At 51.0% G+C, this 57671-nt stretch carries 53 protein-coding genes (2 of these 53 cut by a window edge); 23 read left to right on the forward strand and 30 right to left on the reverse strand.

Features of this window, described 5'->3' with window-relative positions; genetic code table 11:
- The 8 genes from E6C74_RS08600 to E6C74_RS08635 all read right to left on the reverse strand — a co-directional run.
- Window positions 1–775: the beginning of a M3 family metallopeptidase gene (locus E6C74_RS08600; protein ID WP_136484290.1), read on the reverse strand. It extends 1073 nt beyond the left edge of the window; the window shows 775 of its 1848 coding nt (coding positions 1–775); it begins with the start codon at window positions 773–775; the stop codon falls past the left edge of the window.
- Between the two features lie 205 nt (window positions 776–980).
- Window positions 981–2096, reverse strand: a complete 1116-nt coding sequence (gene rnd / locus E6C74_RS08605) for a ribonuclease D (RefSeq protein WP_136484291.1) — start codon at window positions 2094–2096, stop codon at window positions 981–983.
- A 105-nt stretch (window positions 2097–2201) separates the two neighbouring features.
- Window positions 2202–3899, reverse strand: coding sequence for a long-chain-fatty-acid--CoA ligase FadD (gene fadD / locus E6C74_RS08610; RefSeq protein ID WP_136484292.1), 1698 nt, complete (start codon window positions 3897–3899; stop codon window positions 2202–2204).
- Between the two features lie 107 nt (window positions 3900–4006).
- Window positions 4007–4864, reverse strand: coding sequence for an alpha/beta hydrolase (locus E6C74_RS08615; protein ID WP_136484293.1), 858 nt, complete (start codon window positions 4862–4864; stop codon window positions 4007–4009).
- Between the two features lie 43 nt (window positions 4865–4907).
- Window positions 4908–5468, reverse strand: a complete 561-nt coding sequence (locus E6C74_RS08620) for a Slp family lipoprotein (RefSeq protein WP_136484294.1) — start codon at window positions 5466–5468, stop codon at window positions 4908–4910.
- A gap of 38 nt (window positions 5469–5506) precedes the next feature.
- Window positions 5507–5806: a chromosome partitioning protein ParA gene (locus tag E6C74_RS08625; RefSeq protein WP_136484295.1), complete on the reverse strand. Its 300-nt coding sequence runs from the start codon at window positions 5804–5806 to the stop codon at window positions 5507–5509.
- Between the two features lie 70 nt (window positions 5807–5876).
- On the reverse strand, window positions 5877–6578 hold the full coding sequence (tsaB, locus tag E6C74_RS08630; RefSeq protein ID WP_136484296.1) for a tRNA (adenosine(37)-N6)-threonylcarbamoyltransferase complex dimerization subunit type 1 TsaB: 702 nt from the start codon (window positions 6576–6578) through the stop codon (window positions 5877–5879).
- Window positions 6579–6655: 77 nt separating this feature from the next.
- Window positions 6656–8578, reverse strand: a complete 1923-nt coding sequence (locus E6C74_RS08635; RefSeq protein ID WP_136484297.1) for an ATP-dependent DNA helicase — start codon at window positions 8576–8578, stop codon at window positions 6656–6658.
- Window positions 8579–8912: 334 nt separating this feature from the next.
- Between E6C74_RS08635 and purU the strand changes: the two genes are divergently transcribed.
- Window positions 8913–9746 carry a formyltetrahydrofolate deformylase gene (purU, locus tag E6C74_RS08640; protein ID WP_136484298.1) on the forward strand — a complete coding sequence of 278 codons (834 nt, stop codon included), beginning with the start codon at window positions 8913–8915 and terminating at the stop codon, window positions 9744–9746.
- Between the two features lie 75 nt (window positions 9747–9821).
- Here purU and E6C74_RS08645 read toward each other — a convergent pair whose 3' ends face one another.
- Complete coding sequence (locus E6C74_RS08645; protein WP_136484401.1) at window positions 9822–11825, reverse strand: NADPH-dependent 2,4-dienoyl-CoA reductase; 2004 nt, start codon at window positions 11823–11825, stop codon at window positions 9822–9824.
- A 383-nt stretch (window positions 11826–12208) separates the two neighbouring features.
- On the opposite strand from E6C74_RS08645, the gene sppA reads away from it, so the two are divergent.
- Window positions 12209–14059: a signal peptide peptidase SppA gene (gene sppA / locus E6C74_RS08650; RefSeq protein ID WP_136484299.1), complete on the forward strand. Its 1851-nt coding sequence runs from the start codon at window positions 12209–12211 to the stop codon at window positions 14057–14059.
- A gap of 152 nt (window positions 14060–14211) precedes the next feature.
- Entirely contained in the window at window positions 14212–15225 is a 1014-nt protein-coding gene (ansA, locus tag E6C74_RS08655) for an asparaginase (protein WP_136484300.1), read from the forward strand.
- A gap of 52 nt (window positions 15226–15277) precedes the next feature.
- Here the strand turns inward: ansA and E6C74_RS08660 are convergent, their stop codons facing one another.
- Window positions 15278–15562: a DUF1315 family protein gene (locus tag E6C74_RS08660; protein ID WP_136484301.1), complete on the reverse strand. Its 285-nt coding sequence runs from the start codon at window positions 15560–15562 to the stop codon at window positions 15278–15280.
- A 117-nt stretch (window positions 15563–15679) separates the two neighbouring features.
- Between E6C74_RS08660 and E6C74_RS08665 the strand changes: the two genes are divergently transcribed.
- Window positions 15680–16501, forward strand: a complete 822-nt coding sequence (locus E6C74_RS08665) for a DUF2989 domain-containing protein (RefSeq protein ID WP_168796989.1) — start codon at window positions 15680–15682, stop codon at window positions 16499–16501.
- A 60-nt stretch (window positions 16502–16561) separates the two neighbouring features.
- On the opposite strand, the gene msrB is transcribed toward E6C74_RS08665, so the two are convergent.
- A complete protein-coding gene (msrB, locus tag E6C74_RS08670; protein ID WP_136484303.1) occupies window positions 16562–16969 on the reverse strand; it encodes a peptide-methionine (R)-S-oxide reductase MsrB in 408 nt (135 codons plus the stop codon).
- Window positions 16970–17306: 337 nt separating this feature from the next.
- On the opposite strand from msrB, the gene gap reads away from it, so the two are divergent.
- The 5 genes from gap (at window position 17307) to E6C74_RS08695 (ending at window position 22114) form a co-directional block, all read left to right on the forward strand.
- A complete protein-coding gene (gene gap / locus E6C74_RS08675; protein ID WP_136484304.1) occupies window positions 17307–18302 on the forward strand; it encodes a type I glyceraldehyde-3-phosphate dehydrogenase in 996 nt (331 codons plus the stop codon).
- A gap of 295 nt (window positions 18303–18597) precedes the next feature.
- Window positions 18598–19482: a D-hexose-6-phosphate mutarotase gene (locus E6C74_RS08680; RefSeq protein ID WP_136484305.1), complete on the forward strand. Its 885-nt coding sequence runs from the start codon at window positions 18598–18600 to the stop codon at window positions 19480–19482.
- Between the two features lie 178 nt (window positions 19483–19660).
- The gene (gene rlmA, locus E6C74_RS08685) at window positions 19661–20485 is read left to right on the forward strand and encodes a 23S rRNA (guanine(745)-N(1))-methyltransferase (protein ID WP_136484306.1); all 825 of its coding nucleotides are present in this window, start codon (window positions 19661–19663) and stop codon (window positions 20483–20485) included.
- 174 nt (window positions 20486–20659) lie between these two features.
- The gene (locus E6C74_RS08690; RefSeq protein ID WP_136484307.1) at window positions 20660–21580 is read left to right on the forward strand and encodes a ChaN family lipoprotein; all 921 of its coding nucleotides are present in this window, start codon (window positions 20660–20662) and stop codon (window positions 21578–21580) included.
- 168 nt (window positions 21581–21748) lie between these two features.
- Window positions 21749–22114, forward strand: a complete 366-nt coding sequence (locus E6C74_RS08695; RefSeq protein WP_136484308.1) for a hypothetical protein — start codon at window positions 21749–21751, stop codon at window positions 22112–22114.
- A 68-nt stretch (window positions 22115–22182) separates the two neighbouring features.
- Here the strand turns inward: E6C74_RS08695 and E6C74_RS08700 are convergent, their stop codons facing one another.
- Window positions 22183–22746, reverse strand: coding sequence for an SOS response-associated peptidase family protein (locus E6C74_RS08700; RefSeq protein ID WP_136484309.1), 564 nt, complete (start codon window positions 22744–22746; stop codon window positions 22183–22185).
- A gap of 549 nt (window positions 22747–23295) precedes the next feature.
- Between E6C74_RS08700 and E6C74_RS08705 the strand changes: the two genes are divergently transcribed.
- The 5 genes from E6C74_RS08705 (at window position 23296) to E6C74_RS08725 (ending at window position 28339) form a co-directional block, all read left to right on the forward strand.
- Window positions 23296–23472 (forward strand): DUF4223 family protein, encoded by a 177-nt coding sequence (locus tag E6C74_RS08705; protein WP_136484310.1) that lies wholly within the window; start codon window positions 23296–23298, stop codon window positions 23470–23472.
- Between the two features lie 250 nt (window positions 23473–23722).
- Window positions 23723–24400 carry a cupin domain-containing protein gene (locus E6C74_RS08710; RefSeq protein WP_136484311.1) on the forward strand — a complete coding sequence of 226 codons (678 nt, stop codon included), beginning with the start codon at window positions 23723–23725 and terminating at the stop codon, window positions 24398–24400.
- Window positions 24401–24890: 490 nt separating this feature from the next.
- Window positions 24891–25418, forward strand: coding sequence for a sugar dehydrogenase complex small subunit (locus E6C74_RS08715; RefSeq protein WP_168796990.1), 528 nt, complete (start codon window positions 24891–24893; stop codon window positions 25416–25418).
- On the forward strand, window positions 25418–26998 hold the full coding sequence (locus E6C74_RS08720; RefSeq protein ID WP_136484313.1) for a GMC family oxidoreductase: 1581 nt from the start codon (window positions 25418–25420) through the stop codon (window positions 26996–26998). The genes E6C74_RS08715 and E6C74_RS08720 overlap by 1 nt, the downstream gene beginning before the upstream one ends.
- 3 nt (window positions 26999–27001) lie before the next feature.
- Entirely contained in the window at window positions 27002–28339 is a 1338-nt protein-coding gene (locus tag E6C74_RS08725; protein WP_136484314.1) for a cytochrome c, read from the forward strand.
- Window positions 28340–28454: 115 nt separating this feature from the next.
- On the opposite strand, the gene E6C74_RS08730 is transcribed toward E6C74_RS08725, so the two are convergent.
- Window positions 28455–29807: a sigma-54 dependent transcriptional regulator gene (locus E6C74_RS08730; RefSeq protein ID WP_136484315.1), complete on the reverse strand. Its 1353-nt coding sequence runs from the start codon at window positions 29805–29807 to the stop codon at window positions 28455–28457.
- Window positions 29804–31258: a HAMP domain-containing sensor histidine kinase gene (locus tag E6C74_RS08735; protein ID WP_136484316.1), complete on the reverse strand. Its 1455-nt coding sequence runs from the start codon at window positions 31256–31258 to the stop codon at window positions 29804–29806. The genes E6C74_RS08730 and E6C74_RS08735 overlap by 4 nt, the downstream gene beginning before the upstream one ends.
- Window positions 31259–31621: 363 nt before the next feature.
- Between E6C74_RS08735 and E6C74_RS08740 the strand changes: the two genes are divergently transcribed.
- Window positions 31622–32017, forward strand: a complete 396-nt coding sequence (locus E6C74_RS08740; protein ID WP_136484317.1) for a DUF4168 domain-containing protein — start codon at window positions 31622–31624, stop codon at window positions 32015–32017.
- Window positions 32018–32092: 75 nt separating this feature from the next.
- On the opposite strand, the gene E6C74_RS08745 is transcribed toward E6C74_RS08740, so the two are convergent.
- From E6C74_RS08745 to E6C74_RS08760, 4 genes are all read right to left on the reverse strand, one after another.
- Entirely contained in the window at window positions 32093–32404 is a 312-nt protein-coding gene (locus E6C74_RS08745) for a hypothetical protein (RefSeq protein ID WP_136484318.1), read from the reverse strand.
- 2 nt (window positions 32405–32406) lie between these two features.
- A complete protein-coding gene (locus tag E6C74_RS08750; protein ID WP_136484319.1) occupies window positions 32407–33078 on the reverse strand; it encodes a hypothetical protein in 672 nt (223 codons plus the stop codon).
- A complete protein-coding gene (locus E6C74_RS08755; RefSeq protein ID WP_136484320.1) occupies window positions 33071–35407 on the reverse strand; it encodes a starch-binding protein in 2337 nt (778 codons plus the stop codon). Before E6C74_RS08755 ends, E6C74_RS08750 begins: the two co-directional genes overlap by 8 nt.
- A gap of 481 nt (window positions 35408–35888) precedes the next feature.
- Window positions 35889–36329 (reverse strand): YcgN family cysteine cluster protein, encoded by a 441-nt coding sequence (locus E6C74_RS08760; protein WP_136484321.1) that lies wholly within the window; start codon window positions 36327–36329, stop codon window positions 35889–35891.
- 156 nt (window positions 36330–36485) lie between these two features.
- Between E6C74_RS08760 and E6C74_RS08765 the strand changes: the two genes are divergently transcribed.
- The gene (locus E6C74_RS08765; RefSeq protein ID WP_136484402.1) at window positions 36486–36734 is read left to right on the forward strand and encodes a YkgJ family cysteine cluster protein; all 249 of its coding nucleotides are present in this window, start codon (window positions 36486–36488) and stop codon (window positions 36732–36734) included.
- A 66-nt stretch (window positions 36735–36800) separates the two neighbouring features.
- On the opposite strand, the gene recR is transcribed toward E6C74_RS08765, so the two are convergent.
- The 7 genes from recR to E6C74_RS08800 all read right to left on the reverse strand — a co-directional run bounded on the left by recR (window position 36801) and on the right by E6C74_RS08800 (window position 42838).
- Window positions 36801–37400 carry a recombination mediator RecR gene (gene recR / locus E6C74_RS08770; RefSeq protein WP_136484322.1) on the reverse strand — a complete coding sequence of 200 codons (600 nt, stop codon included), beginning with the start codon at window positions 37398–37400 and terminating at the stop codon, window positions 36801–36803.
- Between the two features lie 15 nt (window positions 37401–37415).
- Window positions 37416–37745: a YbaB/EbfC family nucleoid-associated protein gene (locus E6C74_RS08775; protein WP_136484323.1), complete on the reverse strand. Its 330-nt coding sequence runs from the start codon at window positions 37743–37745 to the stop codon at window positions 37416–37418.
- 77 nt (window positions 37746–37822) lie between these two features.
- Window positions 37823–39937, reverse strand: coding sequence for a DNA polymerase III subunit gamma/tau (gene dnaX, locus E6C74_RS08780; protein WP_136484324.1), 2115 nt, complete (start codon window positions 39935–39937; stop codon window positions 37823–37825).
- A gap of 13 nt (window positions 39938–39950) precedes the next feature.
- Entirely contained in the window at window positions 39951–40496 is a 546-nt protein-coding gene (apt, locus tag E6C74_RS08785) for an adenine phosphoribosyltransferase (protein WP_136484325.1), read from the reverse strand.
- A gap of 135 nt (window positions 40497–40631) precedes the next feature.
- Window positions 40632–41036 carry a YbaN family protein gene (locus E6C74_RS08790; protein WP_136484326.1) on the reverse strand — a complete coding sequence of 135 codons (405 nt, stop codon included), beginning with the start codon at window positions 41034–41036 and terminating at the stop codon, window positions 40632–40634.
- Between the two features lie 90 nt (window positions 41037–41126).
- Entirely contained in the window at window positions 41127–41258 is a 132-nt protein-coding gene (locus tag E6C74_RS21205; protein ID WP_136484327.1) for a hypothetical protein, read from the reverse strand.
- 476 nt (window positions 41259–41734) lie between these two features.
- Window positions 41735–42838 carry a response regulator gene (locus tag E6C74_RS08800; protein WP_136484328.1) on the reverse strand — a complete coding sequence of 368 codons (1104 nt, stop codon included), beginning with the start codon at window positions 42836–42838 and terminating at the stop codon, window positions 41735–41737.
- A 251-nt stretch (window positions 42839–43089) separates the two neighbouring features.
- On the opposite strand from E6C74_RS08800, the gene E6C74_RS08805 reads away from it, so the two are divergent.
- Complete coding sequence (locus E6C74_RS08805; RefSeq protein ID WP_136484329.1) at window positions 43090–43965, forward strand: LysR family transcriptional regulator; 876 nt, start codon at window positions 43090–43092, stop codon at window positions 43963–43965.
- A 98-nt stretch (window positions 43966–44063) separates the two neighbouring features.
- On the opposite strand, the gene E6C74_RS08810 is transcribed toward E6C74_RS08805, so the two are convergent.
- From E6C74_RS08810 to fadI, 3 genes are all read right to left on the reverse strand, one after another.
- Window positions 44064–44612 carry an NAD(P)H nitroreductase gene (locus E6C74_RS08810; protein ID WP_136484330.1) on the reverse strand — a complete coding sequence of 183 codons (549 nt, stop codon included), beginning with the start codon at window positions 44610–44612 and terminating at the stop codon, window positions 44064–44066.
- Window positions 44613–44806: 194 nt separating this feature from the next.
- A complete protein-coding gene (gene fadJ, locus E6C74_RS08815) occupies window positions 44807–46945 on the reverse strand; it encodes a fatty acid oxidation complex subunit alpha FadJ (RefSeq protein WP_136484331.1) in 2139 nt (712 codons plus the stop codon).
- Complete coding sequence (gene fadI / locus E6C74_RS08820; RefSeq protein ID WP_136484332.1) at window positions 46945–48252, reverse strand: acetyl-CoA C-acyltransferase FadI; 1308 nt, start codon at window positions 48250–48252, stop codon at window positions 46945–46947. The genes fadJ and fadI overlap by 1 nt, the downstream gene beginning before the upstream one ends.
- Before the next feature lie 646 nt (window positions 48253–48898).
- On the opposite strand from fadI, the gene E6C74_RS08825 reads away from it, so the two are divergent.
- From E6C74_RS08825 to E6C74_RS08840, 4 genes are all read left to right on the forward strand, one after another.
- The gene (locus E6C74_RS08825) at window positions 48899–49405 is read left to right on the forward strand and encodes a sigma-70 family RNA polymerase sigma factor (protein WP_240798158.1); all 507 of its coding nucleotides are present in this window, start codon (window positions 48899–48901) and stop codon (window positions 49403–49405) included.
- The gene (locus E6C74_RS08830) at window positions 49398–50123 is read left to right on the forward strand and encodes a DUF3379 domain-containing protein (RefSeq protein ID WP_136484334.1); all 726 of its coding nucleotides are present in this window, start codon (window positions 49398–49400) and stop codon (window positions 50121–50123) included. The genes E6C74_RS08825 and E6C74_RS08830 overlap by 8 nt, the downstream gene beginning before the upstream one ends.
- 232 nt (window positions 50124–50355) lie before the next feature.
- A complete protein-coding gene (locus E6C74_RS08835) occupies window positions 50356–51642 on the forward strand; it encodes an outer membrane protein transport protein (RefSeq protein WP_136484335.1) in 1287 nt (428 codons plus the stop codon).
- Between the two features lie 300 nt (window positions 51643–51942).
- Window positions 51943–53214 (forward strand): outer membrane protein transport protein, encoded by a 1272-nt coding sequence (locus E6C74_RS08840; RefSeq protein ID WP_136484336.1) that lies wholly within the window; start codon window positions 51943–51945, stop codon window positions 53212–53214.
- 114 nt (window positions 53215–53328) lie between these two features.
- Here the strand turns inward: E6C74_RS08840 and E6C74_RS08845 are convergent, their stop codons facing one another.
- The gene (locus E6C74_RS08845) at window positions 53329–53811 is read right to left on the reverse strand and encodes a low molecular weight protein-tyrosine-phosphatase (protein ID WP_276605442.1); all 483 of its coding nucleotides are present in this window, start codon (window positions 53809–53811) and stop codon (window positions 53329–53331) included.
- 226 nt (window positions 53812–54037) lie between these two features.
- Here E6C74_RS08845 and E6C74_RS21210 point away from each other — a divergent pair, with 226 nt between their 5' ends.
- Entirely contained in the window at window positions 54038–55336 is a 1299-nt protein-coding gene (locus E6C74_RS21210) for a PAS domain-containing methyl-accepting chemotaxis protein (RefSeq protein WP_136484337.1), read from the forward strand.
- 256 nt (window positions 55337–55592) lie between these two features.
- On the forward strand, window positions 55593–56198 hold the full coding sequence (gene cobO, locus E6C74_RS08855) for a cob(I)yrinic acid a,c-diamide adenosyltransferase (RefSeq protein ID WP_136484338.1): 606 nt from the start codon (window positions 55593–55595) through the stop codon (window positions 56196–56198).
- A gap of 193 nt (window positions 56199–56391) precedes the next feature.
- On the opposite strand, the gene E6C74_RS08860 is transcribed toward cobO, so the two are convergent.
- Window positions 56392–57671: the 3' portion of an AsmA family protein gene (locus E6C74_RS08860; protein WP_136484339.1), read on the reverse strand. It continues 847 nt past the right edge of the window; the window shows 1280 of its 2127 coding nt (coding positions 848–2127); the start codon falls outside the window, past its right edge — the gene reads right to left on this strand; its stop codon occupies window positions 56392–56394.

The following is a 57671-nucleotide window of genomic DNA, read 5'->3' on the forward strand; positions in this document are numbered from 1 at the left end:
GCACGTAAGGGTCCAGTTCACGCATCACATCGCCAGCAAAAGAGAAGATGAAGTTATGCCCGCTCAGCGACTGCTCACCTTTCTCATCGGCCAGGTTATTCAGGCTGCGCAAATGGCTGTCACGGGTACGCAGCTCAAAGTCATCCAGGATGGTAAACAGCTGCTCAGTGGTCATTTTTTCTTTTTTCGCCACCGAGTAATCAAAAAAGGTGGCGTAACCCAGGCTGCGGGCAAATTCATTGCGCAGCTTCACCAGTTCAATAAAACCATTCTCCAGCAGCCACTGCTCCAGACCGAGCAGCGCCTGATGAGCACTTTCACGTACCGCTTCGTTAGCATGGGTACGAATAGTGGACGACAACGTCACAATCGAGGCTTCAACCTGCTCGCCCTGTTCATTACGGTAATAGAGCGGATGCTGCTGCTTTTTCTCAAACAGGTCAGACTCAAACTGAATCAGCCTGGATTTAAACTGCTGAGCCGATTGGGACTCCAGCGCATGAGATTCAAACATCGCCAGCCAGCCCTTGAGGCCGGTCAGAGTCTGCTGTTTCAGTTCAGGGTCGGCAATATTGTGGGCCGCATCAATCTGTGCCCGGATGGTGGTTATCTGCTCACCAGCACTGAGAAACTGGGTCCAGGCGGTTTGTGCCTGAGTCGATCCATCATGATCATCACTGATCCCCATATAGGTACCCCAGAAAAAGTCTTCTTTGACCCGATGAAGTTGCAGAAAACGCTGATTGAGATCGTTGAGATATTGAGTCGCTGTCATTGGATTCCTTTTCAACCTTAACCGCCGTGCTCCAGTCAATACGCCAGCACCGCGCGATAAAGAATAATCAACCGAATCCATATCATAGCACAGCGAGGTCAGTGCTTTGCGATCCGGCAGGCAGAACCGGATACCGTTCGATACGCCAGAAAAGCAAAACCGGCCTCAAGGCCGGTTTGTCACGATATGCGTTCAGAAACTGGCCTTACACCAACGCCAGTAACTTGTTACCGAGCAGCGGCTGACGCCAGCTCTGCATCAGATCAGGCAATTTGGCCGGATCTTTATCTTCAAACCACACCCAGTTCAAAAGCTGGTTGATCTGTTTTTTAGACGCCAGGAACTCAGCCGCCAGACCTGAGGTTTGTGAAACATTTTTCACTTCATCTTTCAGCTTTTTGAACAGCTGCTTATAGCCCGGATAATCCATCAGCGGCACGATTTTAGCCGGGTACTGATCCGGTGGCGTTTGCTGCGCGGCTTTCACCAGGGTAATGATTTTGCTGCTGTGACGACGAATCACATGCGGGTCAATCCCCTCTTCTTCCATCCGTTTCGGACTGCGCAGCGCCAGACGGGCGATGGTCAGCAAATCGTTTTCACGAATCACAAAGTTGAGCGCCAGGTCGCGTTTAACCGCTTCATTATAACGCCAGGTCGCCAGAGGCTTAAGGACCGCCAGTTCACGCGGTTTAAGTTGCCAGGCTCCCTTGATATCCAGGTAGGCACACTCTGGATCGCTGACCCGGACACGCTTGTCTGACAACAGTTCAGATTCCTGCTGCGCCGCTTCCCACCAGCCGGCTTTCGTCACTCGTTCCAGCAGTTGTTCATACATCGGCAGCAGATAGAACACATCCGCTGCTGCGTATTCCAGCTGCTTTTGCGACAGCGGGCGGGCCAGCCAGTCGGTACGCGATTCGCTTTTATCCAGTTCCACGCCTAACAGATCCTGGGCCAGTGCCGCAAAACCGGTCGACAGACCATAGCCCAGAAACGCGGCCATGATTTGGGTGTCAACCATAGGAAATGGCACACAACCGAAGCTGTTTTTAAACACTTCAATGTCTTCACCACAAGCATGCAGTACTTTGAGTACCGAGGTATCCTGCAACAACTCCACAAACGGAGACATCTCGTCCAACGCCTGCGGGTCAATCAACGACAGGTTCTCGCCATCGAACAACTGAATCAGGCCCAGCTGCGGGTAAAAAGTACGGGTGCGGACAAATTCAGTGTCCAGCATCACCACGTCTGCGTCGCGTGCCAGGCTGCAGACACGTTGAAGATCATTGAGTTGATTGATTATCTGATAATTCACAAATGGCTCGCTTTAAGGCTCCCTGCTGAAATCGCCCTGACTCCATGGGAATAAAAATGCCGACAATTAAAGCCGGCATTGTAACATTAAATGGTGATATGTGCGTTACGCGCTTTTTCTCTGCTCCGCGTGCTGCGCTTCGTTTTCTTCACGCAAAACCCGGCGCAGGATTTTACCGACGTTACTTTTCGGCAGTTCATCGCGAAACTCGACCAGTTTCGGAACTTTATAGCCGGTCAGATGCTGGCGACAGTGAGCGATTACTTCATCTTTGGTCAGGCTGGCATCGCTTTTCACCACGTAAACCTTGACCACTTCACCGGACACTTCGTGCGATTGCCCGATCGCCGCCACTTCCAGCACCTTGCTGTTAAGCGCCACCACATCTTCAATCTCATTCGGATAGACGTTAAAACCGGAGACCAAAATCATGTCCTTCTTGCGGTCAACAATGTAAATCATGCCCAGCTCGTCAAAGCGCACGATATCGCCGGTCGACAGCCAGCCGTCCTGATCGATCACCTCTTTGGTCGCTTCCGGACGCTGCCAGTAACCCTGCATCACCTGCGGACCACGCACCTGAAGCTCACCGGTCTGATCAAACGGCAGCACATTGCCCTCTTCATCGACGATACGCGCTTCGGTCGAAGGCACCGGCAGACCAATCGCACCGGAGTAGTCCACCAGATCATACGGGTTACCAGTCACCAGAGGCGAACACTCGGTCAGGCCATAACCTTCCAGCAAATGGATACCGGTGATCTTTTTCCACTTCTCCGCCACCGCGCGCTGCACCGCCATACCACCGCCGACCGACAATGTCATATTGCTGAAATCGAGCTCGCGGAAATCTTCATTGTTGACCAGCGCATTGAACAGGGTATTCACCCCGGTAATTGCGGTAAACGGATGCTTTTGCAGCTCTTTAATAAAGCCGGGAATATCGCGCGGGTTAGTGATCAGTAAATTCTGCGCGCCCATTTCAATAAACAGCAGGCAGTTCACCGTCAGGGCAAACACGTGATAAAGCGGCAGTGCCGTCACCACCAGCTCACGCCCTTCCCGCAGTACCGGCCCATAGGCACCTTTGGCCTGCAGCACGTTAGCGACCATGTTGCGGTGAGTCAGAATGGCCCCTTTAGCCACCCCCGTGGTGCCGCCGGTGTATTGCAGAAAGGCAATGTCTTCGCCGGACATGAAGGGTTTGACGTATTGCAGACGACGCCCTTTGTGCAGCGCTTTGCGCATCGAGATTGCACCGGGCAGATTGTACTTCGGCACCATGCCTTTGATGTACTTGACCACAAAATCAACCACCGTGCCTTTGGCACGCGGCAGCATCTGACCCAGGCTGGTCAGCACTACATGCTTGACGGCGGTATTGGCGACAATCTGCTCTAGCGTATTGGCAAAGTTGGAAACAATCACGATCGCACGCACATCAGCATCGTTGAGCTGATGCTCCAGCTCGCGAGGGGTATACAGCGGGTTAACGTTCACGGCAATCATACCCGCTCGCAGGATGCCGAACAGCGCAACCGGATACTGCAACAGGTTAGGCATCATTAGTGCGACGCGGTCGCCCTTTTTCAGCTTGAGTTCGTTCTGCAGGTAAGCCGCAAACGCCCGGCTTCGCTCCTCCAGTTTACGGTAGGTCATCACTGACCCCATGTTAATGAACGCAGGCTGATCAGCATACTGGCGGGCAGATTGCTCGAACATTTCGACCAATGACAGATATTGGTCCGGATTTATGCTTTCCGGTACATCACTTGGATAACGTGAGAGCCAAGGTTTATCCACGGTAAAACTCCTCGTCATAGGCTGGCATTATTATCGTTTATCATTATTAGAATGATGCTATTACAGCACAGCCGGCGAGCTTGAGCACGAAAGTCTCAAACACTTGTTTAAATTTTGTTAACTAAGCCTAAAATTAGTTCTGCGACGAGGCCGGGTTGCTCAAGATGGCAATGGTGACCACCAGAAATAGTAAACATCTCCAAGCGATCATCGGGGTAAATGCGGCGATCCTCTTTTAAATGAGGGTAACCTCGCTTACCCAGAATAACACGCTGTACACAGCGTATCTGCGCCATTATCGCCTCAGCGTGCTCAGGGGACATGCGATATAATGACTCACCTTTCAGTGCGCTGTCGTGGCGCCAGCGCCATTGTCCGTCCACTTGGGCAATGCCTCGTTCCACTACCGGCGTGATTAAGGGCGCGGCAATCTGATTGGCTTCGGCCCGTCGCTCGACTGCCTGATCAAAGCTGCGATAGCCGCGCTCCGGTTTACGCCGTAGACGCTGGCGGCTGAGCACGCCGCGCCGTAAACGCTCAACACTGAGTTCAGGCGCTTCGGACAAAGGGGCCAGCCCTTCAATCTGAACTAATCCTACCACTTGGTCAGGAAAGGCGGCACTATAGCAACTTGCGATCAATGCACCAAGTGAATGACCGACTAATATCCGTCTGTTTGGCGAAAAATGCGCCAAAAATTGGTATATATCGTCAATATAGTGATGAAATGGATAAAAGTGGTTATCCGCTTTATGGCTGGATAAACCATGACCGGGCAGATCCACGGCACACAGATGCGCGGTTGGCCAGACCTGCTGCAGCTCTGCCATTACTGAGATAAAACTGGCGGCATTGTCCATCCAGCCATGTAAAAAAACGACCGAGAACTCGGCCGTTTGCAGATCACCGGTTTCCAGCGCAGCAAGCTGACCACCGGCTATCGGATAAGAGGTTGAACGCAGCATTATTTCACTTCTTGAATCGCTCTATTTGATTCCCTGCATCGCTTTATTTGACTTCCTGAATGACACGCCCGTCACGAGGAAAATCATCAAAATGACGACAATAGAAATTGCGGCACGGATAATGGTAAGGCCCGATATCGTCAATCACTACCCGCTCAGTCACTTTCCACAGATAATAGCCACTGGCTTTCATCACCGGCAGCATCTGCTCGAATTCACCGACTTTGCCCATTTCCGGCGATGTAGTGGTGCCGACCAGGGTAATCAGACGTCCCTGACCGTAGGTGATCGGATCAAGAAAGCCGTTCACATACGCGACGAATCGCCCCTGCGGCTCGCTGGTCAGACTCGGACGCCCCACATCATCAATCGGCAGATTAACGATTTCAATCCGGGTTTTATCAGCCAGGTTCGTGACACTGGCAATCACACCACCGAGACGAACTTCGGCCTGACTGGCCGGATCAATCTCACTCCAGCGCGAGTAATCACTGATCACATTGTCGCTGTTTGCCGTGAGCTGGGAAGGTAAAGTGGCGCAGGCTGACAACAGCAGAGCTGCCGCCAGTGCGGTAATAACAGACTGAATCTGGAAACGTTTCATAATGAGCCCCTATTCGATCAGACAGGCATATCTCGCCATCAGATATAGATATCGACTCCGAGTAACTGTGCCAGTTCCTCTTTTCTGGAGTGATTCATTATATCCATATACTCTTCGAGCGCCTTTCTCGATCGCCCTTCCGGCAAATCATACTGTACCTGAGCACGCTGGAAATCAGACGCATCCATATGGCGGATAGAGTGAGACACCGCCGTGGCAACCTTGCTGGTCTGGGCGACCTCGGACGCGGCATGGTCAGCCTGCGGCTTCTTCTTCGCTTTGGAAGTCCGGTGGCCGCCCGGTATCCTTGCGGGAGGCAGACCGTTAATTGAAACCATACTGTGCGCTCCAGTTAAATGACGTTCACCTTCATTGTGGCCCAGGGGGCTGCATTATGCATTCTGTCCGTTATTCACGACCCGGCAGTTTTTTCCATGCCACAGTATCACGCAGATAGACCGGGCTGGAGTCCTCCACTGCGACGGTGTGACCTTGCTCAAACGCCTGCTTGGCCAGAATCACCATATCCTGCGCCTGCGGATAAAGCACTTCACTGCTCTGAATCGTCAGCGGTAGCGTCGCCAGCTCCTGCGGATAAGCATCCCAACCGGTCCCCACCGTGGCCCAGGTCTGTGCATCGGCGGCGATATTGTCAGCCAGAGCCTGAGGTGGAATCACACACTCTTCATCCACCGTCTGCCAGCTGCCGTCGGCCTGACGCACATAGCGTCCCCAGTACACTTCACTCATACGTGCATCAATCGCACACGCAACATGGGTTGCCCCCTGAGTCCGGTAAGCTCCCTGAGCCATTGCCGCCAGAGTCGACACGCCGATCATCGGCAGGTCGGCACCAAAAGCCAGTCCCTGCGCAATACCGATACCAATCCTAACCCCGGTGAAACTGCCAGGGCCACGACCAAACGCCAGCGCGTCTAACTCTTGCAGTGTTAAACCCGCTTCTTTCAGCACCTCATCGACCATCGGCAGAATCTTTTTGGTGTGATCACGGGGAGCCACTTCACTGCGAGAATACAGTTTATCGCCCACCAGGAGTGCGACCGAACATGCTTCGGTTGCGGTATCGATGGCAAGAATTTTTGCGCTCATGAATATCTCTAAATTATTGCTGTAGTTAATAAATCCAAACAAAGTCGCCCGGGCAGGATACCCTTACTTTCACTGGCCTACTTTGCCTGATGTATATGTTGCAGAAAGTCCTTCACCACTTCCAAGTCCCGGGTTCGCGGGATGGGCGGTAAACTACTGAGGAAGATACCGCCATAATCTCTGGTGACCAAACGGTTATCACAGATGATCAGCGCTCCCTGGTCTTTCTTATCGCGAATCAGTCGTCCGACGCCCTGTTTCAGGGTGATGACCGCCTCGGGTAACTGAACCTGTGCAAACGGATCGCCGCCACGCAGACGACAATCTTCAATTCGTGCTTTAAGCAGCGGATCGTCCGGTGCCGTAAAAGGAAGTTTATCGATGATAACACAGCTTAAGGTATCGCCTCTAACATCGATCCCTTCCCAGAAGGCTCCGGTCGCCACCAGCAAAGCATTCCCCAGCTCCATAAATTCCGCCAGGGTCTTTTGCTTACTGGTTTCGCCCTGCATCAACACTGGCAGAGAGAGCTGTTCGCGAAATCGCTCACCCAGTTCACGCATCATACTGTGTGACGTGCAGAGGAAAAAGCAGCGCCCCTGGTTTTTCTCAATCACAGGTGCCAGCATAGAGACCAGTTTATTCGCAAGGCCGGGACTGTTCGGCTCAGGCAGATAGCGCGGCACGCACAATTTGGCCTGCTGCGCATAATCAAACGGGCTGGGCAGAGAAAACTGCGCCGCCGGCTCTAATCCGAGCCGATGGGTAAAGTGGCCAAAATCGTCGTTCACTGCCAATGTTGCCGAGGTGAATATCCACGCGCCCTGCTTCATTTCCATCTGTTCGTGAAACTTATCTGCCACGGTCAGCGGGGTAATATGCAGGCTAAACTGACGCGGTGTGGTGTCGTACCAGTAGGAATAACCGGTAATCGAGACATCACATACCCGCTCAATGCGCCCTTTGATCAGGTTAGCCCGTTCAAAAGCGGTATCGAGCAGTTGACTGCGGCCCAGGGCCAGTTTGAGCACGTCGATGGCAAAATCCAGACTCTCCCGCACCCGCTCTACTTCGCGGGCAATGGACGGCGACTGAATCGCCTCGCGCCAGTTGCCGCGAAAACCGGTATCACCCAGCGCGATGCGCAAATCCATCGCTGATTGCACCAGCTTATCGCCGACTTTTTGTAGCTGGCGCATATCTTTCGCTTCGGTGCGATAACCAATCTCGATGTCTTTGGCCAGCTCCTGAATCTGACGGCTGGATACCGACTGACCAAAATATTGGCTGGCGATATCAGGCAGCTGATGTGCTTCATCAAAGATAAACACGTCCGCTTCCGGGATAAGCTCCCCAAAGCCGGTTTCTTTTATCGCCAGGTCTGCCAGAAACAAGTGATGGTTCACCACCACCACATCGGCATCCAGAGCTTTGCGGCGGGCTTTGGAGACAAAGCAGTCCTGATAGCTGGCACACTCTTTACCCAGGCAGTTATCGTTGGTAGAGGTGATGGTCGGAATGATCATGCTGTCTTCCGGCAGCTCATCACAGTCACCCAGGTCACCGGTTTTGGTCTCCGACGCCCAACTACGCACTTTGACTAACTGGGTCAGCAATGTCGGGTCCGTCTGATTGGTGTGACTTTCCACCATCTGGCGACTAAGCCGGTCGAGACAAAGATAGTTCGCCCGACCTTTCAGCAAAGCAACACTGCCGTGAAAACCGAGCGCACCGACCATTAAAGGCAGATCGCGGTGAAATAACTGCTCCTGCAGGTTTTTAGATCCGGTGCTAATGATCACCTTCTTGCCACTCAGCAGAGCTGGCACCAGATAGGCGAAGGTCTTACCGGTTCCCGTCCCCGCCTCAACCACCAGCTGCGAGTCGTCTGCAATGGCTTTAGCCACTGCTTCAGCCATATCGATTTGCGCCTGACGAGCCTGAAAGCCGGGAATGGCTTTACCCAGAGCGCCCTGCTGAGAAAAGGTTTTTGCAATCATCCTGCGAGCTGTCGAAAGAGAGAATGCGGCGATTATGGCAGTTTTCCCCCCCGGGTGCGAATCCGATTCTATCGGCGTGATCTTAGCGGGTTACATCACCGAACCAGAAATAATGTGACCAAGCGCCCAGATAGTGGTTGAAACCATACGGAGAATCGATTAATTATAAAGACTGCTTGGGCAGCCTTACCGTTCCGGCTTGCCTACCCTGTAATACCTCTGACCTCATTGAAGTCGTGCTCGGACCACCAGCCGGTGAACCGACTGCCGCAGACCACTTCACCTCAGAAAGGTGTACATAACCAAAAAAGAAAATGCACGGAAGTTGTCATTAATGGAAAAGAAAACGCTGCTTACGCATTGTACCGATGCGCCGGGTCTGATCTCGAAGATCACCAATATTTGTTACAAACATCAACTCAACATCATCCACAACAGCGAATACGTGGATAACACCAGCGGCCACTTTTTCATGCGCACCGAGCTTGAGGGCTACTTTAACGATGAAACCCTGCTCGCCGACCTGGACAACGCACTGCCACAAGGTGCCAAACGCAAACTGATCAGCTCAACCCGCAAACGTGTGGTGATTCTGGTCACCAAAGAGTCGCACTGTCTGGGCGACATTCTGATGAAAAATTTCGATGGCAGCCTCAATGTCGATATCGCTGCAGTTATCGGTAACTATGATGTGCTGCAGGGACTGACGGAGAAGTTTGATATCCCGTATCACTGCGTGTCACATGAAGGCCTCAATCGTCAGGAACACGAGCAGAAGATGCTGGAAGTGATCAACCAGTACGATCTGGACTTCGTGGTGCTGGCCAAATACATGCGTGTGCTGACTCCTGCTTTTGTTGAGCAGTACCACCACAAGATCATCAACATTCACCACAGCTTCCTGCCAGCCTTTATCGGCGCACGCCCCTATCAACAGGCTTACGAGCGCGGTGTGAAGATCATTGGTGCCACAGCGCACTTTGTCACCAACGATCTCGATGAAGGTCCAATCATCAAGCAGGATGTGATTCCAATCGACCACACCTTCAGCGCAAAAGACATGGCGCAGGCAGGACGTGACGTTGAGAAGAGCGTGCTGAGTAAAGCGCTGAGCAAAGTGGTTAACGACCACGTCTTTGTGTACGGCAACAAAACCGTTATTCTATAACGCCAGTGACCGAATCCGAACCAACAGAGGGCGCCAAAAGGCGCCCTCATCAGTAATGGATACAGACAACGCCTGTCAAAGCGTCAGCGCTAGCGTGACTCCCTGACGGATGGCGCGTACAGCATCCAGCTCACCGGCCACATCCGCTCCACCGATAACATGCAGCTTATCTCCCAGCTGTTGCCACTTGTCCTCAAACGGACGTACCGACTCCTGACCGGCACAAATTACCACTTTGTCCACTTCCAGCAGCTGTGGATTACCATTTAACGAAATATGCAGTCCCTGGTTATCGATACTTTCATAACTGACTCCGCCCATCAGATGCACGCCGCGTTTTTCCAGAGTGCGTTTATGGATCCAGCCTGTAGTTTTACCCGGCCCTTTGCCAACCCGGCCTTTGCGCCGCTGCAGCAGCCACACTTGTTTATCACTCAGCATCTCCGGATACGGGTACAACCCGCCCGGATAGGCAATGTCGGTATCAATGCCCCATTCGTGCAGCCAATCGTCGAGTTTATAAGCCGCAGGCTCAGTAATCATGGTTGCTACATCCACCCCAATACCACCAGCGCCGACAATGGCGACCTTGTCTCCGACCGGAGTTTTGTCACGGATTAGGGTCTGGTAATCCACTACCTTATCCGGATTATCAATACCTTCAATCGTCACTTTACGCGGCGTAACCCCGGACGCCATCACGACCTCATCGTATTCATCCAACATCGAATAAGTCACTTCGGTATCGAGGTGCAAACGCACGCCGGTCTGTTCAATCCGGTTAGCAAAATAGCGAATGGTCTCCCGGAACTCTTCTTTACCCGGGATCTGCATGGCGAGGCGAAACTGACCTCCTATCCGGTCATTGCGCTCAAACAAATCCACCTGATGGCCACGTTCCGCCAGCATGGTCGCGCTGGCAAGCCCGGCTGGCCCTGCGCCGATCACGGCGATGTTTTTCTTCACAGCCGCCGGAGTGACCGTCAGCTCGGTCTCATAGCAGGCCTGCGGATTGACCATGCAACTGGCGCGCTTAGCCTGGAAAACATTATCCAGACACGCCTGATTACACCCGATACAGGTGTTAATCAGATTAGCCTGACCTTGCTCTGCTTTCGCGACAAAATAGGGATCGGCCAAGAATGGACGAGCCATCGAGACCATATCGGCCTGCCCGCTGGCAAGAATCTGCTCGGCCTGACCCGGGGTATTAATGCGGTTACAGGTAATCACCGGCACCTTAAGATGCGGTTTGATTTTTTCGGTCACCCAACTGAAGGCAGCACGTGGCACCTGAGTTGCAATGGTAGGAATGCGCGCTTCATGCCAGCCGATACCGGTATTAATCAGGGTGACACCAGCCTCCTCAAGCGCTTTGGCCAGTTGAACGACTTCTTCAAAGGTGCTGCCTTCTTCTACCAAATCAAGCATCGAGAGGCGGAAAATAATAATAAACTCTTCACCGACTGTCGCACGAATGGCCCGTACAACTTCAAGCGGGAAGCGAATTCGGTTCTCATAACTGCCGCCCCAGGCGTCATAACGCACGTTGGTACGCTTACAAATAAACTGGTTGAGCAGATACCCTTCCGATCCCATCACCTCGACCCCGTCATAACCCGCTTGCCGGGCCAGCAGCGCACTGTTGGCAAAGTCATCGATGGTGGACCAGATCTGGCGCTCGCTCATTTCTCCCGGCGCAAAACGGGCAATCGGCGCTTTGATAGCGGAGGCGCTGAGAGAAAATGGATGCATCGCATAACGGCCAGCATGCAAAAGCTGCAGGGCAATTTTTCCGCCGTGATGGTGCACCGCTTCGGTCACCACCTGATGCGCTTTTGCATGTTTGCCACTACTGAACTGAGCACTGAAAGGGTGCAGACGACCACGCAAGTTCGGAGAGAATCCGCCGGTCACAATCAGTCCGACGCCACCTTTGGCGCGTTCGGCGTAAAAAGCAGCGAGCTTTTGCAGACCTTCCTTGTGCTCTTCAAGGCCAGTGTGCATTGAGCCCATCAGGACCCGGTTGCGCAACTGAGTAAATCCAAGATCTAAAGGCTGAAGCAGATTTGGGTACATGGCAGCGTCACTTTTATCGTTATCTTTAATGGTCTGACCAGAATATGCAGTCATTTACCAAAAATCAAACAGGCGTTTACATTTCTGTAACCACGATCAATCTTGCGGTTGTTTGAGTATAATGAATAACGTAGGATGACGAGGATACCCAAGTGACTGGTCTTAAAGGCGAACCAAGCCGTCTCTCCTTTGCTGAGATCAATTCTGTGCGAGACTGCCCCTCCGGCGGGGCTGGACGTTACACTGTGCGCCATAATGCTGTGGATGCGCACTGTCGCTTAACCGCTTGTTCACTTTAAGCGGTAGTTCACTTGGTTGTCTTATCCCGGAATTACCCGCGTATCATCCTCAGCAAGCCATTTACTTGTTGCGTTGGAGACAAGATGAAACAAACATTTCGATTTATAGGCCTGATTTTCAAAGGTATTTGGAAATTAATCACCTTTGTCAGACTGGCTCTGACCAATCTGCTTTTTCTCCTCAGCCTGGCAGTTATCTATTTCATTTACATTCATGCTGATTCACCAGCGCCGACCGTCAGACAAGCCTCGGCTTTGGTTCTGAACCTGTCCGGCCCCGTCGTTGAGCAGAGTACTTACATCAATCCACTCGACTCGTTTGCCGGTTCTGTGCTGGGTGATGATCTGCCGAAAGAGAACGTCTTGTTTGACATCGTCGATACCCTGCGTCAGGCCAAAGATGACAGTCACATCAGCGGGCTGGTACTGGCGCTGCGCGACCTGCCGGAAACCAATCTGACCAAGTTGCGTTATATCGCCAAAGCGATCAACGAATTCAAAGCATCCGGTAAGCCGGTGTACGCGGTTGGCGATATGTACAACCAGAGCCAGTACTACCTGGCGAGCTATGCCGACAAAGTGTTCCTGGCTCCCGACGGCGCCGTGATGCTGCGTGGCTACAGCGCCTACAACATGTACTACAAGACTCTGCTGGAAAATCTCGACGTTAACACTCACGTTTTCCGTGTCGGCACCTATAAATCCGCTATCGAGCCTTTTATTCGTGACGACATGTCCGATGCCGCGCGAGAATCGGCGTCACGCTGGCTAAGCCAGTTGTGGGGAGCCTATGTGGACGATGTGGCGACCAATCGCCAGATTGATGCGAAGACCCTGACCCCGAGCATGGATGAATTTCTGGCGCTGCTAAAACAGTCCTCCGGTAATCTGGCCGATCTGTCACTAAAAGCCGGCCTGGTCGACGAACTGGCCACGCGCCAGCAAGTGCGCACACAACTGGTCGATGCCTTCGGCAGTGACGGTGAAGACAGCTACAATGCGGTCAGCTACTACGAGTACCGTTCATCAGTCAAACCTAAATTTGACATGAATGCGGACGATATCGCAGTGGTCGTGGCCAGCGGCACCATTATGGATGGTGATCAGCCACGCGGCACAGTCGGCGGCGATACTCTGGCCTCACTACTGCGAGAAGCGCGTATCGATGACAAAGTGAAAGCCGTCGTGCTGCGTGTCGACAGCCCGGGCGGCAGTGCATTTGCTTCGGAAGTGATTCGTAACGAAATCGATGCCATTAAAGCAGCCGGCAAGCCTGTGGTCATTTCAATGTCGAGCCTGGCCGCTTCCGGCGGTTACTGGATCTCTATGGGCGGTGACCAGATTGTGGCTCAGCCAACCACGCTCACCGGTTCGATTGGTATTTTCAGTGTCATCACGACCTTTGAGAAAGGGCTCAACAAGCTTGGCATCTACACGGATGGTGTGGGCACCTCGCCGTTCTCCGGCGTCGGCATCACGACGGGTCTCAATGACGGCATTAAACAAGCACTGCAAATGGGCATTGAAAACGGCTACCAACGCTTTATTTCTCTGGTGGCAGAGAACCGTGACATGTCAGTGGATGCTGTTGATAAAGTTGCTCAGGGCCGGGTTTGGACTGCTCAGGACGCACAAAAATATGGCCTGGTCGATAAACTGGGTGATTTTGATGACGCAGTAAAACTGGCAGCGCAACTGGCTCATCTCGACAACTACAACCTGTATTGGGTCGAAGAACCGCTCAGCCCGGCGCAGCAGTTTGTGCAGGACCTGTTTGCTCAGGTGCGGACCAGCCTGGGAATGGATTTCGCCACTATGTTACCAGAAGCGCTGCAACCGGCAGCGAAGCAGCTAACTGCCGATGCCAGTCTGATGAGCAGTTTCAATGACCCGAAAGGTTATTACGCGTTCTGCCTACCCTGCCAGGTACAGTAGTAACAATTGACGAAAAATAACATCAGATACCGTACGTAACACTGATCTTACCACTCGTTAAACTGGGGGTGCTTTGTTAGAAGCGCCCCTTTTTATTGGCTAAGATTTCGCTATAATCCGCGCTCTGTTCCCTACAATAAGTGGTTTCCCCCATGACAAGAAAACATATCTATATCGCTTACACCGGCGGTACAATCGGTATGAAGAAATCCGACCATGGCTACGTTCCTGTTGCTGGTTTTATGGAAAAGCAGCTGGCTGCCATGCCGGAATTCCATCGTCCGGAAATGCCGGAATTCACCGTACATGAATACGATCCGCTGATCGACTCGTCAGATATGACCCCGCAGGACTGGCAGAAAATTGCCGATGACATCCGTGAAAACTACGAAAAATATGATGGCTTCGTGATCCTGCATGGTACGGACACCATGGCCTATACCGCCTCGGCACTGTCATTTATGCTGGAAAATCTGGGTAAACCTGTCATCGTCACAGGCTCACAAATCCCGCTGGCAGAACTACGCTCAGACGGTCAGGCCAACCTGCTCAATGCACTGCACATCGCGGCCAACTACCCGATCAACGAAGTGACCCTGTTTTTCAACAACCAGTTGATGCGCGGTAACCGCAGTACCAAATCCCATGCTGACGGTTTCAACGCCTTCACATCACCGAACCTGCCGCCTCTGCTGGAAGCCGGTATCAATATTCAGGTCAGCAACAACGTCAAACTGGACGTCAAACCTGAAGGTGCATTCCGCGTGCAGAACATTACGCCACAGCCAGTCGGTGTGATTACCATGTACCCGGGTATCTCCCATGAAGTGATTCGTAACACTCTGCTACAGCCGGTTAATGCGATGATCCTGCTGACCTTTGGTGTCGGTAACGCACCGCAGAACAAAGAACTGCTGGCTCAGCTACATGATGCGTCTGAACGCGGCGTGATCGTGGTGAACCTGACTCAGTGTCTGGCCGGTAAAGTCAATATGGGCGGCTACGCCACCGGTTGTGCTCTGGCCGATGCGGGAGTCATCAGCGGTTTTGATATGACGCCGGAAGCGGCGCTGGCGAAACTGCACTACCTGCTCAGCCAGAATCTTTCTTACGAGGAAGTGAAAAACCAGATGCAGCAGGTGCTGCGCGGTGAGATGAGCTTGTAATTCGAACGACGGTGTTCCAAGCCAGGCCCTAGATCCTAGGGCCTAAACCCTACTACTCTTGGTTGGGATTAACCCGAACGATATCTTCCTGCCCCTGTTGAAAACGCTTTTTCAACTCTGCCTTTGACTTAAACATCATCTCGCCACCGGCACTGATACTCATGTGATCCGCATCTTTATTGTGCTTAGATTGATACAACATCACAGCTTGCATACAGTAATCTCGCTGCTCCGGAGAAAGTAGTGTACCCTCAGGCCACTTACCCGTTTCCACGGCGAATACCAGGCGTTCATACGCTTCGGGAGTGATGGCATCGATTAATTGATTAGCATCCATGATGATTTCCTACTTACTACTGTGTGATAAATTACGTGCTTGGGTCACAGTAACGACCTGGCGTATTCAGTCAAGATTAGCTAAATAAATAAGTGTATCGGATCACAAGCCATAATTATGAACAACGTCAAAACTCTAGTTATCTTGTCTTTGCCCCTGATCCTGAGCGGTTGTTTTGAAAACCGCAACAACACCGACAAACTGTGTGCGGACAATCCGGGGCTGCGCTGTGAACTGCTTAATATCGATGACGGCCAGTGCCGTGTCCCGCGCACGGATCTGATTTGGCAGCGTTTTGAAGTACTGAAAAAACCCAGCGTCGACAATAAAATTCACGAGTACCAGCTGGTCAGTGAATACCGTAAATGCCTCGAACTGGCCGCGCAGATTCTGCCTATCGACCAAACCGAACTGAAACAAAAACGCTTTTCCGCCCTGATGCACAGTGGCGATGAACAACAACGTCTGGTGGATGAACTGCACCAGATGCGTACTCCGCAATCCCTCTATTTTCTCTGGAGCCAGATCGGCGATAATCAGGCGCGACGCGAGTTTTTGCAGATGGAAGGTCAGCCTGAACTGGATACCGCAGAAATGCAGTACGCTCTAGCCACCTTCTACACCAGCCGGGATCGCGAGAAAACTATCCAACTACTTAACCGCGCTCTGGAACTCAGCCAGGGACAAGCAGTGAATACCGAGATCTTTAAATCTTTGGCCAGCACCTATCAGGTACTGAACGACAAAGAGCACGCTTATGTGTGGGCCATGGTGGGTAAAGAGTATGGCGTCCCTCTGGCTTCGAAAGCAGAGCTGGACTTGTTGTATGGATTTGATGACGAGAAGTTTGAACGGCTGGAGAATGTCGCGGCTGAAGTTGTCAGTGCAATTAAAGCCGGCCAGTTCTCCAGCCATATGGTTCCTAATTCATTAAAATAAATTCCTAACTCATTGGAATAATGTAACCTTTTAACATCTCATTGCGCAGAATGGCGTCGGTTAGTTACTTTTGTTGAAAATTAACGACACTGAGTTAACACAGTAACGCTCCCCGGTCGTCTTCGGTCCATCGGGGAAAACATGCCCCAAATGGCTGTCACAGGCTGCACAACGAATCTCAGTTCTGCTCATTCCGTGACTATGATCATCTAAATATCGGATAGCACCGTCATGCGCAGGCGCATCAAAACTCGGCCAGCCACAGCCAGAATCGTATTTGTTCTCTGAGTGAAACAGTGCGGCTTCACAGCAGGTACAGTTATACAGACCGGTGTCCTTATTGTGCAGTAACTTACCGCTGAATGGCGGCTCGGTTCCCTGCATTCGACATACGTAATACTGCTCCTCGTTCAGGCGCTCACGCCAGTATTCATCAGGCTTCTCGACGGTTTCAACTGTTGGATTCACGTTATTTTTCTTCCTTATACACTACCTAGTTATGTGCTTTTTTTAGATAAAAACTTGCGCGTGGCGCGCTTTGTGGCACATACTTTCTCACCATAACATGGCGCGCTTTCTATTGGTAAGCGACCAACGATAATTTAGGGATTTTACATCAATTTGGTAGAGGACTCGCAGAGTCCAGTGTAAAAAATAGTCATTTGCAACCTAATGTTAAAAAAAGCGGTGCTTTTTTTTGACTTTAAACAAGTTAAGTCGGATTATCTGTTGCAGATGTTTACTGGATTTTGTAATTTTACTACCAGTTATCTTTAATCAGAAATTAAGTTGTGGAGCAACTATAATGACTATCAAAGTAGGTATTAACGGTTTTGGCCGTATTGGCCGTTTCGTTTTCCGTGCAGCACAAGAACGTAATGACATCGAAGTGGTAGGTATCAACGACCTGATCGACGTGGATTACATGGCATACATGCTGAAGTACGACTCAACTCACGGCCGTTTCAACGGTACTGTTGAAGTTGAAGGTGGTAACCTGATCGTAAACGGCAAAACTGTACGTGTAACTGCAGAACGCAACCCAGAAGACCTTAAGTGGGACGAAATCGGTGTTGACGTTGTTGCTGAAGCAACGGGTCTTTTCCTGACTGACGAGACTGCACGTAAGCACATCACTGCTGGTGCGAAGAAAGTGGTTCTGACTGGCCCTTCTAAAGACGCAACTCCAATGTTCGTTAACGGCGTAAACTTCGACACTTACGCGGGTCAAGACATCGTTTCTAACGCTTCTTGTACTACTAACTGTCTTGCACCTATCGCTAAAGTACTGAACGACAAGTTCGGTATCGAATCAGGTCTGATGACTACTGTTCACGCAACTACTGCAACTCAGAAAACTGTTGACGGTCCTTCTGCGAAAGACTGGCGCGGTGGTCGTGGTGCTTCTCAGAACATCATCCCATCTTCAACTGGCGCGGCTAAAGCAGTAGGCGTTGTACTTCCAGAAGTAAACGGCAAACTGACTGGTATGGCTTTCCGCGTACCAACTGCTAACGTTTCTGTAGTTGACCTGACTGTTAACCTGGTTAACGGTGCTTCTTACGAAGACATCTGTAAAGCGATGAAAGAAGCTTCTGAAGGCGAACTGAAAGGCGTTCTTGGTTACACTGAAGACCAAGTTGTTTCTCAAGACTTCATCGGCGAAACTTGCACTTCAGTATTCGATGCTAAAGCTGGTATCGCACTGACTGATAAATTCGTTAAAGTTGTATCTTGGTACGACAACGAAATCGGTTACTCAAACAAAGTTCTTGACCTGATCGCTCACATCTCTAAGTAATGTAAGCATTAGCGATAAGCTTGTCTTTGCAAGATAAGACGTGAAGAAAGGCGGCTCTCGAGTCGCCTTTTTTGTCTCTGATTTTTGCCGGGATAGCCGCATATTGCGTGATTGATGCGCTAATCTGTATCAGGCAAAACACTAATCTATATCAATCAAGACACTAAATTACATCAATTAGTACGCTGAGTTATACCAATTGATACACCAAGCGATGAGCCGTTGTGCACTGTGCGCAGCCAATGACCTTGCGAGCCTATGACCTTACAGTTCGCCAAATTCAGGAGCGTTACTTATGGATTTACACTCTCTGCCTGCCCTTACTGTCCTTTCCGATTGCGTGACCATTGTCGAACATGACCAGGTAAAAATGGTGCGTATCATCCACGATAAAGCCTCTGCCGCTGTTGCGCTGCACGGCGGTCACGTGGTCTCTTTCCAACCGGCAGGTCAGGCTGACCTGATTTGGATGAGTGACGCGGCTCTGTTTGACGGCAAGGCCGCATTACGGGGCGGGATCCCGGTGTGCTGGCCCTGGTTTGGCCGTCTGGCAACGCCGGCCCACGGATTTGCCCGAACCAGTGAATGGCAGCTGATCGAACATCGTGAAAATGAGCAGGGTGTCATCCTAGTCCTTGGTTTGCATGACAGCGAAACCACTCAGGCTATCTGGCCTTACCAATTCGATTTACGCCTTGAAGTCGAAGTCGCTGAGCAGCTTAAAGTCAGCCTGCAAGTCACCAACCAGGACGAAAAGGCCTGGACCTTCTCGGGCGCCCTGCACAGCTACCTGAATGTCGGCGATGTGCGTCAGGTGCAAACCACAGGTATGGGTAGTGAATATATCGACAGCCTGCAAGATGCCAAAGTATGTCAGGGCGGAAATACTCTGGTCCTGACCGATACCATTGACCGGGTTTATACCCAGCCGGCAGCGCAGATTGAAGTACAGGATCCGCTGTTGGGCCGCTCTTTAGTGGTGGAAAACAGTGGCCACAACTCTGCGGTTCTGTGGAATCCGTGGGCACAAGGCGCTGCTGCCATGGCCGATATGACGGATGATGGGTACCAGACCATGCTGTGTGTCGAATCCGCCCTGCACTCACCTTGCCTGTCCGCAGGCCACACTCTGCAGCCTGGCGAAAGCCATACGCTCACGACCGCGATTTCAGCCCGCTAAAGCGCTGCCGTTTCAGAGCACAGACTCTTACTCAGAGTCTGTTAACAAGAGCTAAGGGCAGTCTGCACTGTCCCTTTTTATTGCCCGCTTGTTCAGGTCATTAACGCTTAAATTAGCCCAATCATTCCGGCCGGAATTGGTATAGAATGAGCGCTTTGATTTTTTAGCCGAGATGACCATGTCTTATCAGTGTCCCCTTTGTCAGCACTCTTTGCAGCTAACCGACCGTACTTACACCTGTGATAACCGCCATCAGTTCGATATGGCGAAAGAGGGCTATGTCAACCTCATGCCGGTTCAGCACAAGCGTTCCAAAGATCCGGGTGACAACAAGGAGATGATGCAGGCAAGACGCCGTTTTCTCGAAGCCGGACATTACCATCCGATGCGTGCAGAAGTCGCGCGTTTATGCGCAGAAGCCCTGCAAGGCAGCGAACACCAACTGCTCGACATCGGTTGCGGCGAAGGTTACTACACAACATTTGTGGCCGATACACTGCTTGCCCAGACGGCGCAAGCGCAAGTACACGGTCTGGATATCTCTAAAATCGCGATTCGTTACGCAGCCAAACGCTATCATAACTGCCAGTTCGTGGTTGCCTCCAGCCACCGACTGCCGTTTGCAGACCAGTCTCTGGACGCAATTGTGCGTATTTACGCCCCTTGCAAAGCTGAAGAGCTGCAACGCTGCGTAAAAGACAACGGCGTAGTCATCACCGTAACCCCGGCAGGCCGCCACCTGTACCAGTTTAAGCAAGGCATCTATCAGGACGTGCGCCTGCATGAAGAAGAGCCGGAGCAGATCGATGGCTTTGTGCTGGAAACCCAGCAAAAGCTTAATTATCCGATGACGCTTGATGGCGAGCAGGCCTTTGATCTGCTGCAAATGACACCGTTTGCCTGGCGCGCCAGTGAAGCATTCAAAGCAGAAGTGAAATCAGCGACGCAGTTCGAGTGTGAAGCCGACTTTATGATTCGCGTCTACCGGAAAACAAATTCCTAATTCACCGCACTGAGCCCGTGCTCCGGCAGTACTATTCATTGACTCTGGAAACATGGCACCTTGACTTCAGCAGTAGCAGCGCAGGACATGCTCTCCATCTCAGCTTCACATGGTGCGTTTGCAATTCCTTGCCGACTCACTCACCATGCAGTGAACCTAAACGGAGAGTTTGCGATGCGCGCTATTATTTACTGGTTGAGCAGTATGATATTGCTGGGCTGTACCTCGACCCGGCCTGTCCAGCATTTTTATGATTACCAACTGGCCACGCCGCACGGCAAGCCTCTCACCCTGACGCTACTTCCCGCAACCTTGGCAGCCGCCGACGTGATACTGGTCGGCGAATGGCACACCCACCCCGGCATCCATCGTTTCCAGACGGATTTGTTATATCATTTGCTGCAACAAAAACGACCGGTTGCTCTGTCGATGGAACAATTTGATCGCTCCGCTCAACCGACCCTTAATCAGTATCTGCGTGGTGACATCGGCGAACAATACCTCATCAAACAAACGAAAGCCTGGCCGAATTACCAAAGTGACTATCGTCCTCTGGTCGAGCTGGCCAAACAGTATCAGGCTCCGGTCATCGCCGCAAATGCGCCGCAAGATATTGTACGCTGTATCGGGCGGCAAGGCCCCGAATACGTTGATCGTCTGGACAGCAAGCAGAGAACCTGGATCGCTCGCGAGGCAGATAGCTCTGATTCACCTTATAAACAGCGCTTTATGGCCTCGATGCACCATGGTACAGAGCAGCAAAACGAACGTCAGTTTGCCGCGCAAATCACCTGGGATGAAACCATGGCAGAGAGTATCAGCGATTATCTGCTTACCCATCCCGGACATCAGGTCATGCATATTGCCGGACTGTTTCACACTCAAGAGGGGCTAGGTATTGCCGCGGCACTACAGCGCCGCCTGCCGGATATCCATATCCTCATTATCACCCCAGTGAGCGAGATAACAGCCGACCACAGCGACTATCAGCTGCAGGTGTTAGCGCCACCCGTACGCTATATCCAGCCAGAGCATCAACGCCAGGCATTTCAAGCCTTAGCCCAACGTAACGATGATCTGCAGTGTAACCCTTAAGGCTCACCTTAGATGAAGTCACGGCCTCTGGCGTGTCTCTCTCGTGGTTAAGGCACATTCTTTGCTTATTGAAGTCATCATGACCCCTGCGACAATCTGAGAAAAAAGTGCAAAAGTTTTTCCTCGCCCTGTCGATATTATGACTGTAGCAAGATTAAGGAGAGATGTATGAATCCAGTAGGTGTAGGCGCAGCGCAGCTGCACACTACTCAGACGGTGAAATCTCAGGCTCCGGTAAACACCGAAACCAAGGCTGAAAACCAGTCAGCCGCACCGCTCAAGGTAGAACAAAATAAAGTGACTTTGTCTGATGAAGGTAAAGCCTTGCTGGCTGCTCTGAAAGATATCGAACAGGGTGAAAAGCCGGACATCAAAGACAAATCGCTTGGCGACAAAGTCGAGTCTTTCACTTATGGGGCTCTGGGCATGGACCGTCCCGACGATGTGAAGAAAGATGATGATTCGTCCTACTCGGCAGGGAAATATCTTTCTGCAGCGGCCACAGTTGGCAGCTTGCTTCTTTTACTGGCATAAAGAGAAATTGACTCGCATAACTCGTGATTGGCGTAACGGGCAGGAGTATGGAGAACTGACTCCATCATTTACTCCGCCCTAATCGCCAGTGGCTGAGCATACACTTCAGTCAACAGCGCAAAAAACTGCTCAGGATGCCCCGCGATCCAGGTCATCGCCGCTTGCGGTTGAATCAGCAGCGGCATCCGTGCGTGATAATCACGGCACTCCGGATTCGCTGACGTTGTTAAGGTCACCAAACGTTGGCCATTCTCCAGCGCAATACCCGCCATGTAGAGCACATCATCGTGCCTGGAAGCAAAGTGAAACTTGTGTTTTTTGCCCTGTTCTTCACGCCATTCATACCACCCCGAGCAAGGTACAACCACCCGGTGCTGTTCAAATGCTGCGGCAAACGTTGCTTTCACCGCCACCGTTTCAGCCTGAGCATTGATAACCAGCGATTTGGCCCAGTAAGGCTGAGTACCCCAGATCAAGTCAAGTTGACCGACTTCGCCATGACTTACAGCCACCGTCGCTACGGTTTGCGTCGGTCGCAGATCATGATTTGTTCTGGCGGTAAAACGGATGCCGAACATCTCACTAACCAGTCGGTTGAGCGGATCATCGATAACATTCAATCGGCCACACATATGTTTGTCTCTTTATGATGCCAATAGTAAGTGTAGAAGAAAATAGTGCAAAGAATGAGGTCGTGAAATAACAGCCTGGGCAATTCATGCCCGCTAGCACTATTTTAAAATAACGGAAAAACTCATCCCCCCTAACGGAAAATTTATTTCCGTACGGTAAAAAGGCCAGAAAAATGCACGCAAACCAATAAGAACAACAGACACTAATTAAGAAACACCTTAATTAAATATACACACCTTGAAAACCAAATAACTAATTAACAACAATAAAAACAAGCCCAAAAATTAAACAAAACAGCGTAATTTACCGTACTGTAAATGGTAAATATATTGGTTATAGACAACAGATGTATTATTAACATTATCAGTAATAAGTCATGAAATGATTACATTACTTCGTAAATCCACTGCATAAATGATTAATCAATAATTAAAATATTCATTATCCGGAAGTAATGTAACGATTATATAATAAAACTAAATTAAGACATGGACATTATTATTCATGTAATCTAATTTGCGCACTTCAACAAACCAAGGAGTATTATAATGAAATCTTTTTCTAAAGTTGCAAAATTAACGTTGGTTGGTGCTGCGTTGGCTATTCTTGCTGGTTGTACTGGTACCACTTACAACAAAGAGAAAAACTGCTCAGAAGATTACCTAATCCACCCTGCGATTTCTATCCCTTCAGTAATCGGAGCTTGTGACTCAGTTAATAAATAACTGTCACTACATGCTGATTTTGCAAAAACCCGCTCTCAAGGCGGGTTTTTCTGTTTACTGCTCCTTGCCCACTCAATATGCCCGACCAGCGCCTCCGCTTTCCACGCTTTGATCCTCGCTCCTGCGCGTGACCACAGCCAAGGTACACTTGATCCCATCACACCACTCTTATATTTTACCTCTCTGACCCTTCAACCAGCCTGACTATCCGCTTGATTGGCGCCGGACAGGTCTACTCAGGATAAAAATCATGCACATCAACGCCGACTTTGCTCTGCCTGTATTCATCACCCCCCAACAATATCAATGGGTATTGTCGACCCAATCCGGCGTCGAGCGCATGATGCTGGACAGAATCGGAGCGGAAAAAGCCCGCGCCACCAGCATAGTAAAATACGCACCGGAATCTGTCTTTCCGCAACATGCCCATCCCGGCGGAGAAGAAATTCTGGTTCTGAGCGGTACCTTTTCTGATCAGAGCGGAGATTATCCGGCGGGGTGGTACCTGAGAAACCCACCCGGTACCGCGCACAGTCCGCATAGCAAATCAGGGGCAACCATCTTTGTAAAACTATGGCAAATGGGTGCCGCAGACACTGAGACGGTACGTATCAATACCCTTGATGCACAAAACTGGCGTCAGGCCGATGACGGGCGCCAGATCTGCCCACTTTATGACAATGGCTTGGAACGCGTCAGCCTGCAAAAACTGAACGCGCAACAGCCAATTCTGGCTGCGCAGGCCACGCCTTCAGAATGGTTAATATTGGCAGGTGATGTACGCAGCTATGAGCAGATTTACGGGGCCGGCAGTTGGATCAGATTGCCGGCTGGCCATGTTGTGGATTTGATGTCAGGCCCGGATGGTGTCACCTTTTATGTCAAACAGGGTGAATTTGCCAATATTGAATTCGCTACTCAATATTGACGCCATTATTCGGTGTGAGTGTTACCGCTCGCTAAGGCCTGTCCTTTGGTATTAAATCAATAGTATTAGTATGGTTTATTATCCATTTCCTCAACCATAAACGTCACTTCGCGACTTATGTTTCAGTGGTCCAATTTGATTGACAGATCCAGAGGAGTAGACTTGCGCCGCGCATTAATAATGAAATGCGCCGCAAAAATAAGACGATTAATCAAATAATCGTCCATATAAATATAAAAAAACCTCTCATAACCCTACGTTATTGATCTGCTCTTAATGCGGTTAAAATAGTCGGTTACCCTGTTTAAACACGGTGATCCGCTCCGTGCTGCCAGTGCATATTGGCCAACACATAAAAAAGACTCTGCTACACTCATTATTGTCGCACTGCGAACTATTCTCACAAGTTATAGTTTCATCGGCAAAATAGTTCAGCACTTCATCATTATTATTCTAAAAAACATTTAAATGTTAGGAATCAATGGAAGCTATGAATAAAAAATCTCCCCACCTGGAGACATCGGCTCAACAGATGTCACGCAGGAACATACTCAAAGGGGTAGCGTCAATCGGCTTGCTTTCGCTTGTTGCTCCGCTGCCTCTGAGCGTACTGGCTCAGGAATCGGCCTCCGCCGATCCTATTGCTTTGTTCACTCTTGTGTCAGAACGACTGACTCAGCATCAGAACCTGTCCCCCATCCTCTCTGAACGTTTCTTTCAGGCACTGCAGGCGCGTAACCCAGATTTTGAAGCCCATCTGAAATTATTGGTTAAAGAGATGGCGCAAATCGAGACTCGCTTGCTGGCGACTACGCTGTCGCCTTCGGCGCAGCAAACCGCCAAGTCCATCATTTCAGCCTGGTATACCGGTATTGTCGGTACCGGACTTGATGCTCAGGTCATCACGTACCGCCACGCGCTGCAATTTAATGCCGTCGATGATGTCCTGGAGATCCGTTCTTACTGCCCTAACAAGCCCGGATTCTGGGCCGCTAAACCAATCGAGAGGAAAGCATAATGACCACCACCCAACAAGCAGATGTCGTCGTTGTAGGTTCAGGCGTTGCGGGCGGACTGGTCGCGCACCAACTGGCGCTGGCCGGTAAATCCGTCATCATTCTCGAAGCCGGTCCGCGTTACTCGCGTGGCGAAATTGTCGAACGTTTCCGTAACCATCCGAACAAAATGGACTTCATGGCGCCGTACCCGTCAACGCCCTATGCGCCTCATCCGGAATTTAATCCGGACAACGGCTATCTGGTACAAAAGGGCGAGCAGGCCTATGACGCACAGTATATTCGTGCGGTCGGCGGTACGACCTGGCACTGGGCCGGTTCGGCATGGCGTTTTATCCCGTCCGACTTCAAACTGAAATCGATTTACGGTGTTGGTCGTGACTGGCCACTGGAATACAAAGACCTTGAACTATGGTATCAGCGCGCCGAAGAAGAGCTTGGCGTCTGGGGGCCAGCGGATGAAGAACTGGGGTCACCGCGCTCCAAGCCGTATCCGATGGCCCCGCTGCCAATTTCTTACAACGAAAAAGTGATTAAAGATCGTCTCAATGACAATGGATTTTATGTCGTCACTGAGCCGGTCGCGCGTAACAGTCGCCCGTACGACAACCGCCCGACGTGCTGCGGTAACAACAACTGTATGCCGATCTGTCCGATTGGTGCGATGTACAACGGCATTACCCACGTTGAGAAAGCCGAAGCCGCCGGTGCCAAGCTGATCGATAAAGCGGTGGTGTACAAGATTGAAAAAGGTGCCGACAACCGTATTGTTGCCGTGCATTACAAGACCCCGGACGGTGAATCGGTCAAAGTCGAAGGAAAATACTTCGTTCTGGCCGCCAACGGAATCGAAACACCCAAACTAATGCTGATGTCCGATGTGGGTAACAGCTCAGACATGGTTGGCCGTAACCTGATGGACCACCCGGGCACCGGTATCCGCTTCTTCGCTGACGAGAAATTATGGCCAGGTCGCGGCGCGCAGGAGATGACATCAATCATTGGCTGGCGTGACGGTGATTTCCGCTCTGAATACGCGGGTAAGAAAATTCACCTGTCGAACCTGTCTCGTACTGATCAGATGACGCAGGAAATTCTGGCGCAGGATCGTCTGCTCCTGGGTAACGTGCTGGATAATGAGATCCGTGATAAAGCCGCTCGATACGTCCAGTTCGACAGCTTCCACGAACTGCTGCCGCATCCGGAAAACCGCATTGTCGCCAGCAGTTCAAAAGACGCAATGGGCATTGCCAAACCTGAGTTCTACTACGCGATTGATGACTACGTTAAACGCAGTGCGGTTCACACCCGTGAAGCTTACACTAAGATTGCTCAGCTGATGGGGGGCACTGAGATCCAGTACAGCGACGACTTCTCGAACAACCAGCACATTTGTGGCACCGTTATCATGGGTGACAACCCGAAAGACAGTGTGGTGGATAAAGACTGCCGAACTCACGATCACGATAACCTGTTTATCGCCAGTTCCGGCACCATGCCAACCGTGGGCACCGTCAACTGTACCCTGACTATCGCCGCATTGTCGCTGCGTATTGCAGCCACGCTGAACAAGGAGGTGTAAGCCATGACACTGAAACGGTTAATCCTGTCAGTAATTGCACTGGCTGTCATCGTCTTTGGCCTGATTGTCACTGGTATCTGGGGGCCAAGCGGTCACAATCCGGCACCGGAGCAACAAGTACAAACCACGCAAACGCCGCCAGGCATGAGCCGGGGTGAATACGTGGCGAAAATGTCTGACTGTACGGCCTGTCATACCACCGAGAAAGACAAACCTTTCGCCGGCGGTCTGGGCATGCCACTGCCAATCGGTACACTGTATTCGACTAATATTACCCCGGATAAAGAAACCGGTATTGGCAATTATTCGCTCGACGACTTCAAGCGCGTGCTGCGTGAAGGGGTGCGTAAAGATGGCGGTCACCTGTATCCGGCCATGCCGTATACCGAGTACACCAAGCTGTCCGACAACGACATCGCAGCCATGTACGATTACTTTATGAACTCGGTGCAACCGGTCAAACAAGCCAACCGTCCGAATGATATTCCTGCGCTGCTGTCGATGCGCTGGCCACTGGCTATCTGGAACTGGATGTTCCACGAGCAAGGCGCTTACCAGACGCAGCAGGACAAAGGAGCAGAGTGGAACCGTGGCGCTTACCTGGTGCAAGGTTCAACCCACTGTGGTACCTGTCACACTCCGCGCGGCGTCGCGATGCAGACCACGGCCAATGATGAAACCGAAACCGGCTTCCTGTCAGGCGCTGATCTGGCCGGCTGGCATGCATTCAATATCAGCAATGATAACGCCAATGGTCTGGGTGACTGGAGCAATGACGAGATTGTCCAGTATCTGAAAACCGGTTCAGTGGCAGGCAAAGCTCAGGCGGCAGGTCCGATGGCTGAAGCGGTGGAAAACAGCTTCCGTTTCCTGACGGATGATGATCTCAATGCCATCGCAGTTTACCTGCGCTCAGTACCGGGCGTGTCTGAGGGCAGCACATCACGTTATGCACAGGGCGAAGCGGTGGCTCAGGATCTGCAACTGCGCGGTCTGCCAATCGAAACCACGCGTGAAGAGATGCCAGGAGAATACCTCTACATGGCCAACTGCAGCACCTGTCACGATGCGGACGGCAGCGGCTCTCCGGATGGTTACTACCCGTCGGTGTACCACAACAGCGTGGTGGGTAGCGAGAAAAGCGGCAACCTGATCCAGGTCGTACTGCACGGCGTGAAACGCGATACCAATGACGGTGAAGTGTTTATGCCCGCCTTCGGCCAGCATCTGTCTGATGACCAAATCGCCACTCTGGTTAACTTCCTGACCGATACTTATGGTCAGGGCAACGCTCAGGTTGAGCCACAAGATGTCGCCGAACTGCGCGCCACTGCCGAGTAAGTGCTCAGTCAGTGAAAAGCAAGTAAGTGATGAGGGAGCAGGTGTCTGCTCCCTTTTTTGTTAGCGTGTATTGACAGCAATGATGTCGCGCAATCAGTCTCTTATTTGATTGCCCTCAATCTTTGGAAATTGACTCTTCGGCCTGCGCCTCTTCCAGCCAGCGGTACAAGGTCCGGCGTGTCACGCCGAGGATCTGTGCCGCCTGCGCTTTGTTACCCTGGGTCTTTTGCATCACGTAGTGCACATAGTCTTGCTGCAGCGACAACAGTGGCGGCATGGCCTCAGACGATAAGCCCTCAAATACATTTTTCAACGCAGAGTCCTGCGACTGGCGCATACGTTGCGGCAGATGTTCCGGCATGATCTCTTCACCATCACAAAATACCGCGGCACGTTCTATCGCGTTTTGCAGCTCGCGCACATTACCGGGAAAACCGTAATTGAGCAGGAGTCGCCATGCCGCCTGACTGAGTTGATGTGCCTGCGTTTTACCCTTTTGCTGTTGCTGAGTCATAAAGTAACGGGTGAGCAGTGCAATGTCATCGCCGCGCTGACGGAGCGGTGGTACCTGCAGGGTGAAGGTTTCCAGCCGGAAAAACAGGTCTTCACGGAACTGATTCTCAGCCACCATGGCTTCCGGATCTCGGTGGGTAGCAGCGATAATGCGCACATCAACCGCCACTTCTTTATCACTACCGACCGGACGCACCGTGCCTTCCTGTAATACCCGCAGCAGTTTCGCTTGCAGCGCGAGCGGCATTTCACCAATTTCATCCAAGAGTAGCGTACCGCCCTGCGCTTCGCGCAGCAGGCCCTGCCGGGACTTGCCCGCACCGGTATACGCCCCGGCCGCATGTCCGAAAAACTCGCTTTCTAACAGCTCGTTGGGGATACCGGCACAGTTCACTGCCAGAAACGGCCCTTGCTTGCGCTCACTCTGCTGATGAATCGCTTTCGCCACCAGCTCTTTACCGGTGCCACTCTCACCCAGCACCAGCACCGGACTGTCAGCCCGCGCAACCTGTTCGATACTTTTGAACAGACTTTGCATCACAGTACTTTCACCCAATATGCCGTGAAAACGGCGTCCGCCGATACTTTCTTTTAACTGACGATGCTCTAGTAAGCGGCGTACCGTTAGCAGGCAGTGGTCCATATCAAACGGTTTGGTCAGAAAGTCGTCCGCCCCGGCTTTAAGCGCCTGCACGGCCTGGTCGACCGAACCAAACGCCGTGATGAGCAACATCGCCGGCGCATTGTTCATCGCCTTCACCACAGGCAGCAGAGTGATACCGTTACGCCCCGGCAGACGCAAATCAGAAATCACCAAATCAACATTGGTCGTGGCCAGAAGTGGCTCGGCGGCTTCTACACAATCGACCACCGTAACCTGATAGCCTTCGGCTTCAAGCTCTTCACACAACAATTCCGCCAGATCGGCATCATCTTCCACTAATAAAATATTCATGCTTTCACTTCCTCAGGAAAACGCAGTGACACTTGCAGACCGCCCGTCTGAGCATGGCTTAAACGCAACTCACCGTGATGATCGCTCACGATATTATGCACAATCGCCAAGCCTAACCCTGTGCCCTGCCCTTTGGGTTTGGTGGTAAAAAACGGCTCCAGCAGTCGCTGTGGATCGAGTTCAGCGTCAATACCAGCGCCATCATCCCACACCGACAGAGACCAGCTATCCGCATCGCTTTGATAACTCACGCCGACCTGAGAAACGGCCGCCTGACAGGCATTGCGCAATAAGTTCACCAACAGCAGCTCAAAGCGGGCCGGATCGACCGTGACGCTGACCTCAGGCGGGATATCCACTGTAATTTTCGGAGGCACAGATGCCAGTTCATGTTTGATTGAATCCACCGCAGCCTGCACCGATTCACGCAGCTCAATCGCTTCACGCTGTGCACCGCTGCGTGAAAAATCCAGCAGTTGATGGACAATGCGGGTCAGACGCTGCACCTGGCCACGAATGGCACTGAGTTCATGTTGTGCTGACTCTTGCTGATGATGCCGGCTAAGACGACGTGCCCGGCCATCAATCACATTGAGCGGCGCGCCGAGTTCATGCGCGATACCACTGACTAAACGCCCCAAAGCCGCCATCCGTTCCTGACGTTCCAGCTGCTGGTTTAGGGTTGCTTCCTGTTGGCGGTGTGCGGCAATCGCCTGCTGAGCCTGTTCGATATCATCCAGCATCTGGTTAAACGCCTCGGCAATCGTGCCCAGCTCAGTGGCACCCGATTGCGGCGCCCGCACTCCCAGCTGTCCGCGGCCCACATCCGCCATGACGTTGGTTAAGTTCGCCACCTGGCGGCCGACCGCCTGCCGATAGCCGAGCAGTACAATACCCAGCGTCAGCAACCCCACTACACCCCAGCAACCCCACGCCCAGAAAATGATGCGGTCCATGGTGGCAGAGAAATCACTGGCACGGCGAGTCACTTCCACCATGCTGGAGATTTTGCCGGTTTCATCGGTCACCGGCACAAAATGGGAAAACACCCGGCGACCGGCCTGATGCTGGTAGGCATCACCATCCTGACCAACGCGCACCAACTGTTCAGCCAACGGGTTATCGGTACTGTCTTCCTGGCCGGCAATACCGGCTGCTGCGATACGCTGACCATCTTCGTTATAAACCGACGCGCCATACACCTGCCCGAGAGAAAACACCGCATCCAGCGTACGCCGAACCGTGGCTAAATCCCCCTGGTTAATCGCTTCACCGATGGGCACCCGGATGGCGCGCGCGATCAATTTAATGTCATCTTTGAGCTTACGCGTCTGCTGCTCAGCCATGTAATGAGTACCAATTCCTATCGAGGCTCCGGATAGCGCCCATAACGGCACAAACACCAACAGCAATATGCGCATGGTTAAGGTCATGCGATACTTTTTCTTCACAAGTGCCTCCGTACCCGTCTTTATTCAACTCAATCTCCCTTACGGTGACTGTCTCTTAAGGTCACTTTCTTAAGGAAAACCGCTGTTCAGGGGCAGGATGCCCATAATTTGCTGAGTCGATGCATTTACTTCGGGCCCCTGTTTGTCCCCGCTCACCCGCTTCACGCGAGTGTATACTTTTGTCACAACCGACAGATTCAACCGTATCACAAGGACACATTACGGCTCACAATACGCAGGTCAAATTCATGTCAAAACTACAATTAATTCAATATAAACAAATAGATAACTTTAGATTTGAAAAATTGGCAAGGTTCTCGCAATAGTTAGAGCGAATCACATAAAACGGAAGGAAGTTCTATTATGCGCAAACTAACCATGACCGCCCTGATGACTGCAATGCTAGCCTCTGTCACTGCCACCTCGGCATTTGCTGCCCAAGAGGGACAGGCACAGCAGCAACAACAGCAAGCTGCTGCACCTCAGCAAGCTCAACCGATTGAAGTTAACGACGAGCAACTGGAGCAGTTTGCCGAGGCTCAGGCATCCGTCAATGAGATCCGTGTTGACGCGATGACCAAACTGAAAAACAGTGAAGATCCAAAAGAAGCACAAGAGATTCAGCAGCAAGCCAACCAGGAAATGGTTGATGCCGTGCAGGACACCGGTTTGTCCGTAGAAGATTACAACCTGATCGCGCGTGCCGTGCAGAACGACACTTCACTGCAATCGCGCTTACAACAGATGAGCGAAGGTTAATGACCTATTGGCCGATATAAACAAGGGAGCCGCGCGGCTCCCTTTTCTTATGGTTAACTATAATTAGCAGCCAAGTTACTTGAGATATTTTCCCGGCTCTCCGATTTGTCCGCTACCGTTGAGTACCCAGATCCTGACCGAATATGCCGGTACAGTAAACGACAAAGACCCACCAGACACTTGCCTGGTTTCACCGGACACCACATCGGTGTACGAGCCATTCATCACCTGGCTCATCGTCACTTTCTGGTCACTGCCCGCAGCAAGCCCGACCAAGGCATAACTGCCCTCCGAGCTCAAATCGCGAATAAAACTGATACCCGCCCCCCACTCATTCACTGCACTCATCGGCGCTTTTTGCAAAGCAGGCACTGCAGCCCGGAGCATATTCAGTCGTTTGATCGGTGGAAGCCTGTTATGTGCGCGACCGGAGCCTGATTAATCTCACCGGTTTTCACCAGTGTGTAAGCCAGTGTCTGTTCATTCACCTCGACATCATAGGCTCCGGAAACAGCAGTGACGATATCGTCGCCCGAGAACTCCAGCACACCGTCTTGGTTAGTGTCACCGTAGTTTTGCGTCCAGTCTCCGAGCACGTCAAACTTAAAGCGCTGATTCGGCTGGCCGTCGAAGTTAACCGCCACTCGCCAGACATTTTCCGCTACACGCTGCATTGGCGTCACAGCCCAATCATTGGCCGTTCCACGAAAATAGAGCTGACTAAACACTGGCTCGCTCTGCGTCGCACAACTGTCAACCGGCTCTGCCAAAACCTGTTTGCTGCTGGCGTTAAACGTAATCGAAACAACCTGATTACTACTGACGATATAGTCGCTGGCAGGATAACTTTCCGCCCAGTCGCCCTCTCGGTCAATTTTAAAACGCGGCCCACCCGTCGCATCACCTTGGTTGAATACTTGGCATATTTGATAAATATCTCCGCCCAAGGCTCTCATTTGGGCTGCGGCCCAATCGTTGGAAGTACCGCGGTAATACCACTGTGCTGACAACGGCGAAGATATCATCGCGAGCCCTAGCGTGCTCAATAGGAATTTATTCATGTGCAGTGCCCACCAATGAGTTACTAACGGTGATCTGCTTAGTCACACTGTTAAAATCAATTTGGTAACTCGCATTGTCACCGACCTGATAATCACTGACCGGATAAGTATCGGTCCAGGTTCCATCATCGATTTTAAAGCGCGCCGGAGATTCCTCGCCCTGAAAACGTTGCACAGTGCTATACAAACCCGTGTCAGCATCATAACGCAGCGCCGTCAGCCCCCAGCCATTCGGAGTTCCGCGGAAGTACCAGGCTTCATCCCCGCCAGCAACTGGCACAGCACCACAACTCGTTAAAGGTTGCCATTGACCTGACTGGTAACACAGGTTTGGCGCAGCCGTGGCTAAATCAGCACTCTGATTGGCTCCGACGCTGCTGAAGATAAGATTCACGCTCTGAACATCCGTGCCAAAATCATAACAGTACAGCCCCTCTTCATGCGTCATGACCACACCTGGCCAGGTCGCATCAGCCACGGGCTCACCAGCCACGACATCCCAGTAGTAAAGGGTTGGCTGAGTATGGCCGGCTGCATTGTCATAACACACTCTACTTTGGGTCACGGGCTCAGGTTCGGTATTTCCACCGTCTTCACTATTCACGGTAAAGCCACAATCCTGCAACGCATACCACTGGCCGTTCGAATAACACTGGCCGGAACTCGCTATCAGGTCATCAGTTTGCTGTGCGCCGTTATCAGAAAAAATCACCTTCACACTGTCAACCACAACGCCTAAGTCATGACAAAAGAAATCACCGTTAGCACTCATCGCCGCACCAGGCCACGAAGCATCGGCGATACTTCCCGCTGGCAGGGCATCCCAGTAGTACAGGTTAGGATGATTCAATCCACTTCGGTTATCGACACACAGCGCAGTGGCGCTGACCGCAGAATCCGGGACAGGAGTCGGTCCTGGCGTTGGGTTACTGCAGCCTGCACAAACTTTAGCGCCCACATGAATCGCCGCCGCATCATACTGAGTCACGGTAAAGTGAGCCCAACCGGACGAATCAACCGCCACCGTCGGACCGTCACAGATCCCGGTTGCCGCATCGTAGTCACCGGCAATCACATTGCAATATTCGCCCTCCGGCATACCGGTTTGAAAACCTTGATCGATGGCTTTGCTGTCATCACGATTAATCACCACAAAGCCTAAGCCGCCACGGCCAAATGCAATCTGGTTATAACCATCATCCCACCAGTTGGTCACACGCCACTCGGCTGCAGTATGATGACGAAACGCCACCATATTGGCAACGCCACGCCATTTGTGCTCACAAACCCAGTTACCGCCGTCAAAGCCACAACTGTTTCCTGAGTGGACACCGGAGGGCGGTGGTCCTGCGTCGAAATTGTTGTTGAAGTAATAACCGGACATTACTTTCGGATAACCATACGGATAAGCCAGGGTAAACACGTTCCCTAACATGTATAAATTACCGAAATCCTGATGACTTAAAACCTGGCCCGGGTTATGACGCTCTTCATCATGGTTAGTCACAAACGTCACCGCATTTTCACTCGACAGCCATCCACTCCAACTGCCGATTCCCTGCAACTGATTAATACCACCCTGCTTAAATCTCGGTCCAATCGTGCGGGCAAAATTAAATTCCGTCACATCACCAATATAAGTATATTCACTTGGCTGAACCGGCTCACCGCCGGCACCAATCACTTCCTGAAAGATATACGGTGAACCATTTAACTTACTTTTAATCGCGGCAATATCCGCGGCAGGTATATGTTTCGCAGCATCAATTCTGAAACCAGCCACCCCCATACTGATAGCATCATTCATATAATCCGCGATTTTCTGGCGCACATATTCCGATTCGGTTTTTAAGTCATTCAGACCGACTAAATCACAATTTTGAATCGACCATCGGTCGGAATAATTAATATCGCTGGTACAAGTATGAAAGTCATTCGCGCCAAAAGGCACTTCAGGAAAAGAACGATTCCCCGCTGCCATATGATTGATGACCGCATCCAGATAAATATCGACACCCGCAGCATTACAACGCTGCACCATGCTTTGAAATTCTTGCCGGTTACCACTGCGTCCTTCAAATGAGTAGCTTACAGGCTGGTATCTTGACCACCAGGCAGGGTTATCAACACTTTTTTGCGGTGGTGATACCTGAACAGCCGCAAATCCCTTCGGCCCCAAAAAGGTTTCGCATTCGGTTGCAATATCGTTCCACTGCCATTCAAACAAATGTACGAATGTCGACCCGGGTACTTGATTTGCGAATGTAACAGAGGGAAAGGCCAGCCCGGTAATAATTAACCCTGCGGCCAAGCTTAGCTTGGTTTTCATTTTTATTCCTTATTTTCAAATTTATTGTCAAATAACATCAACAAATAGAAATTAAGGTAGGTGTAAATTCATTCTTTGCTATAAGTTGTTTTATTTCAACGTGAGCAAAATCATGAATGGTACTGAATATAAATATCAATATTAGATCAATATCACCGAACGTATATATAGCCAGTGAACATTATCGCTGAAAAATTTCAAACATATACTTATCAATATATTATTATGATTTTTAAAATATTATTTAAAAATCAAATTCCAATCACAGATTGCGGGGGCTACATAAAGTGATCTGGCCGACACAAGGTTAATATCCATCTCCGCCTTTCCAAACTAATTGAATATTGTGTCTGTGGCATTTATTGATGTTCTTGCGCGAAAAAACATGAGAGCCAAGAGCTGGCACATAACGTCCATCTGGCGATGTTCTTAGTTTAACTAAGGGTTAGCCAAATGCTAACCCTGATAATCTATTGATACCTTACTGCCTGTTCGGGTGATTCAAAATGTGATCTTCCCAGTCCACCACGTCAATCTCGTACACCACTTTATTGCGTACGCTTTCGCCGGCGGCGTGCATGGCGGCTTTGGAGCCGGTGATCAGCGGGTGCCACTTTGGTAGGGTTTCACCGTCGGCCAAGAGGCGGTACGCGCAGGTGTCCGGCAGCCAGTGGAATTCATCGATCTTGTCGCGAGTCAGCTTGAGGCACTCTTCGCCTGAGCTGAAACGGTTCGGGTAATCTTTGCAAGAGCAGGTTTCGCTGTTTAACCAGCTGCACGCGACATTGGTGTAATACACCTCGTCTGAGTCTTCGTCCATCAGCTTGTGCAGGCAGCATTTGCCGCAACCATCACACAGGGATTCCCACTCTGCTTCGGTCATTTGATCCAGGGTTTTGCTTTGCCAAAATGGAGTGCTCATAACGTCTGTTTTTCCTGTCTTGTTTCAGGGGGACGATTTATACCCTCCTGCCCTACAAAGTTCAAGGATAAATATTCTGCGATCCCGCTGCGAGCCGCGACGATTTCTGTTAGGATCGCCGCCCTTATTGAGCGAACACACAAAAGTAGGTAAATGATGGAATGTAGACTGGGTTGCGGCGCATGCTGTATTGCGCCGAGTATTTCTTCCCCGATTCCGGGTATGCCCGATGGTAAGCCGGCCGGTGTGCGCTGTATTCAGCTCAATGATGACAATTTATGTAAGCTGTTTGGCAAGGCGGAGCGCCCTAAAGTATGCCACCAGTTCAAACCGTGCCCGAGTGTGTGCGGCAGCACTAATCAGCAGGCACTGGACAATATCACCGAACTAGAACAGCTGACCTGAGCCTCACGCTCAAACGCAGCTCAGATTGAGAGATTAAAAAACCGCGCCATGATGCGCGGTTTTTTATTACAGTTTTTGTCGGCCCAGCAGCGAGTGAGACAAGGTGGTCCCGTCGACCAGCTCCAGTTCACCGCCCACCGGTACACCGTGGGCAATACGGCTGGCTGAGACATCGTGCTCGCGGCACAACTCTGCGATGTAGTGCGCCGTTGCTTCACCTTCCACCGTCGGGTTGGTGGCCAGAATCACTTCGGTCACGTCACCACGTTGCAAGCGAAAATCGAGCACGTCCAGGCCAATATCACTCGGCCCGATACCATCCAGCGGTGACAGGTGGCCCATCAGCACGAAATAGCGACCGGAGTACTGACCTGTGGCTTCTACCGCCGCAATATCTGCCGGGCTTTCCACCACACAGATCTGGCCGTTTTCCTGACGCTTCGGATTTTGACAAATATGGCAAATGTCCTCCTCAGTAAAGGTACGACATTCGCTGCAATGGCCGATTTCAACCATTGCCTGACTCAGAGCATCTGCCAGTTGCAGGCCACCTTTACGGTCTCTCTGCAACAAATGAAAGGCCATACGCTGCGCTGACTTGGGGCCAACCCCAGGCAGACAACGTAAGGCCTCCATCAAATGCTCCAGCATATGACTGGTGCGCATTAAACTGACTCGTAATTAAAACGGCATTTTCATACCCGGTGGTAGTTGCATACCTCCGGTAACGCTTGCCATTTTTTCTTTCTGAGTTTCTTCAACGCGACGCGCCGCATCGTTAAATGCGGCTGCAATCAGGTCTTCCAGCATTTCTTTGTCGTCTTCCATCAGGCTGTCGTCGATTTCGACACGACGTACGCTGTGACTGCCAGTGATAGTGACTTTAACCAGGCCAGCACCAGATTCACCGGTGATTTCCATGTTTGCAATTTCTTCTTGAAGCTTTTGCATGCGATCTTGCATCTGTTGGGCTTGCTTCATCAGGTTGCCCATTCCGCCTTTACCAAACATCTTTATCTCTCTGGTTTATCTCATTGTTTCACATACTGTGGGGGTAATTGAGCGAAATCTCAAGTCCACAGTCGCAGTTATATCGGTCTAACACTGTCTTTATCGAGAGCAGCGCTAAAACGGCGTTCAATAAATTGTACGTTAGGATCTGCCACAAGGTTATCAATCGCCTGTGAAAGTTTGCTCTGATACAGGCGCTCTCTCAATTCCAGCGGCGTTTCGCCCTCTTCACCAATAGTCACCGACAATTGACACTCTTCATTAAGTTGGTCATTTAATGCCTGCAGAAGTTCACTCTGGGCACGGTCGGTGTTGAGGTGGGCATGAGTCGCACGCAGAGTCAGCTCAATGGTTGCCCCCTGTTTACGGTAAGTCGAGTTAAGTGCTAACTGTTCCACCAGCTTAGGCGTATTGAGGCGCTGGATAAGGGCAGCCCACTCATCCTGGGCATTCGCCTCATCGATAAGCTTTTGCGTCATCTCCGGCGTTTTTTCATGCTCCAGCGCGCGTTTAATCTGGGTTGGAGTCAGCTCATTTTTTTGTGGCGCTTCAATCGGCGCTTCTTGCATCGGGCGCCACTGGTAAGCTTCATCACTCGGCGCTTGATCTTCGCTCTGCTGCGCAGTATAGGGCGACATCTGCGCGGCATGCTGACCACGCTGGGCTACACGCTCAAGAACCGAAACCGGCTTGGCAGATGTCGCATCAGACTTTTTTGTATCATTACCCTTTTGCGCTAGCCCCTGACGCTGCGAGCGCAGTTGATGACGCAGCCCTGCAACCGGTGATGCCGGCGGAGCTTGTTGTGGGGTAACCTGAACCTGCTGCGCTGGCTGAGGTGCCGGTTCTGAACTATCAGATGGCATTGGCTGCTGATAGCCACCGCTTTCCGTCGAATTGGCTGGCATGCTTTGCGGGTTCGCAGGCATGCTTGGCTGAGTAGCCGGAGCATAGCCGGATGCCGGTTCTGAAGGCTGCGTCGCCGCTTGAGCCTGAACCGCCTGCGGCTGAGCGGCCGGAGTGTGTGTCGTATCCGCAGGAGCCGATTGCGGCCGGGCAATCTGCTGTGCAGCCGGCTGCGGCGCAATTACATTTGCCAGCGAGGCCTGTGATGGACGAAATGCCATCATACGCAGCGCAATCATCTCAATCCCGATACGCGGGGTGGGTGACAGCGCCAGATCATCCCGGCCTTTGAGCGCGATTTGGTAATAGAGTTGGACATCCTGCGGCGCCAATGCTTTGGCGAGCCACTGGATTTGCTCAGCATCCGGCTGCGCTTTATCGACACTGGAAGGCAGCGCCTGATACATGGCAACACGGTGCAATTGAGTCGCGAGCTGTTGCAACAGACCATCCCACTCAACCCCGTTTTGCGCCAGAGCGTCGATACGCTCCATCACGGTTTGTGGTTGCTGACTGCTGATGGCCTGGAGCAGATGGAGTGCCTGATCAGTATCGAGCGTGCCGAGCATATGTGCCACAACATCTTTCTGTACCTGACCATTACCCAAAGCAATGGCCTGATCGGTCAGGCTGAGCGCATCACGCATACTGCCATCGGCAGCGTGCGCAATCAGTGACAGGGCTTTCGCCTCACTGTCGACCTGCTCTTGCTGCAGAATATGACTGAGCTGCTCAGTAATGGTGTCAACGTTGATCGGTTTGAGGTGAAACTGCAGACAACGCGACAAAATGGTGACCGGCAGTTTTTGCGGATCGGTCGTCGCGAGCAGGAATTTCACATACTCAGGCGGCTCTTCAAGCGTTTTAAGCAAAGCGTTAAAACTGTGGCGCGAAAGCATGTGTACTTCGTCGATCAGGTAGACTTTAAACCGGCCACGGGCCGGTTTGTATTGCACGTTATCCAGCAGTTCGCGCGTATCTTCAACTTTGGTTCGTGAAGCAGCATCGATCTCTAACAGGTCAACAAAACGGCCCTGATCAATCTCTTTACAGGTATCACACTCACCACAAGGGGTAGCCGTAATGCCCGTTTCACAGTTCAGCCCTTTAGCAAACAGACGACCTATGGTCGTTTTACCGACACCGCGTGTTCCGCTGAACAGGTACGCATGGTGGAGACGGTTCTGTGCCAGAGCATTTTCTAAAGCTGTTAATACATGTGCCTGACCCACGACTTCTTTAAATTTTGTGGGCCGCCACTTTCGCGCTAAAGCTAGATAACTCATGAAACCTTCCGATTTAGTGACCTTCAAATTCACAGATGCTGTAAACGTTCAAGCCTAAACCTTCCAGCCGCTTGTCACCACCAATTTCTGGCAGATTGATTACGAACGCCGCATGCTCCACTTCACCGCCCAGTTGACGAATCAGTTTTGCTGTCGCTTCGATGGTACCGCCGGTTGCCAGCAGATCGTCCACCACCAGTACTTTGTCGCCTGGCTGAATAGCGTCTACGTGAATTTCCAGTGTGTCTGTACCGTATTCCAGATCGTAAGTCTGACCCACGGTTTCACGTGGCAGTTTGCCTGGTTTACGAACAGGAACAAAACCTAACCCCAGCTCCAGAGCCAGTGGCGCCCCAAACAGGAAACCACGTGCTTCTGTGCCCACTACCTTGGTGAACCCCATCTCTTTGTAACGATCAACAAACAGCTGGATAGTCGCCTGGTAAGCTTTAGCATCTTCAAGCAGACTGGTCACGTCGCGGAACAAAATGCCCGGCTTTGGATAGTTCTCAATGCTTTTGATGCTGGATTTAATCAGTGAAAGAGTTTCGGTTGTCATAACAAAATTAACTTTGATTGGCCCGACGCGGCATCTCTCCGCTTGGGGTATTTACGGTTTCTGCACTGTAAAAAACTTTCCATGTGCCGAAAAAACAAACGCCCACTCGAAGAGCGGGCACACTTCTCCACAATGCTAGTGATTTTCTTGTTGGTTAGCAACCAGCTCGTGAGTAGGAAGACGCAGAAACACGATAATCAGCACCACTAAACCGACCAACAGCAGACTCTTTAACCAAAGATGAGGAACAACAGCGATAGAAAGCGCAAAGCTGAGGACAATAAATACGCAACCGCGTTGCTTAACCTGCTTCGATACTGCTTTGTTCTGCTGCCAGTTGATAATGATCGGCCCGAACAGCGAATGCTCATGCAACCAGCGATGAAATCTGGGGCTACTGCGGAAAAAACACGCACTGGCCAGCAGAATAAAGGGCGTGGTGGGAAGAAGAGGAAGTATGATACCCAGGACACCCAGGCAAACGCTCAGCACACCAACAACATTGAGTACAGCATGTCGAATATTGATGGTGAACCTCACTTAACTATTGTGCGCGCTACCTGGTCAAAAGCATGGTAGCGCGTTGGTGGAATGAGCGGCAGGCAGCTGTCATTCCAACCTTAACCGATATCAGAACCCGGCGTAACCATTGACCACACGAAGCCAGGTCAGGGTCGCAGGTAAGGTCGGTACTAACAGGGCCAGGATGAAACCTAAAAAGTATAAAACATTATAAGGTTCTTTAAACTCTTTGTCTGCCATGATTCGCTTCTCTGTTGTAGGTGACTTTTTGTTATTGCCGACTTGTTATTGCCGACTCCCGTCTCCAGTAAACCAGCTTATCCCCGACTTTATGGCGACTTACTGCGGAAATCGGCTTGCTACAGCCGGCGTTATCCCAAACCGCACGCCAGGCGGTGGTTAATTATTGACGCTGACTATAACTTAAACAACCCACCATAAACACTGACTATAAACAGGGATATTAGTAACCGGTTAACTGGCTCACATTTGCCTTTGCACGTGATAACCCTGATGCAAACCAGCTCAACTGCTGAAAAGAAAATGCAGGGCCAAAGCCCTGCATCTGACAAAATATGATTGACGTACACTACCCATGTTACCAAAGCAACTAAGTTACCTGAGGTAGCTAAAAGGGTAACTAAAAGCAACCAAAGCAACCAAAGCAACCGAGCCAGTGTCCATCGCTTTGGCCTGCTGTCAGTTGCAGTCTACGATCAGTTATTGCTGCCCTGATAAATGTCCAGCACAAAGCTACAGGATCCGAGACAACTCAACGACAGCTGACAGGCATCGTGAATCAGTAAGTCTTTGGTAATGAAGTTTTTAAGGCAGTTTTCACCCAGGTTCACTCCCGCGGCTATGTGCTGCGTCATGTAACCGTTCGACCACTGGCTATCCAGCCCGGCGGGCAAGAGAGACAAGGTTCCGTCTGACAAATTAGCAACCCCAAACAGAGCCGCGACGGGCTCGGCGCACTCGGAGCATTCCAGTCCACGCTCGACAATCTCCGCCAGATCTTTCAGATCGGCACTAAAACTGCGCAAGTTACGTAAGTAATCATTAAACAGGGCACGGACCAGCAAAGTACTTGCCACCCCTTTGTCGTGGCTACTCGATGAATCCACCACATAAAACGCAAACTGACCATTCATCAGCCACGCATAGTCAAACACTAACGGCATCACATCCGCTGACTGCAACAGACGATAGCTGCATTTCCACGCGCCCTGCGCAGTGTCTTTTTCCGGCAGCAACGCATGTAACAGATCTTTGGCCGCACTCGGGTTGTCTCGCAAATACTCCAGATGCCAGTGCAACTCCTGCTCTTCAGGAATATCACCGCCGCCATCGACCTGGAACCACTGACTGGCAAAATCGCGTTGATCCGCCAAATGGTTACAGGTGTCCTCGAGCGTACTCTCAATGGCACAACTTAAGTGTTCATGATTGCCAATCGGCTTGGCGAGGAAATCTTTAATGCCATAACGCAGCGCTTTGGCAACGTCGGACATTTCGTCGGTGGCCGACACCACAATCATGGGCAGCGACGGATACTCCAGGCTGACCTCTTCCACAAACTCAATACCGTCCAGCACGGGCATCGACAAATCACACAGCACCAAATCCGGTTCGGTCTTCCTCAGTTTCCTCAGCCCGTCCAGTCCGTCTTCAGCTTCCATCACTTTATAGCCTTGCGCAGACAGGTAACCGCTGGTGATACGCCTGAATATCGGGTCGTCATCCACCAGCATAATTAACTTCTCATCTGGCACTTTGGCAGCCGAAATATCTGGCGTTTCGATGTGTGTTTTGTACATAGCTCCCTACCCCACTATGCGTTTGCAATGTGTTTGCTGTTCACAATTTGAATTATTGTTATAAGATGGTTTCTCACGTTACTTAAAAGTAGCCTTGAAATAAGATTTATACAAATATTCCACTTTGCACCTGGGTTGCATACTATATGTATGGAATATCACAAATCGTCCAACAAGTTGACATCACTCAATCTTTGCCTTTGGATATACGTATAAATTACTCAAATTCGTAAAATAATGTGTCAGGAACGATGAAACTAGATGATCTAAACCTTTTTCGACTGGTTGTCGAAAACGGTAGCTACACCGCCACTTCTCGTAAGACGATGATACCTGTAGCGACCATTACCCGACGCATTCAAGCGCTTGAAGATTCGCTGAATCTAAGACTTTTGAATCGCCACGCTCGTAAACTGTCGCTGACCGAAGCCGGTGAACGTTTCTTTAAAGATTGCTCACCCTTGCTGCAGCGCCTGGCTTCCATGACGGAAGAGATTACCGATGAATGTCGTGGTGCCTCCGGTAAAATTAAGATTTCAGCGCCCTACAATTTGACCAAACGCATGATGATGCCGATGTTCAATGACTTCATGCGCGAGTATCCTGAAATCAATATTGAGCTGACCACCAGCAACCATGCGGATCAGCTTGACCCAACCGAATGGGATGTCATTTTCCGGGTCGGACCACAACGAGATTCTAGCCTGATCGCCCGTAAAATCAGCGATGTGAAAGATATTTTGGTCGCAAGCCCGGAGTACCTGGCCACCAATCCGGCGCCAAAACATGCCGAAGATCTGGTGCGTCACTCACTGCTGAAAGGCTACCCGCTGATCAAGTGGCAACTGACCAGCACCAAAGGCGAAGTCGTTACCAACAACGACAAAGGACGCTTTCAGGCCAACGCACTGAATGTCGTGCGCAGCGCCTGCTCCGAAGGTTTAGGCATCACTCTGATGCCAGACGTCATGCTGCGCGAATTTATTGCCGACGGCAGCCTGGTTCGGGTGCTGGAAGACTGGAGTGCTAACCCGCGCGACATCTATATGCTCTACAACCATAAAGACCATCTGCCGGAGAAAGTGCGCTTGTTCATAGATTTCGTGATTGCCTACAACATTCACTAACAGGCTACAGTAACCCAATAAAATGCCAGTAACTTAGCGTTACTGGCATTTTTTGTTCTGGTCCGAACAGAAGGCATACAGGCTGACATTCAGCGCAGTTATAGGTATTCCACAAACTGGCTCAGCTCACGTTCCGGAGCTTTCATCGGAGTGCTGGTCGGGGTCCCAAGATACAGGAAACCGACGATTTCATCTTCACCTTCCAGACCAAATGCCGCACGCACATCGGCATGGAACATCCAGTTACCTGAACGCCAGATCCCCTGATAGCCTTGTGCTACCGCTGCCATTTGCATCGCCTGCACCGCACAGCCAGCCGATAAATGCTGCTCCAGTGCCGGAACTTTCTCATGCGGCGTGACCTTGGCAATCACCGTAATGACCATCGGGGCACGAAACGGCGCATTCTTCAATTTGGTGACCACGGCTTCTTCACTGTTTTCTGCCAGCGCTGCCTTAACCAGAATATCGGACAGTTTCTGCAAACCGCGCCCCTGAGCAATCACAAAGCGCCACGGGGTCAGATTGGCGTGGTCCGGTGCACGCAGGCCCGCGCGAATGATGTTCTCCAGCGCTTTACCTTCCGGCGCAGGTGCTTCCAGTTTGGCGACCGAGCGACGGTTTAACAGCAGTTCAAGAGCGTCCATATTGGGTCCTTCTTAGGTTCTTGATTATTCGGGTAATGCTAGCACACTCGGCAGACAAGTTAGAATACCAGCCATCACGCATCGCCGCCTTTATTAGAAAGCGTAAGCCGGGAAACGTCAGCCAAGGCAAAGTCGGAACAAATAAAAAAGCGGGGCCGATACTGGCCCCGCTGATATCGGATCATGCCCGCTATTTATGTCGCCACTGATCCCGCATAAAAGCTCTCACCCAATCCGGCCCGGGTCAGCAGCCCATCACAAGGCGCAAAGCGGTCACCGTATTTTTCAGCGTGCTGGTTCATTATCTCAACCAGAGCTTTAATCCCAATCTGATCGATATAACGGAACGGACCACCGAGAAATGGCGGAAATCCAATCCCGAAGATAGCGCCGATATCACCGTCACGCGGACTGCGGATGATGCCCTCATCTAAGCAACGTACCGCCTCATTTAACATCGGCAATATACAGCGCATCGCGATATCTTTATCACTCAGCTTCGATTGCGGCGTCAGTTTAAGCAGCTTATAGACCGATTTATCCACCTCTTTCTTTTTGCTGCCTTTATAAAGATAGAAACCTTTACCGGCTTTACGCCCTTTGCGGCCATCCTTGAGCAGAGTGTCAAAGACTTCCGGACCTTTAAATCTCGGACCAAGCTCATTAATCAGAATCGGCATAATCTTGGCGCCAATGTCGACACCCACTTCATCGAGCAGCGTGATAGGTCCAACCGGGAGACCAAAATCAAGCAACGCAGAATCCAAACGCTCAATCGGCTCACCGCCCATCAGGATCTGCGCGGCTTCATTCATGTAAGGTGCAAGAATACGGTTCACATAAAATCCGGCACAGTCTTTGACTACAATCGGCGTTTTACCCTGCTTACGCGCCAGCTCGACCACAGTCGCGATGGTTTGATCCGATGTGGTCGCGTGCGGGATGACTTCCACCAGCGGCATTTTCTCCACCGGACTAAAATAATGCAGGCCGACAATCTGTTGCGGGCGCGCAGCTTTCTCCGCTATCTGACCAATCGGCAGAGAAGAAGTATTGGTAGCGAAGATGGTGCTGTCCTGTGCATTGGCTTCAATATCCGCCACCATTTGCTGCTTAAGTTTCAGATCTTCAAATACCGCTTCAATCACCACATCAGTCTGGTTAAAGGCAGTAAAGTCGGTTCCACCACTGAGCAGGGTCATTTTAGCCTGCAACTGCGCCTGGCTCAGAATGCGGCGCTTACGCTGCTTAGTGAACAACTTATAGTTGTAACTTAATGCGTTAAGCACACCGTCATTAGACACATCTTTAATTCGTACCGGCAGCCCGGCTTTCGCAACACTGACGTGGCTGATCCCCGCGCCCATCAGCCCCCCGCCAAGCACACTAATCCGGCGCACTTTAGCGGGTTTAGCGTCGCCGCCATGGTCCTTTTTCATTTCTGTGGTAGCGAAGAAAATCGAGCGCAGTGCTTTGGACTCAGAGGTCATCACCAGTTCACCAAAGCGCTTGGCCTCAAGTTCCAGGCCAGGCTGCAATCCCTTTTCCAGACCATGTTGGATCACTTCCAGAATCGCTTTGGCGGCAGGATAATTATCGCGTGTCTTCTGCCGGGTCTTTTTCTCAGCCTGATCGAAGATCACTTTACGGCCGACACCGGTACGCGACATCAGACGTTCTTTTGCCGACAGCTTAAGCGGAGACTTTCGCTTACCCTTGTTGTCGATAAAGCTTCTGGCCACATCGAGTAACACCGATTGCGGCACACACGCATCCACCACACCAAGCTTTTTGGCCTTTTGGGCACGTAATTGTTTACCAGTCAGAATCAAATCTAATGCTGGCAGCAAACCGATTAAACGCGGTAAGCGCTGGGTCCCACCGGAGCCAGGCAGCAGCCCCAGCATGACTTCCGGCAGGCCCAGCCGGGTTTTATCATCATCGCTGCAAACCCGGTAATCACAAGCCAGAGCGAGCTCCAGACCACCGCCGAGACAAGGGCCATGAATCGCCGCCACTACCGGGAACGGCAGCTCACTCAATTGCTGAAACATCTGCTGCCCTTGCACTGCCAGTGCCTGGGCTTCCGGAGCAGATTGACACGCCTCCAGCATGCGCACATCAGCACCTGCGATAAAGTTGTCCGGCTTGAGTGAATGCACAATCAAACCTTTGAGCTGATTTTTCTGGCTGTCGAGCCGGGCAAAAACGGCAGCCATTTCATCGGCAAACGCAGCCTGCAAGGTATTCATTTTTTCACCGGGAACATCAATCGCCAGCCAGGCAATGTGCTGTTCATCCACACTCAGCTGGAACGCTTTCGCTTCACTCATTACTCCACCTCCAGAATCATGGCTGCACCGAGGCCACCAGCTGCACAGGCGGTATTGAGCGCCAACCCACCGCCGCGTCGTTTCAACTCATACAGAGTCTGGGTGATCATGCGAGCGCCGGTTGCGGCAAACGGATGGCCGTAAGCGATAGAGCCACCCAGTACGTTAAATTTATCCATATCCACTTCACCAATCGCCTGACTGCGCCCCAGCTTTTGCTGGGCAAACGAATCACTGGCGAACATTTTCAGGTTAGCCAGTGTTTGCGCGGCAAAGGCTTCATGCATATCAATTAAGGTCAGATCGCCCAGGGTAATACCTGCTCTGTCCAGCGCCAGAGGTGTGGCATACGATGGCCCCATCAGCATGTCCTGTTCGACGCCAATCGCAGAAAAGGCGTAGGAACGCAGATAACCCATGATCTCCATACCCAGCTCTTTAGCCTTTCCTTCCCGCATGAGTAGGATTGCCGCAGCACCGTCGGTAAGTGGTGTACTGTTGGCTGCAGTCACACTGCCGTAATCGCGATCGAATGCCGGACGCAGTTTGGCATAACCTTCCAGGGTCGAGTCATGACGAATATTGTTGTCGCGGTCGATCCACTTTTTATACGGCTCAGGAAACGCCGTCATCACTTCATCACGAATTTTCCCTTCCTGCCATGCCTTAGCAGCCAACGTATGAGAACGATGAGCCAGAGCATCCTGATCATGGCGGGAAATCGCATGTGACTTCGCCATCTGCTCAGCGGTTTGTCCCATTGACAAACCGGTCGAATACTCCGCGACCGCAGGAGGTACCGGCATCAGATCTTTCAACGAAAGGGATTTGAGAACCTGCAGTTTCTGGCCCAGAGTTTTGGTTTTACTCAAAGCCAGTAAACCGGAAGCAAGCTTTTTAGACACGCCAATCGGCAGTACAGAAGAAGAGTCCGCACCGCCGGCAATACCGATGTCTATTGTGCCGGCCATAATGCTCTCGGCGACATTCACCGCAGACTGAAAGCTGGTTGCACAGGCTCGGGTAACGCTGTAAGCGTCAGTATGGATGTTCATTCCGGTGCCGAGCACAATTTCACGTGCAATATTGGGCGCAGCAGGCATCTGAATAACCTGACCGAACACCACTTGCTCAATCAATGCCGGATCCAAATCGCAACGTGCCAGCATTTCGCTGACCACCATTTTGCCCAGATCCAGCGCCGGAACCTGCGCAAACTCGGTACTTTGCCGTGCAAAAGGCGTACGTAGCCCCGCAACGATAGCCACACGCTCTCCCGAACGTGTTGTGACTTGCTGAGTGCCCATTGTTTCTCCTTCCAATAAGAGGTCTGACCTGAACCTATTGTAACCAAGTTGTTAACACAATCAAACGAGCGTTTAAATAAACGTGATATGCACACTGAAACACACGATTTCTTGTTTACTCTCGCACAATCACCCCAGTTGTTAGTAAAGAGATTGAAAGTTTTTCAATAAACAGACAGAGAGCACGTATGCAGGTAACCTGACGCTGTGCCGGTAACCGGTACCGTCGGTTGGCAAATGACCGGCAAAAAAAAACCACACAGAACTGTGTGGTCGGAATGTATTCAAGCAATTAACTTACGCCAATTGAAAAGTAATCAGTTTCCTGATTAGGAGAAAGTAAAGTCAGCCTTCAAAAGGAAGTGTCATCTTGCTCAACACGCTAGCCACAAGGACTAACTAGATGACGTGAACCACTATAGCGCGCTCAGCACAGCACATTTTGAATTAGATCAATTTTATCGTGGTTTTGAAGGGGCATTACTGCCTAAACTTGATTCAGAACAATCTCTGACCACATTTCACAACCGAACCGGGACTCAGCCTGGTAAGTAAACTGAGCACATACGGTTCGCGCACGGAGAATTTTGTGTCATTACTGAAAAAAATCGGAAAGAAATTTTCCAAACCTCCGGTCAATACCGGTATGGACAGACAAAAAAAATATGAAGCACTGGTTCGTGCTTACCACCGCGATCTCTACCGCTATGCCTACTGGCTGTGCCAGGATCAAAGCGTGGCTCAGGATCTGGTGCAGGAAACTTGCCTGCGCGCGTGGAAATCACTCGATAGCCTGCAAGATGAAAAGGCGGCAAAATCCTGGCTGATCACCATCTTACGCCGGGAGAATGCGCGTCGTTTCGAACGCAAGCAATTCGATTTGGTCGATTTGGATGATTATAGTAGCGAAGCCAAAGTCTCTGATGATGCACATCATCAACAGGAATGGCTGCAGGCACAAATCATGAAACTGGACATCGATTACCGCGAACCGCTTTTTTTGCAGGTAATCGGTGGCTTTAGTGGCGAAGAAATCGCCGATATACTGGAGCTCAATAAAAACACGGTGATGACTCGTTTATTCAGAGCCCGCAATCAATTGAAAGACATGTTAGATTCCGCAGACAACTACAGAGGGCAGCAAAATGGATGAATTAGAATTCCGTCGTCGCATTCTGTCCGATCCGAAGCATCGCGATAAAGAGATACAACAGGCCATCTCGGCCAGTGACAGTCACGCCAGGTATGCGGAAGATATTCTCAATCTTGATGCGAAAATTGCCGAGGCGATGCGGGTCGATGTGCCCGACAGCCTGGCGGATCGTATCTTGTTCAGCCATAACGCCGTCAATGATAATGTTGTGCGTCCACGCTTTATGCGCCGCGCCATGGCAATGGCCGCCTCGGTCGCATTTGTGTTCGGCCTTCTGGCTGGCCAACTGAACTGGGGTAACCTGTTGGTGCCACCTGCCCAGGCCAGCCTGGCAGAGATGGCGGTCAGCCACGTGTTGAATGAAGAAGGATTTGTAGCTTCGATTGACGAACAGGTCAGCTCACGGCAAATCAACGCCAAGATGCGCCCGTTCCATTATCAGTTCGACAAGAGCTTTCCGTACCACGTCTACTACCTTAACCACTGCGGTTTCGGAGACTCCAACGCCTTGCATGTGGTATTCCAAGGCGAAACCGGCAAAGTCACGCTGTTTTTGACCCATATGCCCGCTGAAGGCAAAGTCAATTTCAACCAGAATGGCATGACAGGCGTGATTAAACCGGTTGGTAATATGAGCCTGATACTGGTTGGTGGCGAGGGTGAAAACGTCGACAAAATCGCCCGCCATCTGATGCCGATGATAAAATCATCAAAATAATCTTTCCGACCCGCTCTATTGAGCGGGTTTTTAAATGTTAAAATAGAGTTAAAACTCTAAATTTTTACATTTATCCGCATTTTCGTGCCAATTAACCTCCAATTCTGTAACTTTACCGTCCAATTAGACAATGGTCGGATTTCTATCTTATATACTAGCGTCTAGTATCAGCCACCAACTGAGCAATTGCTCAAACTAACGCCCGAAGAGGCGAAATAAAAAGGAAAAAAGCATGAACAAGACGCGTCTGTTTAAGCAGTCACTATTAGCAGTGACAATCTCTCTGGCTACGCAGCAAGCAGTAGCTGCGGGCTTCCAGCTCAATGCACAATCGGCAACCGGCCTTGGCCGTGCGTTCGCCGGTGATGCTGTAATCGCGGATAACGCATCTGTATTAGCGCGTAACCCGGCCGCCATGGCGCTGTTCGATGAAACATCTCTATCGCTGGGCTTTGAGACCATTACCACTCTCATCGATGTCAAAGACGTTCAGTACACAGGAGTTTTAGGTAATACGCCATCTGTAGAAGATACAGATGATGTAGGTTCAACCTCAGTCGCGCCAAACCTGTACCTGATTGTGCCAGTCAACGAACAATTTGCCTGGGGTCTTAGCGCTTACTCCAACTTCGGTACTAAAACCGAATTTTCAGACAATTATGCGGCATCTGAATACGGTGGCCTGACCGATGTGAAAAGTATCAACTTCGGCTTATCCGGCTCTTACCGCCTGAACAAGCAATGGAGCTTCGGCGCCGGCTTGGATCTAATCTATGCTCAAGGCACGATGAAGCGAGTTGCCGGTGAGGGCTTCCCTCCGTCAACCGTTGTTGTACCACCAGCAACAGTCATCCCAGGTCAGGGCACTTCGCTCTTGGACGTGGATAAAGCGGATGGCTGGGAGGTTGGTTTCAACCTTGGTACGGTTTACGAACTGGATGAAAACAACCGCTTTGGTCTGTCCTACCGTTACAGCCCAGACTTTGAAGCTAAAGATGACGAAGGCCAGAAAATCACCCTGCCACTGCCGGACATCGCTGAATTCTCTGGTTTCCATAAGATCAAAGACACCAAGTTTGCCGTGCACTACAGTGTGCAATGGATCGGCTGGAGCGATTTTGACAAAATCGAATTCCGTAATCTGGATTCCTCACGTTCCGCGGTCGGTGCAACCTCAAACGGTAGCTACGACAAATCCTACAACTGGCAGGACGGCTGGCACTACTCTCTGGGTGGTACTTACTACCTGAACAAAGACTGGACCCTGCGCGCCGGTTACATGTACGACACCAGTGCTCAGGATGAGAAGGCTTCTATTTCGGTTCCTGATTCCGACCGCCAGTGGGTATCTGCAGGTTTTACCTACAAGATTGATGACAAATCCAATGTTGATTTTGGTGCCACTTACCTGATGGGTAAAGACGTTGATGTTGAAGAGAATGATTCTGGTACAACACTGACTGCAACCACTCATGCTGACGCGATCCTATTGGGCTTACAGTACAGCCGTACTTTCTAAGCTGACTGAGATCCGCAACACCACGTTAAAGGGCTGGCTTACCAGCCCTTTTTTGTTTTCAGAGTCCTACTGTTCACTCTTTCAGTGCACATCCGTTCGCCTAAAGACCAACTACACCCTACATGTGTACGCTGAAAATTCGATACCCCTACAATCAATATCAGTTAATTTAACCAAATATCGTACGTTTTGCGGTGTATTTATTCAAACAGCCACTTTGTGACAATTTTAATTTTTAAAGTAAAAGCTCTACCCGTAAGATCGCAGATCCACTTTCAGATAAATTCAGCGAACATGATAATGACAAAAAATAAAACTCTACTCTCTTCTGCTATTGCATGTGGTTTATTGAGCGTTTCAACTGTCACTCAGGCAGCTGGCTTCCAATTAGCCGAATACTCCGCCACCGGACTAGGACGCGCTTACGCCGGTGAAGCCGCTATGGCGGACAACGCCAGCGCCCAGTGGCGCAACCCGGCCATGCTAACGTATCTGAAAGGGACCCAAGTGTCAGTCGGTGCGGTTTACGTTAATCCGAATGTGGATGTCGACGGCAGCGTTTCTCACGCTCTGCTGGGCAGCACAAACGCCAGTGCCAGTGATTATGCCGATGACGCTATCATCCCTAACTTTTACTTTTCTCAGCAGATCGACGATCGCTGGGCCATCGGCTTTGCTCTGGGCACCAACTACGGCATGAAAACTGACTTATCTGGTTTCAACGCCAGTCACTTTGGTGATTCAGCCAACATTGAAACCATGGAAGCCAACCTCAACCTGGCGTATAAATTAACTGACGCGGTCAGCGTTGGCGCCGGTGTTCGTTATGTTGAAGGTGAAGGCCACTTTGGTGCCAGCGCACCGACCCGTAACGCATTGTCACTGCCGCAAGGCACGACCCTAAAGTACATGGAAGGAGATGATGAGAGCTGGGGCTGGCAGGTTGGTACTGCATGGCAGATCAATGACGCACACCGGGTAGCCATCACTTATAAATCTGAAGTCGTGATGGACTTCGAAGGACATGCTGAAGGCATCAGCTATGGTACGCATAAACCGGGTAAGCTGTCTGTCACGCTGCCGGCGACCGCCGAACTGGCGACCTTCCACCAGTTGACACCAAGCTGGGCGGTGCATACCAGCATCAACTGGACCGACTGGAGCACATTTGATCAGCTGACGGCCGAGTTTAACGACGGCAGTTCGGATTTGATCAAATCCGAAAACTGGAAAGATAACTACCGCTTTGCTGTCGGTACCACCTACGCCCTAAACCAGGATTGGGTAGTGCGTGGCGGTATCGCGTATGACCTTTCCGCGGTCAGTGATGAACATCGCACTGCGACGATTCCGGAAACCGATCGCACCTGGCTGAGCATCGGTGCCGGTTATAACGTCACCCAACAACTGACCATCGACGCTGGCTTTACCTATATTTTTGCCAAAGATGCTTCCATGTCGGAGCCACGTGATGCATCCGACCAGACGGCAGCAGCGATTGGCGGCGCCTTCGATGCCCAGGTCACAGGTAATGTCTGGATCGCCGGTGTGCAAGCCAGTTACCAGTTCTGACGTCCTCTTTTTCGCTTATCCCCAGGCCCGATACGGGCCAGAAGGATGACAATAAAACGGCCTGCTGTGATAAGCGGGCCGTTTACATGTTGGAGCCGGGCCAAATCATTTGATCTAGCACTGACCTTTACTTTTCAGTTTGTGCAACAAACTGTCAGACGCCTCTTCAATCAAATCCAGCACCAGTTCAAAACCATTCTCGCCACCATAATAAGGATCGGGAATTTCATCATATTCTGAACGCCCATGGCTTAAGAACAGCGACAACTTATGCTGATGCTCTTTCGGGCAGCGATTAGCGAGGTCGTTGAGGTTTTCACTGTCGGCAGCCAGAATCATATCAAAACGGGCAAAATCCTCATCGGTTACTTTACGCGCCTGCATGCCTTCAAACGAGTAGCCACGCTTCTCTCCAGCAGCCCGTGCACGCGCATCCGGCGGATTCCCCTGGTGGTAACCGATCGTCCCGGCAGACTCAACATGCAATTGAGCGCCAAGCTGCTGCGCTTTTGCTTTCAGTACGGCTTCGGCTGTCGGCGAGCGGCAAATATTGCCCATGCAGACAACCAGAATTGATAAATCATCTGAGTTGTTCATTGTTGTCCATTCACTTATCCAACATTCCATCTTCCAATGAAACCGAATGCCTCGCGCAGGTCAAACAAGCAAGGCGGTTTTTTTAGTTATTCGTGTTATCGCTCACGAATAACTACTTAGTCGATATGCAGTTCACGTCAAAATAATCATCTGATGGATTTGATAATACTGCCATTCAGGTCGATATTTATCATTTGGGCCAAAATTAAGTTGTTGAGGGAAAAACATGTTTGGGTCAAACAAAATTAAAAGTGCCTATCGCGCATTAGAAAGTGAAAATTGTCAGTTACACAGCTTTAAAGAGTCCATTAAGGAGCAGGTTCCCTATATCGAATTTACTCCCGATGGGCACATTCTGTTTGCCAACTCACTGTTTCTGAATGTGGTCGGTTATCGCCTGGAAGATATCCGGGGACAGCATCACAAAACACTCTGTTTTCCGGAAGACACAGAGACCGAAGAATATAAGAAACTGTGGCAAGACCTGCGAAGTGGTCAGCCGGTGCGCGGACGCTTTATTCGTAAAAACAGTCAGGATCTGGCCATTTGGCTCGCCGCCACCTATTTCCCGGTTAAAGTCGAGGGCAAGGTTGCCTACATCGCCAAAGTGGCCTCCGACGTGACGCAAGAGCAACAAGAGCTCGAACGTAACCAGGCTCTGATCAAAGCCATGGATAAGTCGTTAGCCGTAATAGATTTCACTCCGGACGGCACCATACTCAATGCCAATAAAAACTTTTCACTCTGTATGGGGTATGACCGGCAGGAGATCATCGGCCAGCATCACCGCATGTTTTGCGATCAGGAATTTCTCACCCAAAACCCCAATTTCTGGAAAGATCTCGGCGCAGGAAAAATCCAGTCAGGCCTGTTTAAACGCGTAGATAAATATGGCCGGACTGTGTGGCTGGAAGCCACTTATAACCCGATTTTTAATCATGAGAACAAAGTGGTAAAAATCATCAAACTGGCCAGTAACATTACCGAGCGGGTTGAACAGGCGATGGTCGTTCGCGATGCTGCGAAAAAATCCAGTCAGATCGCAGAAGAGACTGTCGCCATTGCCCGTCAGGGGCAGGACTCGGTCGCCTCGATGCTCGCCAACTCAAAACAGATTAATGAAGCGGTCGATATGGTCACTGAACTCATCAACCAGCTCAATAATCAGTCCAAACTGGTTGAAGCGATTGTCTCCACCATCAGCGATATTGCCGGACAAACCAACTTACTGGCGCTCAATGCGGCCATCGAAGCCGCCCGGGCAGGCGAGCAGGGACGCGGCTTTGCCGTCGTCGCCGATGAAGTGCGTAAACTGGCTTCTCGCACCTCACAATCCACCACCGAAATTGCATCAGTGATCGAAACTAACTCAACCATTATCAACCACATTGATGACAAGATTAAGGTGGTGCTCAGCAAGGCGTTGCATGGTGAGCAACAGGCAAATAGCGTGTCGGAAGTGATCGAAGAAATCATTGTTGATGCCGATTTGGTATCTGAGACCGTGAAAAAACTCGCCATTTAGAGATGACGTTGACTACATGGCTTTGTCAGTTGCCAAAGTCTGTCAGTCACCTCTGGTGACGATAAGAACAGGCAGCCTAGCCTGCCTGTTCTTGCATTCAACGCTGGCACTGACCAGCCAACAACTCGCCTCATCTATCTCCATACGAATCGTTGGTTTTTGCCATGCCTGAGTTACGCTATGATATGGGCCATAGTGATGATAGCGCTTAACGTTATCACCCCGATATCAATGAAATAAATCAAAAGGATTGCGCATGTCCAACGATGACATCAAACAAGAACGCCATCAGGCACGCCAGCAGAAAGTAAAAGAGAAAGTCGACGCACGAGTTGCAGCGGCTCAGGAAGTCAAAGGCCTGCTGCTGATCATCACCGGTAACGGTAAAGGTAAATCGACGTCAGGCTTTGGCACCGTCGCGCGTGCGGTTGGACATGATAAAAAATGCGCGGTTGCCCAGTTTATTAAAGGGACGTGGGACAACGGCGAACGCAACCTGCTGGAAAAACTGGGCGTTGAATTCCAGGTCATGGCCACCGGCTTTACCTGGGAAACCCAGAATAAAGAAAGCGATACTGCGGCTGCACAAATCGTGTGGCAGGAATGCAAACGCATGTTGCAGGATGAGTCTCTGGATGTGGTTCTGTTTGACGAGCTGACCTACATGGTGAACTACGGCTACATCGAACTGGACGAAGTGGTGGAAGCCCTGCAAAACCGTCCGCACATGCAGTCCGTGATCATCACCGGACGTGGCGCGCACCGTACTCTGATCGAAATGGCCGATACCGTTTCCGAAGTAAAAAACGTGAAACACGCCTTTGAATCCGGCGTCAAAGCACTGCAAGGCGTAGACTGGTAATCGCAGGTCACCGTTCAGCTGTGCGGGCACTGGGCACTCGCGCGGCTCAGAGTAAACCGTCGCCCATCTCAATGGGCCGGTTCAGAACAAAATTGATTCGTTACAAAATCGGTTCATAACAAAATCGGTTCATTACAAAAGAAAGGGGCTGGAAATTCCGGCCCCTTTGTTTATCTTCCGCAATGGTCATTGATCAGTTGAACAGACCTTTCAGTAAGCCATCAACGGCCTTCTTGGTCTTTTCATCTTTGATCTTTTCATCCAGTTTCTCGTTCAGTTTTTCCAGACCGCGATCCACTTCTTTCTTGGCTTTTTCCTTCAACACATCGTCGAACACCAAGCGGAACTTAGGATCAGCCCACTGCCCTGAGACATTGATTGGAATGGTCACGTCACGCAGTTCATCCAGATTCTTACCGCCCTGTCCCTGCAGCGTACCAACAATCGAAGTGCGCACCAGAAAATCGACCGTTTCCTGAATGTAGTTCGCTTTACCTTCACCGTGAATACGCAGCAACGGTGATTGCATATTGAGGTCATTGGTCGTCACTTCACCCTTGCTCAATTTCAGCGTCGCGGTCATCGCACTGAAGTCGGTTTTCTGCACCGCTTTGGTTTCGTCAACCGCTTCGCCTTTAAAACGTGCGTAGTTGGTGCGGATCATCTGCGCAATGTTGATGCCATTAACCGCACCGTCAGCAAAGTTGATCCCGACGGTACCGGCCAGGTTCTGCTTGATACCGGTCGGCGTCAGGCTTTTACCCTGCAGATTCATCTCTATATTACCGGTGCCTTCCAGACGATCATTATCGGCGACATCTTTGAGCAGAGGCTGCACTTTCACCCCGCTGACACTGTTTTTGACCGTGTAAGAGGCTGGCGACTGGCGCGCATCGATGCGTGCGTTCGCCGCGATACGACCTTCATACAGATTGGCACTGAAGGACTTAAGATCCACGATGCCACGGTTGACGGCAAAACTGGTTTTGACGTTCTGCATCTTGGCATTACTGGCCTTAAATTTATCGATCACGATATCACCGGCAACATCCAGCGTTTTCAGCGCAGACAAGTCCGGTTCCGCTTCCGCTTGTTTCGCAACCGCTGGTTTACTCTCCCCTGAACCCGCCGCTGCATCAGAGTCAGCCGCCTTTTGATCCAGTCCCAGAAACTCATCCAGATCGATATCCGGGCTGTGCAGGTTAAAACGTACTTTCGCGATGTCGCCCAGAACCACGTTGGCTTTGCCATCGAACTGCAATGCATTGGCGGTCAGTTTTTCCAGCACCAGATTGAGCGTGCTCTTGGTGATATCAAACGCCACATCCGATTGCATAGTCACTTTCATCGGTGACTGCGGTAACGCTGCACCTTCCAGGTTGGCAGTCATATCGAGTTGATTCACCGCCACTTTGGAAATGTCTTTATCAACTTCGACCGATGCGCCACCACTGGCATCCAAATCCATATCCG

The sequence above is a fragment of the Vibrio sp. H11 genome, from assembly GCF_004804295.1.
GTDB lineage: Bacteria > Pseudomonadota > Gammaproteobacteria > Enterobacterales > Vibrionaceae > Vibrio > Vibrio ostreae.

What these genes read in the sequence shown, in the direction of transcription:
- E6C74_RS08615 (WP_136484293.1), bottom strand. Translation starts at nt 4,864, where the DNA reads ATGCTGCGTTCAACCTCTTATCCGATAGCCGGTGGTCAGCTTGCTGCG.
- E6C74_RS08620 (WP_136484294.1), bottom strand. Translation starts at nt 5,468, where the DNA reads ATGAAACGTTTCCAGATTCAGTCTGTTATTACCGCACTGGCGGCAGCT.
- E6C74_RS08625 (WP_136484295.1), bottom strand. Translation starts at nt 5,806, where the DNA reads ATGGTTTCAATTAACGGTCTGCCTCCCGCAAGGATACCGGGCGGCCAC.
- tsaB (WP_136484296.1), bottom strand. Translation starts at nt 6,578, where the DNA reads ATGAGCGCAAAAATTCTTGCCATCGATACCGCAACCGAAGCATGTTCG.
- E6C74_RS08635 (WP_136484297.1), bottom strand. Translation starts at nt 8,578, where the DNA reads ATGATTGCAAAAACCTTTTCTCAGCAGGGCGCTCTGGGTAAAGCCATT.
- purU (WP_136484298.1), top strand. Translation starts at nt 8,913, where the DNA reads ATGGAAAAGAAAACGCTGCTTACGCATTGTACCGATGCGCCGGGTCTG.
- E6C74_RS08645 (WP_136484401.1), bottom strand. Translation starts at nt 11,825, where the DNA reads ATGTACCCAAATCTGCTTCAGCCTTTAGATCTTGGATTTACTCAGTTG.
- sppA (WP_136484299.1), top strand. Translation starts at nt 12,209, where the DNA reads ATGAAACAAACATTTCGATTTATAGGCCTGATTTTCAAAGGTATTTGG.
- ansA (WP_136484300.1), top strand. Translation starts at nt 14,212, where the DNA reads ATGACAAGAAAACATATCTATATCGCTTACACCGGCGGTACAATCGGT.
- E6C74_RS08660 (WP_136484301.1), bottom strand. Translation starts at nt 15,562, where the DNA reads ATGGATGCTAATCAATTAATCGATGCCATCACTCCCGAAGCGTATGAA.
- E6C74_RS08665 (WP_168796989.1), top strand. Translation starts at nt 15,680, where the DNA reads ATGAACAACGTCAAAACTCTAGTTATCTTGTCTTTGCCCCTGATCCTG.
- gap (WP_136484304.1), top strand. Translation starts at nt 17,307, where the DNA reads ATGACTATCAAAGTAGGTATTAACGGTTTTGGCCGTATTGGCCGTTTC.
- E6C74_RS08680 (WP_136484305.1), top strand. Translation starts at nt 18,598, where the DNA reads ATGGATTTACACTCTCTGCCTGCCCTTACTGTCCTTTCCGATTGCGTG.
- rlmA (WP_136484306.1), top strand. Translation starts at nt 19,661, where the DNA reads ATGTCTTATCAGTGTCCCCTTTGTCAGCACTCTTTGCAGCTAACCGAC.
- E6C74_RS08690 (WP_136484307.1), top strand. Translation starts at nt 20,660, where the DNA reads ATGCGCGCTATTATTTACTGGTTGAGCAGTATGATATTGCTGGGCTGT.
- E6C74_RS08695 (WP_136484308.1), top strand. Translation starts at nt 21,749, where the DNA reads ATGAATCCAGTAGGTGTAGGCGCAGCGCAGCTGCACACTACTCAGACG.
- E6C74_RS08700 (WP_136484309.1), bottom strand. Translation starts at nt 22,746, where the DNA reads ATGTGTGGCCGATTGAATGTTATCGATGATCCGCTCAACCGACTGGTT.
- E6C74_RS08705 (WP_136484310.1), top strand. Translation starts at nt 23,296, where the DNA reads ATGAAATCTTTTTCTAAAGTTGCAAAATTAACGTTGGTTGGTGCTGCG.
- E6C74_RS08710 (WP_136484311.1), top strand. Translation starts at nt 23,723, where the DNA reads ATGCACATCAACGCCGACTTTGCTCTGCCTGTATTCATCACCCCCCAA.
- E6C74_RS08715 (WP_168796990.1), top strand. Translation starts at nt 24,891, where the DNA reads ATGAATAAAAAATCTCCCCACCTGGAGACATCGGCTCAACAGATGTCA.
- E6C74_RS08720 (WP_136484313.1), top strand. Translation starts at nt 25,418, where the DNA reads ATGACCACCACCCAACAAGCAGATGTCGTCGTTGTAGGTTCAGGCGTT.
- E6C74_RS08725 (WP_136484314.1), top strand. Translation starts at nt 27,002, where the DNA reads ATGACACTGAAACGGTTAATCCTGTCAGTAATTGCACTGGCTGTCATC.
- E6C74_RS08730 (WP_136484315.1), bottom strand. Translation starts at nt 29,807, where the DNA reads ATGAATATTTTATTAGTGGAAGATGATGCCGATCTGGCGGAATTGTTG.
- E6C74_RS08740 (WP_136484317.1), top strand. Translation starts at nt 31,622, where the DNA reads ATGCGCAAACTAACCATGACCGCCCTGATGACTGCAATGCTAGCCTCT.
- E6C74_RS08745 (WP_136484318.1), bottom strand. Translation starts at nt 32,404, where the DNA reads ATGCTCCGGGCTGCAGTGCCTGCTTTGCAAAAAGCGCCGATGAGTGCA.
- E6C74_RS08750 (WP_136484319.1), bottom strand. Translation starts at nt 33,078, where the DNA reads ATGAATAAATTCCTATTGAGCACGCTAGGGCTCGCGATGATATCTTCG.
- E6C74_RS08755 (WP_136484320.1), bottom strand. Translation starts at nt 35,407, where the DNA reads ATGAAAACCAAGCTAAGCTTGGCCGCAGGGTTAATTATTACCGGGCTG.
- E6C74_RS08760 (WP_136484321.1), bottom strand. Translation starts at nt 36,329, where the DNA reads ATGAGCACTCCATTTTGGCAAAGCAAAACCCTGGATCAAATGACCGAA.
- E6C74_RS08765 (WP_136484402.1), top strand. Translation starts at nt 36,486, where the DNA reads ATGGAATGTAGACTGGGTTGCGGCGCATGCTGTATTGCGCCGAGTATT.
- recR (WP_136484322.1), bottom strand. Translation starts at nt 37,400, where the DNA reads ATGCGCACCAGTCATATGCTGGAGCATTTGATGGAGGCCTTACGTTGT.
- E6C74_RS08775 (WP_136484323.1), bottom strand. Translation starts at nt 37,745, where the DNA reads ATGTTTGGTAAAGGCGGAATGGGCAACCTGATGAAGCAAGCCCAACAG.
- dnaX (WP_136484324.1), bottom strand. Translation starts at nt 39,937, where the DNA reads ATGAGTTATCTAGCTTTAGCGCGAAAGTGGCGGCCCACAAAATTTAAA.
- apt (WP_136484325.1), bottom strand. Translation starts at nt 40,496, where the DNA reads ATGACAACCGAAACTCTTTCACTGATTAAATCCAGCATCAAAAGCATT.
- E6C74_RS21205 (WP_136484327.1), bottom strand. Translation starts at nt 41,258, where the DNA reads ATGGCAGACAAAGAGTTTAAAGAACCTTATAATGTTTTATACTTTTTA.
- E6C74_RS08800 (WP_136484328.1), bottom strand. Translation starts at nt 42,838, where the DNA reads ATGTACAAAACACACATCGAAACGCCAGATATTTCGGCTGCCAAAGTG.
- E6C74_RS08805 (WP_136484329.1), top strand. Translation starts at nt 43,090, where the DNA reads ATGAAACTAGATGATCTAAACCTTTTTCGACTGGTTGTCGAAAACGGT.
- E6C74_RS08810 (WP_136484330.1), bottom strand. Translation starts at nt 44,612, where the DNA reads ATGGACGCTCTTGAACTGCTGTTAAACCGTCGCTCGGTCGCCAAACTG.
- fadJ (WP_136484331.1), bottom strand. Translation starts at nt 46,945, where the DNA reads ATGAGTGAAGCGAAAGCGTTCCAGCTGAGTGTGGATGAACAGCACATT.
- fadI (WP_136484332.1), bottom strand. Translation starts at nt 48,252, where the DNA reads ATGGGCACTCAGCAAGTCACAACACGTTCGGGAGAGCGTGTGGCTATC.
- E6C74_RS08825 (WP_240798158.1), top strand. Translation starts at nt 48,899, where the DNA reads ATGGACAGACAAAAAAAATATGAAGCACTGGTTCGTGCTTACCACCGC.
- E6C74_RS08830 (WP_136484334.1), top strand. Translation starts at nt 49,398, where the DNA reads ATGGATGAATTAGAATTCCGTCGTCGCATTCTGTCCGATCCGAAGCAT.
- E6C74_RS08835 (WP_136484335.1), top strand. Translation starts at nt 50,356, where the DNA reads ATGAACAAGACGCGTCTGTTTAAGCAGTCACTATTAGCAGTGACAATC.
- E6C74_RS08840 (WP_136484336.1), top strand. Translation starts at nt 51,943, where the DNA reads ATGACAAAAAATAAAACTCTACTCTCTTCTGCTATTGCATGTGGTTTA.
- E6C74_RS08845 (WP_276605442.1), bottom strand. Translation starts at nt 53,811, where the DNA reads ATGAACAACTCAGATGATTTATCAATTCTGGTTGTCTGCATGGGCAAT.
- E6C74_RS21210 (WP_136484337.1), top strand. Translation starts at nt 54,038, where the DNA reads ATGTTTGGGTCAAACAAAATTAAAAGTGCCTATCGCGCATTAGAAAGT.
- cobO (WP_136484338.1), top strand. Translation starts at nt 55,593, where the DNA reads ATGTCCAACGATGACATCAAACAAGAACGCCATCAGGCACGCCAGCAG.